This is a genomic window from Nonomuraea sp. NPDC049421, from assembly GCF_040677005.1.
Taxonomy (GTDB): domain Bacteria; phylum Actinomycetota; class Actinomycetes; order Streptosporangiales; family Streptosporangiaceae; genus Nonomuraea; species Nonomuraea salmonea.
Window position 1 is genome coordinate 1 of the sequence record NZ_JBFAQA010000039.1, and the last position, 55789, is coordinate 55789.

At 72.7% G+C, this 55789-nt stretch carries 48 protein-coding genes and 1 pseudogene (1 of these 49 cut by a window edge); 19 read left to right on the forward strand and 30 right to left on the reverse strand.

Annotation, left to right across the window (positions count from 1 at the left end; all coding sequences use genetic code 11):
* Positions 1 to 723, forward strand: a pseudogene (locus AB0K18_RS43775) (rhamnogalacturonan lyase); the annotation flags it as partial.
* Positions 724 to 727: 4 nt separating this feature from the next.
* On the opposite strand, the gene AB0K18_RS43780 reads toward AB0K18_RS43775, so the two are convergent.
* Genes AB0K18_RS43780 through AB0K18_RS43790 form a run of 3 tightly spaced genes read right to left on the reverse strand, consistent with a single transcriptional unit; the run spans position 728 to position 3410 of the window.
* On the reverse strand, positions 728 to 1921 hold the full coding sequence (locus AB0K18_RS43780) for an MFS transporter (RefSeq protein ID WP_364927025.1): 1194 nt from the start codon (positions 1919 to 1921) through the stop codon (positions 728 to 730).
* Positions 1840 to 2361, reverse strand: coding sequence for an NAD(P)H-dependent oxidoreductase (locus tag AB0K18_RS43785; RefSeq protein ID WP_364927028.1), 522 nt, complete (start codon positions 2359 to 2361; stop codon positions 1840 to 1842). The genes AB0K18_RS43780 and AB0K18_RS43785 overlap by 82 nt, the downstream gene beginning before the upstream one ends.
* Entirely contained in the window at positions 2358 to 3410 is a 1053-nt protein-coding gene (locus tag AB0K18_RS43790; RefSeq protein WP_364927030.1) for an LLM class flavin-dependent oxidoreductase, read from the reverse strand. The genes AB0K18_RS43785 and AB0K18_RS43790 overlap by 4 nt, the downstream gene beginning before the upstream one ends.
* A gap of 180 nt (positions 3411 to 3590) precedes the next feature.
* Here AB0K18_RS43790 and AB0K18_RS43795 point away from each other — a divergent pair, with 180 nt between their 5' ends.
* The 4 genes from AB0K18_RS43795 (at position 3591) to AB0K18_RS43810 (ending at position 6155) form a co-directional block, all read left to right on the forward strand.
* The gene (locus tag AB0K18_RS43795) at positions 3591 to 4043 is read left to right on the forward strand and encodes a MarR family transcriptional regulator (RefSeq protein WP_364927033.1); all 453 of its coding nucleotides are present in this window, start codon (positions 3591 to 3593) and stop codon (positions 4041 to 4043) included.
* Positions 4044 to 4102: 59 nt separating this feature from the next.
* Positions 4103 to 5014 (forward strand): alpha/beta fold hydrolase, encoded by a 912-nt coding sequence (locus tag AB0K18_RS43800; protein WP_364927036.1) that lies wholly within the window; start codon positions 4103 to 4105, stop codon positions 5012 to 5014.
* 100 nt (positions 5015 to 5114) lie between these two features.
* Complete coding sequence (locus AB0K18_RS43805; RefSeq protein WP_345385315.1) at positions 5115 to 5351, forward strand: hypothetical protein; 237 nt, start codon at positions 5115 to 5117, stop codon at positions 5349 to 5351.
* 150 nt (positions 5352 to 5501) lie between these two features.
* On the forward strand, positions 5502 to 6155 hold the full coding sequence (locus AB0K18_RS43810; protein ID WP_364927038.1) for an alpha/beta hydrolase: 654 nt from the start codon (positions 5502 to 5504) through the stop codon (positions 6153 to 6155).
* Here the strand turns inward: AB0K18_RS43810 and AB0K18_RS43815 are convergent.
* The 3 genes from AB0K18_RS43815 to AB0K18_RS43825 all read right to left on the reverse strand — a co-directional run bounded on the left by AB0K18_RS43815 (position 6148) and on the right by AB0K18_RS43825 (position 8294).
* Positions 6148 to 6477: a DUF3140 domain-containing protein gene (locus AB0K18_RS43815; protein ID WP_364927041.1), complete on the reverse strand. Its 330-nt coding sequence runs from the start codon at positions 6475 to 6477 to the stop codon at positions 6148 to 6150. The genes AB0K18_RS43810 and AB0K18_RS43815 overlap by 8 nt on opposite strands.
* Positions 6474 to 6707 carry a DUF2945 domain-containing protein gene (locus AB0K18_RS43820; protein WP_364927044.1) on the reverse strand — a complete coding sequence of 78 codons (234 nt, stop codon included), beginning with the start codon at positions 6705 to 6707 and terminating at the stop codon, positions 6474 to 6476. The genes AB0K18_RS43815 and AB0K18_RS43820 overlap by 4 nt, the downstream gene beginning before the upstream one ends.
* Positions 6708 to 6809: 102 nt before the next feature.
* Positions 6810 to 8294 carry an aldehyde dehydrogenase family protein gene (locus AB0K18_RS43825; protein ID WP_364927046.1) on the reverse strand — a complete coding sequence of 495 codons (1485 nt, stop codon included), beginning with the start codon at positions 8292 to 8294 and terminating at the stop codon, positions 6810 to 6812.
* Between the two features lie 100 nt (positions 8295 to 8394).
* On the opposite strand from AB0K18_RS43825, the gene AB0K18_RS43830 reads away from it, so the two are divergent.
* Positions 8395 to 8970: a TetR family transcriptional regulator gene (locus AB0K18_RS43830; RefSeq protein WP_364927049.1), complete on the forward strand. Its 576-nt coding sequence runs from the start codon at positions 8395 to 8397 to the stop codon at positions 8968 to 8970.
* A gap of 127 nt (positions 8971 to 9097) precedes the next feature.
* Here AB0K18_RS43830 and AB0K18_RS43835 read toward each other — a convergent pair whose 3' ends face one another.
* Positions 9098 to 10513 (reverse strand): HEXXH motif-containing putative peptide modification protein, encoded by a 1416-nt coding sequence (locus AB0K18_RS43835; RefSeq protein ID WP_364927051.1) that lies wholly within the window; start codon positions 10511 to 10513, stop codon positions 9098 to 9100.
* Positions 10510 to 11619: an FxsB family cyclophane-forming radical SAM/SPASM peptide maturase gene (locus tag AB0K18_RS43840; protein ID WP_364927054.1), complete on the reverse strand. Its 1110-nt coding sequence runs from the start codon at positions 11617 to 11619 to the stop codon at positions 10510 to 10512. Before AB0K18_RS43840 ends, AB0K18_RS43835 begins: the two co-directional genes overlap by 4 nt.
* Before the next feature lie 104 nt (positions 11620 to 11723).
* Here AB0K18_RS43840 and fxsA point away from each other — a divergent pair, with 104 nt between their 5' ends.
* From fxsA to AB0K18_RS43855, 3 genes are all read left to right on the forward strand, one after another.
* Entirely contained in the window at positions 11724 to 11906 is a 183-nt protein-coding gene (gene fxsA / locus AB0K18_RS43845) for an FxSxx-COOH cyclophane-containing RiPP peptide (RefSeq protein WP_345385306.1), read from the forward strand.
* Between the two features lie 64 nt (positions 11907 to 11970).
* Positions 11971 to 15516: an FxSxx-COOH system tetratricopeptide repeat protein gene (gene fxsT / locus AB0K18_RS43850; protein WP_364927057.1), complete on the forward strand. Its 3546-nt coding sequence runs from the start codon at positions 11971 to 11973 to the stop codon at positions 15514 to 15516.
* Between the two features lie 16 nt (positions 15517 to 15532).
* Positions 15533 to 16462 carry a hypothetical protein gene (locus AB0K18_RS43855; protein ID WP_364927059.1) on the forward strand — a complete coding sequence of 310 codons (930 nt, stop codon included), beginning with the start codon at positions 15533 to 15535 and terminating at the stop codon, positions 16460 to 16462.
* 1142 nt (positions 16463 to 17604) lie between these two features.
* Here the strand turns inward: AB0K18_RS43855 and AB0K18_RS43860 are convergent.
* The 4 genes from AB0K18_RS43860 to AB0K18_RS43875 form a co-directional block, all read right to left on the reverse strand.
* Positions 17605 to 19758 (reverse strand): hypothetical protein, encoded by a 2154-nt coding sequence (locus tag AB0K18_RS43860; RefSeq protein WP_364927061.1) that lies wholly within the window; start codon positions 19756 to 19758, stop codon positions 17605 to 17607.
* Positions 19755 to 20663: a hypothetical protein gene (locus AB0K18_RS43865; protein WP_364927064.1), complete on the reverse strand. Its 909-nt coding sequence runs from the start codon at positions 20661 to 20663 to the stop codon at positions 19755 to 19757. Before AB0K18_RS43865 ends, AB0K18_RS43860 begins: the two co-directional genes overlap by 4 nt.
* The gene (locus AB0K18_RS43870) at positions 20660 to 21400 is read right to left on the reverse strand and encodes a hypothetical protein (RefSeq protein ID WP_364927066.1); all 741 of its coding nucleotides are present in this window, start codon (positions 21398 to 21400) and stop codon (positions 20660 to 20662) included. The genes AB0K18_RS43865 and AB0K18_RS43870 overlap by 4 nt, the downstream gene beginning before the upstream one ends.
* Before the next feature lie 197 nt (positions 21401 to 21597).
* Positions 21598 to 23133, reverse strand: a complete 1536-nt coding sequence (locus tag AB0K18_RS43875; protein WP_364927069.1) for an MFS transporter — start codon at positions 23131 to 23133, stop codon at positions 21598 to 21600.
* 69 nt (positions 23134 to 23202) lie between these two features.
* On the opposite strand from AB0K18_RS43875, the gene AB0K18_RS43880 reads away from it, so the two are divergent.
* A complete protein-coding gene (locus tag AB0K18_RS43880; RefSeq protein WP_364927071.1) occupies positions 23203 to 23772 on the forward strand; it encodes an XRE family transcriptional regulator in 570 nt (189 codons plus the stop codon).
* 3 nt (positions 23773 to 23775) lie between these two features.
* On the opposite strand, the gene AB0K18_RS43885 is transcribed toward AB0K18_RS43880, so the two are convergent.
* The 9 genes from AB0K18_RS43885 to AB0K18_RS43925 all read right to left on the reverse strand — a co-directional run bounded on the left by AB0K18_RS43885 (position 23776) and on the right by AB0K18_RS43925 (position 36889).
* On the reverse strand, positions 23776 to 25032 hold the full coding sequence (locus AB0K18_RS43885; RefSeq protein WP_364927075.1) for a cytochrome P450: 1257 nt from the start codon (positions 25030 to 25032) through the stop codon (positions 23776 to 23778).
* Between the two features lie 317 nt (positions 25033 to 25349).
* On the reverse strand, positions 25350 to 27941 hold the full coding sequence (locus AB0K18_RS43890; protein WP_364927077.1) for a hypothetical protein: 2592 nt from the start codon (positions 27939 to 27941) through the stop codon (positions 25350 to 25352).
* A gap of 26 nt (positions 27942 to 27967) precedes the next feature.
* Positions 27968 to 28846 carry a carbohydrate ABC transporter permease gene (locus AB0K18_RS43895; RefSeq protein WP_364927079.1) on the reverse strand — a complete coding sequence of 293 codons (879 nt, stop codon included), beginning with the start codon at positions 28844 to 28846 and terminating at the stop codon, positions 27968 to 27970.
* A complete protein-coding gene (locus AB0K18_RS43900) occupies positions 28843 to 29760 on the reverse strand; it encodes a sugar ABC transporter permease (protein WP_364927081.1) in 918 nt (305 codons plus the stop codon). The genes AB0K18_RS43895 and AB0K18_RS43900 overlap by 4 nt, the downstream gene beginning before the upstream one ends.
* A gap of 19 nt (positions 29761 to 29779) precedes the next feature.
* Positions 29780 to 31102 carry an ABC transporter substrate-binding protein gene (locus AB0K18_RS43905; protein ID WP_364927083.1) on the reverse strand — a complete coding sequence of 441 codons (1323 nt, stop codon included), beginning with the start codon at positions 31100 to 31102 and terminating at the stop codon, positions 29780 to 29782.
* A gap of 48 nt (positions 31103 to 31150) precedes the next feature.
* Positions 31151 to 33316, reverse strand: a complete 2166-nt coding sequence (locus AB0K18_RS43910) for an alpha-galactosidase (RefSeq protein WP_364927086.1) — start codon at positions 33314 to 33316, stop codon at positions 31151 to 31153.
* A gap of 259 nt (positions 33317 to 33575) precedes the next feature.
* A complete protein-coding gene (locus AB0K18_RS43915) occupies positions 33576 to 34613 on the reverse strand; it encodes a LacI family DNA-binding transcriptional regulator (RefSeq protein ID WP_364927089.1) in 1038 nt (345 codons plus the stop codon).
* 382 nt (positions 34614 to 34995) lie between these two features.
* Positions 34996 to 36228 carry a family 16 glycosylhydrolase gene (locus tag AB0K18_RS43920; RefSeq protein ID WP_364927092.1) on the reverse strand — a complete coding sequence of 411 codons (1233 nt, stop codon included), beginning with the start codon at positions 36226 to 36228 and terminating at the stop codon, positions 34996 to 34998.
* Between the two features lie 82 nt (positions 36229 to 36310).
* Positions 36311 to 36889, reverse strand: a complete 579-nt coding sequence (locus tag AB0K18_RS43925; protein ID WP_364927095.1) for an ABATE domain-containing protein — start codon at positions 36887 to 36889, stop codon at positions 36311 to 36313.
* Positions 36890 to 36975: 86 nt separating this feature from the next.
* Here AB0K18_RS43925 and AB0K18_RS43930 point away from each other — a divergent pair, with 86 nt between their 5' ends.
* Positions 36976 to 37842, forward strand: a complete 867-nt coding sequence (locus AB0K18_RS43930) for an alpha/beta hydrolase (RefSeq protein WP_364927098.1) — start codon at positions 36976 to 36978, stop codon at positions 37840 to 37842.
* Here the strand turns inward: AB0K18_RS43930 and AB0K18_RS43935 are convergent.
* From AB0K18_RS43935 to AB0K18_RS43945, 3 genes are all read right to left on the reverse strand, one after another.
* Positions 37836 to 40349 carry a polysaccharide lyase family 8 super-sandwich domain-containing protein gene (locus AB0K18_RS43935; RefSeq protein ID WP_364927101.1) on the reverse strand — a complete coding sequence of 838 codons (2514 nt, stop codon included), beginning with the start codon at positions 40347 to 40349 and terminating at the stop codon, positions 37836 to 37838. The genes AB0K18_RS43930 and AB0K18_RS43935 overlap by 7 nt on opposite strands.
* A 95-nt stretch (positions 40350 to 40444) precedes the next feature.
* Positions 40445 to 40603, reverse strand: a complete 159-nt coding sequence (locus AB0K18_RS43940; RefSeq protein WP_345385290.1) for a hypothetical protein — start codon at positions 40601 to 40603, stop codon at positions 40445 to 40447.
* 62 nt (positions 40604 to 40665) lie between these two features.
* Entirely contained in the window at positions 40666 to 41559 is an 894-nt protein-coding gene (locus AB0K18_RS43945; protein WP_364927104.1) for an NmrA family NAD(P)-binding protein, read from the reverse strand.
* Positions 41560 to 41802: 243 nt separating this feature from the next.
* On the opposite strand from AB0K18_RS43945, the gene AB0K18_RS43950 reads away from it, so the two are divergent.
* Positions 41803 to 43332: an alpha/beta fold hydrolase gene (locus AB0K18_RS43950; protein ID WP_364927107.1), complete on the forward strand. Its 1530-nt coding sequence runs from the start codon at positions 41803 to 41805 to the stop codon at positions 43330 to 43332.
* Between the two features lie 25 nt (positions 43333 to 43357).
* A complete protein-coding gene (locus AB0K18_RS43955; protein WP_364927109.1) occupies positions 43358 to 44143 on the forward strand; it encodes a serine protease in 786 nt (261 codons plus the stop codon).
* A 6-nt stretch (positions 44144 to 44149) separates the two neighbouring features.
* Here the strand turns inward: AB0K18_RS43955 and AB0K18_RS43960 are convergent, their stop codons facing one another.
* Positions 44150 to 44485 carry a bacteriocin fulvocin C-related protein gene (locus AB0K18_RS43960; protein WP_364927111.1) on the reverse strand — a complete coding sequence of 112 codons (336 nt, stop codon included), beginning with the start codon at positions 44483 to 44485 and terminating at the stop codon, positions 44150 to 44152.
* Between the two features lie 93 nt (positions 44486 to 44578).
* Between AB0K18_RS43960 and AB0K18_RS43965 the strand changes: the two genes are divergently transcribed.
* From AB0K18_RS43965 to AB0K18_RS43975, 3 genes are read left to right on the forward strand one after another with little or no spacing between them, the layout of a single operon-like run.
* Positions 44579 to 45565, forward strand: a complete 987-nt coding sequence (locus tag AB0K18_RS43965) for a BtrH N-terminal domain-containing protein (protein ID WP_364927114.1) — start codon at positions 44579 to 44581, stop codon at positions 45563 to 45565.
* Between the two features lie 57 nt (positions 45566 to 45622).
* A complete protein-coding gene (locus tag AB0K18_RS43970) occupies positions 45623 to 46216 on the forward strand; it encodes a WHG domain-containing protein (RefSeq protein WP_364927117.1) in 594 nt (197 codons plus the stop codon).
* The gene (locus AB0K18_RS43975; protein ID WP_364927120.1) at positions 46213 to 47430 is read left to right on the forward strand and encodes an alpha/beta hydrolase; all 1218 of its coding nucleotides are present in this window, start codon (positions 46213 to 46215) and stop codon (positions 47428 to 47430) included. Before AB0K18_RS43970 ends, AB0K18_RS43975 begins: the two co-directional genes overlap by 4 nt.
* Before the next feature lie 6 nt (positions 47431 to 47436).
* Here the strand turns inward: AB0K18_RS43975 and AB0K18_RS43980 are convergent, their stop codons facing one another.
* The 3 genes from AB0K18_RS43980 to AB0K18_RS43990 form a co-directional block, all read right to left on the reverse strand.
* Positions 47437 to 48408, reverse strand: a complete 972-nt coding sequence (locus AB0K18_RS43980) for a threo-3-hydroxy-L-aspartate ammonia-lyase (RefSeq protein ID WP_364927122.1) — start codon at positions 48406 to 48408, stop codon at positions 47437 to 47439.
* A gap of 40 nt (positions 48409 to 48448) precedes the next feature.
* Positions 48449 to 49735: an MATE family efflux transporter gene (locus AB0K18_RS43985; protein WP_364927125.1), complete on the reverse strand. Its 1287-nt coding sequence runs from the start codon at positions 49733 to 49735 to the stop codon at positions 48449 to 48451.
* Between the two features lie 114 nt (positions 49736 to 49849).
* Positions 49850 to 50809 (reverse strand): DUF523 and DUF1722 domain-containing protein, encoded by a 960-nt coding sequence (locus tag AB0K18_RS43990; protein ID WP_364927128.1) that lies wholly within the window; start codon positions 50807 to 50809, stop codon positions 49850 to 49852.
* A gap of 82 nt (positions 50810 to 50891) precedes the next feature.
* On the opposite strand from AB0K18_RS43990, the gene AB0K18_RS43995 reads away from it, so the two are divergent.
* On the forward strand, positions 50892 to 51416 hold the full coding sequence (locus AB0K18_RS43995) for a CGNR zinc finger domain-containing protein (protein ID WP_364927129.1): 525 nt from the start codon (positions 50892 to 50894) through the stop codon (positions 51414 to 51416).
* On the opposite strand, the gene eno is transcribed toward AB0K18_RS43995, so the two are convergent.
* Positions 51409 to 52686, reverse strand: a complete 1278-nt coding sequence (gene eno / locus AB0K18_RS44000; RefSeq protein WP_364927131.1) for a phosphopyruvate hydratase — start codon at positions 52684 to 52686, stop codon at positions 51409 to 51411. The genes AB0K18_RS43995 and eno overlap by 8 nt on opposite strands.
* Before the next feature lie 107 nt (positions 52687 to 52793).
* Here eno and AB0K18_RS44005 point away from each other — a divergent pair, with 107 nt between their 5' ends.
* Both AB0K18_RS44005 and AB0K18_RS44010 read left to right on the forward strand, forming a co-directional pair.
* Complete coding sequence (locus AB0K18_RS44005) at positions 52794 to 53618, forward strand: winged helix-turn-helix transcriptional regulator (protein WP_364927133.1); 825 nt, start codon at positions 52794 to 52796, stop codon at positions 53616 to 53618.
* Positions 53619 to 53697: 79 nt separating this feature from the next.
* Positions 53698 to 54612: an alpha/beta hydrolase gene (locus tag AB0K18_RS44010; protein WP_364927135.1), complete on the forward strand. Its 915-nt coding sequence runs from the start codon at positions 53698 to 53700 to the stop codon at positions 54610 to 54612.
* Between the two features lie 264 nt (positions 54613 to 54876).
* Here the strand turns inward: AB0K18_RS44010 and AB0K18_RS44015 are convergent, their stop codons facing one another.
* Positions 54877 to 55789: the 3' portion of a phosphotransferase gene (locus AB0K18_RS44015; protein ID WP_364927237.1), read on the reverse strand. It continues 2 nt past the right edge of the window; the window shows 913 of its 915 coding nt (coding positions 3-915); the start codon is cut by the window's right edge — 1 of its three bases falls inside, at position 55789; it ends in the stop codon at positions 54877 to 54879.

The following is a 55789-nucleotide window of genomic DNA, read 5'->3' on the forward strand; positions in this document are numbered from 1 at the left end:
GTCTACGGCGCCATGGCCGTGGACGACAACGGCGCCGGCCTGTGGTCCACCCGCACCGGCCACGGCGACGCCCAGCACCTCGGCGACTTCGACCCGGCAAGGCCGGGCCTGGAGTACTTCAAGGTCAGCGAGTCCACCTCACAACCCGGCTCGCTCTACATCAACCCGCGCAACGGCCAGATCCTCTGGTCCACCGCCTCGGGCAACGACAACGGCCGGGGAGTGGCCGGCGACATCTCGCCGGCCAGTGGGGCGGGCGAGTTCTGGTCGGCCGCCGAGTCGAACCTGCGCGGCGTCACCGGCAACAACGTCGGACGCAAGCCGTCCTCGGCGAACTTCCTGGCCTGGTGGGACGGTGACCCCGTCAGGGAGTTGCTGGACCAGACCCGCATCGACAAGTACGGCACCGGCGGCGACACCCGCCTGCTCACGGCCTCAGGCGTGCACTCCAACAACGGCACCAAGGCCACCCCGTCCCTGTCGGGCGACATCCTGGGCGACTGGCGCGAAGAGGTCATCTGGCCGACGAGCGACGACCACGCCCTGCGCATCTACGCCACCCCGCACGCCACCACCACCAAGATCCACACGCTGCTGCACGACCCGCAGTACCGGGTGGCGCTGGCCTGGCAGAACACCGCCTACAACCAGCCGCCGCACCCGAGCTTCTTCATCGGCGCCGGCATGAGCACGCCGCCCAGGCCCGACGTGTACGTACGCTGAGCCGCTACGACGCCTCGCCGCCCACCGCGGCAGGGGTGGCGCGGCGGGTGTCGACGGCGGAGGCGAGGAAGGCGGCACAGGCGACGAACGCGAGCACGACCAGCATCGCAGGCCGCAGCCCCCAGTGATCTCCGAGGAAGCCGAGACCGGGCGGCCCGACGAGGAAGGCCACGTAGCCGATGGTGGCGACCAGGCTGACGCGGGCGGTCTCGTCGGGCCCGGTCTCGCCCGCCGCCGACAGCGCGACGGGGAAGCCGAGCGACGCGCCGAGCCCCCAGAACAGCACCGCAGCCCCCGCCAGCACCGCGCTGTCGGAGAAGATCACCAGCAGCAGGCCGACCGCGCCCGACACGGCGCTCGCGCGGACCACGAGGGTGCGGCCGAACCGGTCGAGCACGTACGTCCCGCAGAACCGGCCGATCGTCATCGCGGCGGCGAACCCCGTGTAGACGAGCGACCCTGACGCGGCGTCCACGCCGTGCCCGTCCACCATGAGCAGCGGCAGCCAGTCGTTGGCCGCGCCCTCGGCCAGCGCCATCGCGAGCACGATCGCGCCGATCATGAGCAGCTTGGCGTCCTTCCACAGCTTCGGCCGCTCACGGGGCCCGCCGTCCTGCGCGGCGGCGCGGCCGGTGCCGGCGGGGATGGCGCGGACGGCGTACAGCATCAGCACGACGGCGATCACCGTGACGGCGGCCAGGTGCCAGTGCACCGGCAGCCGGGCGGCGGTGGCCGCGATGCCGGCCCCGGCGCCGGCCACCGTGCCCAGGCTGAAGCAGCCGTGCAGCATGGGCATGGTGGTCCGGCCGGTGGCGCGCTCGATGTCGGTGGCGTCGACGTTCACCGCGACCTCGCCGGCGCCCACCCCCATCCCGAACGTGAACAGCCCCGCCACCACCAGCGGCACCGACGACAGGAGGGCGCCGCCGCTCATCATGGCCAGCGCGGCGACGAGCAGGGCGGTGCCCATGGCGATGACCGGGCGGGTGCCGAACCGGGAGGTGAGCCGCCCCGAGCAGAGGATGCCCGCCATCGAGCCCAGCGACAGCCCGAACAGGATCCACCCCATCTCGCCGGTGGAGGCCTCCAGCCGATCACGGATGTCGGGGGTGCGGGTCACCCACGACGACAGGGCGATGCCGGGGAGGAAGAAGAGCAGGAAGAGGGCCTGCCGGCGCCGGCGGGTGGCGAGGTCCATGCAGCGGGGTCTCCTGTCCGTGGCCGGGGGTACCCCTGCATGCTAAGGGTGATCTCTTTGGACAATTCGGGCGGGGCGGTCAGGAGGGTGCCGGACTCGTCGCGCGGGGTCGCAGCAGGTCCGCCACGTCCGCCAGGGCGAGCTCGACGCGTCCGTGGACGCGCGGGTTGAGGAGGAGCGTGCCGTCGAAGTCGCCGGCCCGGCGCCGCCGCCACCAGCAGGTCGGCGCTCTCGGCCAGCCGCAGCGCGGATTCGACCTCCGGCGTGACGTCGTCGCGCTCGACCGCGCCGGTGAAGCCGGGGCCGAGCCGGTAGACGTCGATCCGCGCCACCTCGATCGGCATCATGCCGTCCAGCGTGGCGAGGATGACGTCCACCAGCCCCATCGTCTTGGACGGCTCGTTCGGGCTGCCGTTCACCACCGCGACGCGCAAGGTCATGCCGCGCTCCTCTCCACCTCGCGGCGCACCAGGGGGGCCACCTCGGTGCCGAGGCGTTCGATGGCGGCCAGGTGCTCCTTCTGCGGCATGCCGCCGAAGCCCATCTGGATGACGGCCCGCGTCACCCCGTACAGCTCGTGGTAGGCGAGCAGCTTGTCGGCGACCTCCTGCGCGCTGCCGACCAGCAGCCCGGCCGCGGGCGTCGCCTGCGCGTCGAACACCGGCCTCGACAGCGGGAAACCGGCCCCACGCTGGTGGTTGTTGTCCAGCATGCCCCTGGCGAAGTAGGGGTACATGGTGTCGCGGGCGGCCTGGCTGGTGCGGCCGACGTACCCGTGGGCGTTGATGCTGACGGGCAGCGCGGCGGCGTCGTGGCCGGCCTCCGCCGCGGCGGCCCGATAGAGCCGTACGGTCTCCTCGTGCGTCGTCATCGGCCCGAGCAGCAGGGCCAGCGCCATCGGCAGGCCGAGCCTGCCGGTGCTGATCGCCGACGCCGGTGACCCGCCGACCCCCACCCAGATCGGGATCGTGCCGCCGTCGGCGCGCGGCGCGACGTCCGCCTCGTCCAGGGGCGGACGGAATCGGCCCCGCCAGGTGAGCGGGTTGCGGTCGCGGATGGCGAGCAGCAGGCCGAGCTTCTCGCGGAACAGCTCCGCGTAGTCCTTCAGGTCGTAGCCGAACAGCGGGAACGACTCCGTGTACGAGCCGCGCCCCGCGATGATCTCCGCCCGCCCGGCCGACAGCAGGTCGATGGTGGCGAACTGCTCCCACACGCGTACCGGGTCCTCCGAGCTGAGCACGGTGACCGCGCTGGTCAGCCTGATCCGCTCGGTGCGCTCGGCGGCGGCGGCCAGCAGGATCGACGGCGCCGAGCCGACGAAGTCGGACCTGTGGTGCTCGCCCACTCCGAAGACGTCCAGGCCCACCTGGTCGGCGAGCTGCGCCTGCTCGATCGTCTCGCGGACGCGCTGCCTGGGGGAGGGGAGCCGTCCCGTCGCGGGGTCCTCCGTCAGCTCGCCGAACGTCATGATGCCGATCTCGAACGACATGTCGTTCTCCTAGTCTCTGGGTTCGGTCATTGTGCTCTAATCTGCTTGCGCAAGCAATTATTCCGGGGGATTCCGCTGGTGGTCGCTTGGGCCGACGGTGGGGCTCCATGTCTGAGCTTTGCTGTGCAGACAGGCAAGTGCGGCTGGCGCGGCCGTACGCGGGCCGATACGGTGCTGCCCATGGCGACGGAGAGGCTGTCAGAGCTCGAGGACGCGGCGTGGCGGGGGTTCCTGGTCACCCACGACCGCATCTGGCGCGAGATCGAGGCCGGGCTCGCGCCCCTCGGGGTGAGCATGGCCGAATACAGCGTGCTCGCGCTGCTCGGCGAGGCGGGCCGCAAGGGCATGCGCATGTCGGAGCTGGCGCAGGAGCGGCTGATGTCGAGCGGCGGGTTCACCCGGCTCGCCGACCGGCTGGAGCGGCGCGGCCTCATCGAGCGGCGGCGCTCGGCCGAGGACGGGCGCGGCTTCGAGGTCTACCTGACCAAGGAGGGCCGCGCCCTGATGCGCAAGGCGTGGCGCCGCCAGCACGGCGACCTGCGCCGGCTCTTCTTCGACCGGCTCGGCGACGACGACCTCGAAACCCTCGCCGCCATCTGGACCCGCCTCACCCCGCCGGACGACGCCCGGTAACGCCGACGGGAGAACATTCGTCCAATACGCCGCCCCCCTGCCGACGCCACCGTGACGGCATGACTGTTTCCGACGGCGGGCCGCGCATGCAGGGCGGCCCCACCGAGAGATATGAGCCGTCTCAGCACGACGGCGCTACCGAGAGATATGAGCCGTCACAGCACGACGACGCCACCGAGAGCCGCACGCTGTCGCTGGACGACGGGGACCTCCACGTCTGCCAGGACGGACCGCGCGACGCGCCCGCGCTCCTGCTCGTCCACGGCTCGGCCTCCTCGCTCCGCTCGTGGGACGCGATGGTCCCGCTGCTGGCGGGGCGGCACCACGTCATCAGGATCGACCTGCTCGGACACGGCAGGTCCGGCAAACCGGACGACCGCAGCTACGCCACGCCGGACCAGGCACGCCGCGTCGCGCAGGCCCTCGACCGGCTCGGCCTGGAACGCGCGGTGGTGGCCGGCCACTCCAGCGGCGGCGTGGTGGCCACGGCCCTCGCCGAGTTGCGGCCCCGCCTGGTGGACGCGCTCGCGCTCATCAACACGGGCCCGAGCCTGGAGGCGTACATCCCGCAGGAGCCCCTGCCCCTGGACCCGTCGCGATGGCCGCCGACCGACGACCAGATCCTCCGCTTCGGCCGCACCGCCTTCAGCCGTCCCGACTTCGAGGTGCCCCAGGAGCTCGTGGACGAGGTACGCCTGATGACCTTTCACACCCTCACCACCACGATGCGCGAGACCACCGAGTACCTGAAGGAGCGGGCTCTGCCCGACCGTCTGGCGGGGCTGGGCAAGCCGCTGCTGGTGCTGTTCGGCGCGGACGACGGCAGATGGCGCTCGTCCTCCGCCGCCGGCTACCGGAAGGTGCCGGGCGCGACGGTCGAGCTGCTGCCCGGCCTTGGACACACCCCCATCCTGGAGGACCCCCAGCGCACCGCCGCCCTCCTGCTGGACTTCACCACGCGGAGGCGCTGAGAGGGCATAACGCGCGCCTGCCGGGCAGGAGGACGGAGGCGACCGGCCACGCCGCCGGTCCGCGAGGGGGACCGACCGTCCGAAGGCTAGGAGGAGACACATGAATCCGTCAGGCCAGGAGACCGGCAAGGTCACCGGCACCCAGGACAAGGACTACAACCTCATCTGGTTCGTCGAGCAGTGCCTGAGCAACGTGCTGCGGCTGGAGAACTACATCGCCGACGCCGAGCGTACGGGCGACGACGAGCTGGCCGGCTTCTTCCGCCGCGCCCAGGCCGAGAGCCACAAGGGCGCCGAGCAGGCCAAGGAGTTGCTCCGCAAACGCTTGGTCGCCTGACAGTCCGCAGACGCCCCCGGCCGCGCCCGGGGGCGTCCTCATGCCGGCGCCGCGAGCAGGAGGTCACGCTCGGCGTGCCCACGCGTGCTTTTCGGTCGTACGCTTCAGCATGGCCGATGAGTTTCCTGGGCGTCGGCGGTCCGTACGGGCATGACGACTTTCGCTCTCATCCACGGCGGCGGTGGCAGCGCGTACGACTGGCACCTGCTCGAACCCGAGCTGCGTGCCCGGGGACACGAGACCGTCGCGATCGACCTGCCCATGTCCGACCCCGACGCCGACCTGTGGACCTACGCCGACGCCGTGGTCGAGGCGGTCGGGGAGCGGCGGCCGCTGGTCGTGGTGGCGCACTCGTGGGGCGGGTTCGTGGGGCCGCTGGTCTGCGCCCGCGTGCAGGCGGCGGCCCTGGTGATGGTGACCGCCATGATCCCCAGCCCGGGAGAGACGCCCGGCGACTGGTGGGAGCGCAGCGGCAGGCCGCCGTCCGTCACCGAGGACGAGTACGAGCTCTACTGGCACGACGTTCCCAAGGAGCTGGCCGACCGGGTGACCGCCCACGACGCGGCGGTGTCCGAGCACATGAGCATGGACCGGGCCGTCGCGCAGCCCTGGCCGCTGAAGGCCTGGCCGGACGTCCCCACCCGCTACGTCCTGTGCCGCGACGACCGCCTCTTCACCCCGGAGTTCGTCCGGCGGCACGTCCAGGAGCGGCTCGGCATCGTCCCCGACGAGCTGCCGGGCGGCCACATGGTGATGGTGTCCCGGCCGCGCGAGCTGGCCGACTGTCTGGCGCGGGTCACTTGAGCGGGTCGTGGCCCCAGTTCATCAGCGAGTAGCGCCACTTGGTCTCCTTGACGTCCCCCGAGGGCCGCTGCGCCAGGTGCCGGTGGACGTAGCCGACCACCTTGCGCATGTGCGCGTAGTCCTCCTCGGTCAGGTCCGCCTTCCTGGCGCGCAGCAGGTGCACGATCCGCCGGCCCGACTCGTGGCCGGTGGACTCACCGCCGCCGTCCTTCTGCCCGACCGCCTTGGAGTCGTCGCTGTCCAGCCAGTGCTCCAGCTCCTTGGCGGTCATGTTCACCGCCTCGCCGAACTCCTTCGCGATCGCCCCGTCGTCCTCGCTCACCGCGACCCCTTGCCCTTGCGCAGCGCCGACGGCTTGTGCACCGCCTTCTTGCCGCTCTTCTCGCTGCGAACGACGTACTGGGGCTCCTCGGGCGAGGCGGCGACCGTGCGGCCCGCCTCCTCCTGCCTGCCGGTGACCTTCTTCTCGACCTTGCCGTGGGCGGTGGAGCCGTGGCTCTTCCAGGTGACCTCGTCGCCGACGGACGGCTCCTGCTTCCGCTTCTTCGTCATGAGCAGCGCCCTACCCGGGCAGCCCGGCACAGGCCCCCGGGCGGGCACGGATACCGCCAAGGCGAGGTCAAGCCCCCTCAGGGCCGGACTCACGGCCCGGGCTCAGAGCCGCACCATGACGGTCTTGGTCTCGGTGTAGGCGTCCAGCACCTCCACGCCGTGCTCGCGGCCCAGCCCCGACTGCTTGAACCCGCCGAACGGCAGGCTCCCCGCGCTCATCTCGCCGAAGGTGTTGATCCACACGGTGCCGGCGCGCAGGCGGGCGGCGGCGCGGTGGGCGCGGCCGAGGTCCCTGGTCCACACCGACGCCGACAGGCCGTAGATCGTGTCGTTGCCCTGGGCGACGGCGTCGTCGAGGTCGGTGAAGGTCAGCAGCGCCGCGACGGGGCCGAAGATCTCCTCCCGTACGACGCGGGCGCCGGGACCTGCCTGCTCGACCAGCGTGGGCGGCATGTAGAGGCCGTGGCCGAGCTCGCCGGCGGTGTGCAGGACGCCGCCCTCCTCCCTGGCCACGTCCAGGTACGCCGCCACCCGGTCGAAGTGCTCCCGCGTGGCGAGGGGCCCGGCCTGGGTCCCGGGGTGGAACGGGTCGCCCAGCGCGTACGAGCGCATCTCGCGTACGAGCAGCTCCCGGAACCGCTCACGGACGGACTCCTGCACGAAGATGCGGCTGCCCGCCACGCAGCCCTGGCCGCTGCCCTGCGCGAACCCCGCCACCGCGCCCCTCGCCGCCGCCTCCAGGTCGGCGTCGTCGAAGACGATGGTCGGCGACTTGCCGCCCAGCTCCAGCGTGACGCGCTTGAGGTCCCTGCTGGAGACCTCCAGGATGCGCCGGCCCACGGCCGGCGAGCCGGTGAAGGAGATCTTGTCGACGTCCGGGTGGCCGGTCATGGCCTCGCCCGTCGGGGCGCCGCCGGTGACGATGTTCACCACGCCGGCCGGCAGCCCGGTCTCCGCCAGCAGCTCTCCGGCGCGCAGCGCGGACAGCGGCGACCAGGCGGCGGGCTTGGCGACGACCGTGTTGCCGGTCGCCAGCGCGGGGGCCAGCTTCCAGGCGAGCTGCAGGATCGGGCCGTTCCACGCGGTGATGGCGGCGACCACGCCGAGCGGCTGGCGGACGGTGTAGGCGAGGGTCGAGGGGTCCGACGGCCCGGACCGTCCGTAGATCTTCGTCGGCCAGCCCGCGTAGTGGCGGAACACCTCCACCGCGTGCTCCACCATCCAGCGCGTCAGCCACAGCGGCCCGCCCATGTCGAGCGAGTCGAGCACGGCTAGCTCCTCGGTGTGCGCCTCGATCACGTCGGCGATGCGCAGCAGCACCTTGCTGCGCTCGTACGGGGTGATGTCCGCCCACGAGGGCGCCTCGAAGGCGCGGCGGGCGGCGGCCACGGCGGCGGCGACGTCGTCGGGGCCGGCGGCCGAGACGCGGGCGAGAGCCTGACCGGTGGCCGGGTCGTGGGTCTCGAACGTCTCGCCCGACCGGGCGGGCACCCAGGCGCCGCCGATCAGCAGCCGCTTGGGGGCGCCGTCGGCGAGGAAGGCGGGCGCGGGACGCTCGGAGGAGTCCAAGGTGAGGGGAGCAGTCATGGGGTCGTCTCCAAAACGAACTAGTTTGTTCTGATGCGACCGACCGTAACCCGATCCGCGTGGTTCGCGCAAACGAACCAGTTCGTTCTAGAATCGCCTTATGGGGAGAGGAGAGGCCAGCAGGCGGCGCCTCCTCGACGCCGCCGCCGCCGAGTTCGCCGCCCACGGCATCGCCGGCGCCCGCGTCGATCGCATCGCCGCCGAGGCCAAGGTCAGCAAGGCCGTCATGTACGCCAAGTACGGCAGCAAGGAGGACCTGTTCGACGCCGTGCTGGCCGACCAGGTCCAGGGCGTGCTCGACGTCGCGCCGCTGACCCCCGACGACCTGCCCGGCTACGCCGTCCGCCTCTACGACGCCTACCTCGACCGGCCGCAGCTCGTCCGCCTGGCCACCTGGGCCAGGCTCGAACGCACCCCGACCGGCTACCTGTTCTCCGAGGCCGACGAGGTGCCCAAGGCCCGCGCCATCGCCGAGGCCCAGGCCGCCGGCCACATCGACCCCGCGTTCGACCCCGCCGACGTGCACGCCATGGTCATCGCCCTGGCCATGACCTGGTCACCGGCCGGCATCATCTACACCGCGACAGCAGACGACCCCGAGGCGGAACACGACCGCCGCCGCGCCGCCCTCGCCACCGCCGTCCACCGCGCCTTCACCCCCACCAAGAGACCCTGACCCGCACCCCCCGCCGCGCCTTCGCTCCCACCGAGCGGCCCTGACCCGCGCTGCCCGCCGCGCCTTCGCTCCCACCGAGCGGCCCTGACCCGCGCTGCCCGCCGCGCCTTCAGATGAGGCCGATGGGTCAGGTGTCGTGGCGGGCGGACCACTGGAGGCGGTGGCGGGTGGCGGCGCGGCGGGCCAGCGCCGACGCCTCCGCGGGGACGCGTTCCGCTCGCCAGGCCGCGAGCGTCTCCAGCATGCCCTCGACGAAGCGGCGGCCGAGCGCCGTGACCGTGCCGCTGGTGAGGAGGGTCAGGCACGCCTCGTGCGCCGCGTCCCGCCAGCGTACGAACTCGCTGTGCGCCACCTCGGGGTCGGCCGCCACGTGCCGCTCGGCCCGCCAGAATCCGGCCACCCCCATGTGCGCGTACGCACCCTGCAACAGCGCCGCCGCCGGTCTCGGGTCGTCGCGCCAGGGCGCGTAGTAGTGGCCCCGCGCGCCCGGACGTACCAGGTCGAACAGGTCCATCAGCATCGTCAGCTTGGCGTGCTGCACCTCGTGGGCCAGCGTGAGCGCCGCGGACCGCGCGTCGTGCGGCCACGACATCGCGACGCTCCCGTACGCGGTGCGCGCCGTCGCGCTCCGGGTACCCGCCTCAGGCGGCGCGATCGGCACCACGACCTTGGTGATGCCTTCCAGCGCCCGCGCCACTCCCGGATGCCGACCCTTCAGCACTCCCCGGGCCTGATCGAGCACCGCCCCCCAAGCCTCCGCCTCGACGTCGGCGAGCCGCCCCAACGGCCGAATCGGCCCAGGAAACCGCCAGGGATCCACATCATCCAGCAGAAACCTGACGTCCCGCACCCCTTCCCACCGAGCCCCACCGACCGCCACGGTCGTGCGCAGGTCATGGGGGAGGGGAAAGCGCTCACCGGCCACCTCAAGGTAGGCGGAAGCGGGACCGACCGGCTCGCCGATGGCGCTCGGCTGGTGGGCGGGGGCGGATCCGGATGGCCCGCTTGCGGCGACCGCCGGCCGGTAGCGAGGGGTTGGGCTGGTTGGGGGGCCTGCGGCGGCGCGTGGGCGGTCGGGGGTGGGGATGATCAGGGTGACGGGTTCGCCGGCGGCCAGTCCTGGGAGGACAAGGCGGCCGAGGCCGGGGAGTTCGGCCATGCCCGTGCTTGTGGTGAAGGGGGCTGTCACGGGGATGCCTGCCATGACGACGGCGGTGGCGGCTAGAGCGGCGAGGCGTTGGGGTGTCGCTTCTTCGCCGCGGTTCAGGGCGGCCACTGTGGTTGAGGCCCAGGTGCCCAGCAACGGGTAGCCCAGGGCCTCCGCCGCTGCAGAAGGGGCGGCTTGCTGGATGCGGGCCAGGAGTCGGTAGGCGTTCGCGGCGGCCGGTGCGCCAGGGTGGTCCAGGGCTCGGGCGCGGTCGACGACCGCGTGCAGGAGCAGGATGTTCTTGCCGCGCTCCATCGCGGCCGGGTCACCGGGGACCGGGCCGCCGCGTGCCAGGTCGTCGAGCGCGGCGGGGGAGAGGGCGAAGCCGCGGATCATCCGCCGAGCCGGGCGAGGTCGCCGGTCACCCTTGAGCCGATGTGCCCGATCAGCCGGTACAGGTCTGGGCAGTAGACGCTGGGCCGGTCGAAGCCGGCCCCGTCCCGGTAGCGGTGCGCGACGTGCCCGCCGCCGCACACCCGTACGCGCGGGCAGGCCAGGCAGGCGGACGGAGGCGGCCGGCGCACGGCCACCCCCGGCAGGCCGAAGACGGCGTCGAAGGGGTCGGTGGCGACGTGCAGCCCGGTCGAGGCGGCCCCGTGGTAGGCCGACTTGAGCGCGTCGCTCTGCTCGATCGACCCGTCGCTCTCCACGACCACGACGGCCGCCGGCTCCGGCCCGATGCCCTCGGTGCCCGACCGGCCGCCCAGATGCAGCACGAGGATCCCCTCCAGGACGCGTACGGAGGTCTCCGGCGGGACCGCGCCGTACCAGCGGTCGAAGACGGCGATCAGCCAGTCCGCGTACGGGGTCCCGCCCCCGGGCGCCCGTCCGGGCGGCGGCTGCGACCAGTTGCCGTGCGGCAGCAGGAAGTCGACGGCGGGCGGCCGGAGAGAGATGAGCTCCTCGTACACCTCGACGGGGTCGTTGCGCAGGTCGATCGTGCACAGCAGCCCGGCGAAGCGCCCCTCGCGGGCGGCCAGCATCTCGACGGCGGCCCTGACCCGGTCGTAGCTGCCGTGCCCGGCGCGCGTCCTGCGGTGCCGGTCGTGGGCGGCCCGCCCGCCGTCCATGCTGACGCCGGCCCGGACGCGGAACTCGTCGAACAGGTCGAGGAAGGCGGGCCCGAGCCGCAGCCCGTTGGTCTGGACGGTGAGGTGGGCGCGGACGGACATCCCGGCGAAGGCGGCGAGCAGGGTGCGCAGGTGGGCGGGCCCGCACAGCAGCGGCTCCCCGCCGTGCAGGACGACGTTGACCGAGCGCAGCCCGTGGGCCGCCGCGTGCTCCTCGATGCGGGCCGCCGTCGCCGCCGCGGTGCGGGCGCTCATCATGAGGGGACGATCGCGCCAGCTCTGGTCAGCGGCTTCGTAAACGTAACAGTGATCGCAGGCCAGATCACACCGGCTGTGGACTTTGAGAACGAATGTGCGAAAACTCTCCGGCATGGCTGCGGGAAATAAATGCACTGCTGTCCAATGCTCCGGGAAACGCTCAACGGATAATATCCGAGTAACCGGAAATTGACTACGATTTCGGTCCTGGGGGACAGGTGGATGAGATTCTCCGTTCAGAGCTGCCGGACCTGTCGGACCTCGACCTGGAAGCGGTGGCGCAGCTGCCCGACAGCGCACTGAGCCGCGCCGTACGCAGGCTGCTGGCGGACACGGACGATCCATCGGAAACTTATTTCCTCGGCCACGACACGTGCCTGCCCGGCGCAGGTAAGGATTAGGTCGGTGGGCACGATGTCGGCATAGAGCGAAGGCGCGGCGGTGGACACGATGACGAAAGCTCGTGTGATCGGTTTTTTCTCGACCCGGGCCGGCCTCGGCCGCACCATGGCGCTGTGCAACTGCGCACTTCTTCTCGCCGAGGCGGGAAAACGCGTCCTCGTGCTCGACGAGGAGCCGCAGGCGCCCGCCTTGCGCCATTACCTGAGCCGTTTCCTGCCGGAACGCCCTGGTGAGCCGCGTACGGCGGGCCCCGGCGACTGGTCCGGCCTGGAGATCGCCGTCGACCTCCCCGGCCAGGTCGTGCGGCACGCGGTGCTGACCGGCGAGGAGATCGACGCCGCCGCCCCCTACGACTACGTGCTGGTCAACCTGCGGCCAGGCGCGGAGCCGTCGCCGGTGATCCGGTCCTGCGACAGCGCCGTCGTGTGCTTCTGGCTCAGCCCGTACGGCATCGACGAGGCCGCGGCCATGGCCCGCCAGATGCGCGCGGCCGGCACCCCGGTCGTGCCGCTGCCCACGATGGTCTCCCATGAGGGCGAGGACCTGCTGCGCACGGCGAGGCAGCGGGCCACGGCCGGCTTCGGCACGGACATAGCCGTCGAGGTGCCCTACGACAGCGCCGCCTACTTCTCCGACGACCTCGCCGTCCTCACCGAGCCGCCCGGCTCGGGCGGCACCCAGCGCGCCGCGTACGAACGCCTGGTCGAGCTGCTGAGCGGCGGCGCGGTCACCACGCTGCGCCACGTCTCCATCGTGTACGTCCCCGGCTACGACGTGTGGGCCGAGTGGATCGCCGCCCAGCTCGACCTGTGGGGCGTCAGGGCCGAGAGCCTCACCAAGGCCGACTACCTCTCGCGCACCCCGGTCGACCTGCTGGCCGGCGACGCCCACACGGCCGTGCTGGTCATCGGCCCGCCGGGCGAGCCGTCGGGCCTCGACTGGCAGCGCAGGGGCGGCCGGGCCGCGCCGCTGCCTGGCCGCGGCCTGATCCGCGTGCTGGTCGACGGCAAGGGCGCAGGCGCCGCACCGGCGGGCGAGGTGGAGCTGGACCTGTGCGGCCTGCACGAGGCCGAGGCCGCCGCCGAGCTGCAGGCCACGCTCGGGGTCGGCGGCGCGTACGTGGCCGGCGGCGAGGGCACGGGCACCGCCCGCTTCCCCGGCCGCGGCCCCGCCCTGTCGGAGCTGCCGCAGCGCGACGAGGGATTCACCGGCCGCCAGGCGCTGCTGACCCAGCTGCGCGCCCAGCTCGGGCCCCGGTGGGACGGCACGGGACGCTGCGTGGTCACGGGCCCGGCCGGGCGCGGCAAGAGCGCGCTGGCCCTGGAGTACGCCCACCGCTTCCGCAGCGCGTACGACGTCGTGCACTGGCTGCACGCCGAGGACGCCTACTCCGCCCGCGAGGGGCTGCGCAGGCTGGGCCAGGAGCTGGGCCTGCCGCCCCGCGAGGACGCGGTGACCGTGCTGAAGGAGCACCTGGCGAGCCCCGAGTCCGGCCGCTGGCTGCTGGTGTTCGACGAGGCCGACCGCCCCGACGCCATCGCCGGCCTCGTCCCGCAGGGCCCGTACGGCCACGTCATCGTCAACTCCCGCGCGACCGGCTGGCCCGGCGACTTCAGCCCCGTCGAGGTCGGCAAGCTCGCCGCCGCCGACGCCGTCGAGCTGCTGACCTCGGGCGACGAGCTGCTCAGTGAGAGCGGCGCGGCCAAGGTCGCCGCCACCGTCGAACACCTGCCGCTGGCCCTGTCCATGGCCAGGGCGTGGATGGAGCGCGAGCTGACCAGCGCGCAGCGCCCCCGCCGCACGATCGACGACCTGCGGACGATCACCGTCGACCGCTTCCTGTTCACCTACCACCGGATCAGGCGCGACCTGCGCGAGCAGGGCCGCCCCGATGACGTGCACGCCGTCATGGTGGAGCTGATGCTCGACCTGCTGCGCGGCGTGCCGGGCGGCGAGGGCGCCCCGTGGCTGCTGGAGGCGCTGACGTTCGTCTCCTCCGACGGCGTCCCGCTGAGCCTGGCCCACTCCACCGCCTCACGCGACTACGCGGTCGCGCTGATCGGCGAGTACGGCGACGGCCTCATGGTGGACGCCCTGCTGCGCCTCCTGCACGAGCACGCCCTGGCCAGGGCCGAGCCGGGCCCCGGCGGGCGGCTGCGCGTGCACCGCGTGACCGCGAGCCTGGTCCGCGCCCGCATGCCGGCCGCGCAGGTCGAGGAGCGCCGCCGCCAGGTGCTCTCGCTGCTGGCCCGGCACGCGCCCGCCGACACCGAGGGCCCCGACGCCGGGATGTACCTGGAGCTGGGCAGGCACGTGTTCCCCTCGGGCGCGATCGAGTGCGGCGAGGAGATGGTCAGGCGCTGGATCATCGGGCAGGTCCGCTTCCTGTTCCTGCTCGGCGACCGCAGCGCCTGGGACAAGGCGGTCGCCATCGGTGACCGGGCGCTGCGCAGCTGGACCGCCCCCGGCACGGAGGCCAGGCCCGACCTGGTCAACCGGCTGCGCATGGAGCTGGCCAACGTCTACCGCGTGCTCGACCGGCCCGAGACCGCCTACGCGCTGTCCGGGCAGGCGCTCCAGGAGCTCAGCGGCGACCGGCGCGGCCATCCGCTCCGGTACATCGCCGCCCAGGTCCACGCGGCCGACCTGCGTGCCGTCGGCGACTTCGACGAGGCCTACCACTGGGACTCGGTGGCGTACGAGGGCATGCACCGGGTGTTCGGGCCCGACCACGAGTGGACGAGCAAGGTGCTCAACAGCCTGGCGCTGTCGGCCTCGCTCAACGGCCGGCCGCACCGGGCGTACGAGCTGGCCAGGCAGCGCATGGACCGGCGGCGGGCCCTGTTCGGCGAGAGAGATCTCGGGCTGTGGCGCACCGCGCTGACCGCCGGGGTGCTGCTGCGCGACCTCGGCCGCTACCAGGAGTCGTACGACCTGCTCCGCGCCGGGCTCGACCACCTGGCGAGCAGGAGCGCCAAGGGCGACCCGCGCACCCTGCTCATGCTGCGCATGCAGAGCAGCCTCGCCGCAGCCGAGCGCATGCTCGGCCGCCCCTTCGAGGCGCTGGCCCGCGACCGCGAGACGCTGGAGGAGCTGCGCTCGCTGGTCGGCGGCCGGCACCTGTACGCGCTGCTCTGCCAGGCCGGCTTCGCCGCCGACCTGCACGCGCGCGGCGAGCACGCGGACGCGGCGGGCAACGCGCGGCACGTGGCCGACGGCCTGGCCGCCATGCAGGCCGAGCACCCCTTCACCCACGCCGCCCGGGTCAACCTGGCCATCTACCTGGCCGCCGCGGGGGCCGACACCGAGGCGCTGGAACCGGCCAGGCAGGCGTACGAGGCGCTGCGCAGGCGGCTCGGGACGCGGCATCCGTACACGCTGGCCGCCGCCGTGACGCTGGCCGGCCGGCTGGTGGCGCACGAGCCGGCCGAGGCCCTGGTGATGGAGGAACGCGCGTGGGACTGCCTGGCCAGGACCTTCGGCCCCGAGCATCCGCGCACGCTGGCCGTGCAGGAGAACCTGACCAACACCCGGCGCCGCCTGGTCGGCCACCCGGGGGCCGAGGCCGGCGTCCGGCACGCCGCCGAGATCGAGATCCTCGGGAACTGACATGCGGGAGGCGGACGTGAGGACGACTCGCTCGCCCTTCGCCCACATCGGGCACGAACGACTGGTCACGCTCTGCGAGGAGGCGCTGCCCGGCCTGCCGGACATCGAGGTGCTCGCCTTCTACGACCGCGGCTTCCACGTGTTCACGATCGCCGAGGGGGACGACGACGAGGAGCGCAGATCGCTCGAGCGGGCCTTCCGCCAGCTCGTCACCGAGAACGTCCGCCTCGACGGCCTGGTCCGCGACTTCGGCACCGGCGAGCTGATGCGGACGTTCGTCATGACCGAGGACGCGGCCGTGCAGTGTGGGCACGTCTTCGAGGAGGAGTTCCTCATCGGCATGACCCGCGACCTCGCCGCGGCCGAGGAGATGGACGAGCAGGTCGCCCGGCTCGTCACCCGCATCAGGACCGAGGTCTACCTGCAAGCCGACCAGCTGCCCGGCGGGCGGCGCAGCCCGCGCGAGACGCCCGGCATCGAGTCGGCGGTGCTCAGGACGACGGCGGGCGAGGCGGCCGGCCCCACGCTGGTCGCCGACCTGGTGAGCTGCCTCGGCTCGCTCGTGGACGTCAACGACCTGCACTACGTGGCCGTCTACCGCGACTGGCGGTTCCTGTGCGCGGCCGACGTCATCGACAGCCCGGCGCTCGCGCCCTGGTTCGGCGGCGCCGAGGGCGGCGAGGGCGCTCGCAAGCTGTACCAGGACTTCGCCTCCCGGCTCCGCTCCGACCTGCCGGAGCTGGCGTACTCGCTGCGGCAGCTGTCCGAGGCGCCGATCAGGCGGCTGGTCCTCGACGTCGTCTCCGGCGCGATCTACGTCTACCCGCTGCCCGGAACGCGGGGGTTCGTGGTCGGGCTCACGGTGTTCCAGCCGGAGGTGTTCGTCGCCGAGAACCGGCTGCGTGAGGGGCTGGCCAGGCTGTCGGAGCTGCTGGGGACGGGCTGATGTGGCGGCCCGGCTCATGGCCCGATGATCGGCAGGGGCTTATCGTCGTCCTTGACAGCCACCGTGCCCATCAGCGTGGGGAGGGGCCGTGCGCCCGTTGCTGACCGACCCTGCCGCCGACCGGCTGGCCAAGGGCGTCGGCGTGGCGCTGGCCGGCTGGGCCGTCGCCGCGCTGGGCCTCGGCAGCCCGGGCGGCCACCCGATCTTCCTGTACGGCGTGACGGCGCTGCTCTGCGTCGGCCTGTACGGCAGCGTGCACGGCATCAACAAGGAGTCGGTCTCCGGCGACGTCAGGACGGTCGTCCTCGCCGTCACCGTGGGCGTGCTGCTGAAGACGGCGCTGATCGCGGGCGTGATGTGGCTGTTCTTCGGCCATCCCGCGGTCATCCTGCTGGCACTCGCGGTGGCCCAGATCGACCCGCTGTCGGTGGGCGCGCTGATCGGCCGGGCCCGCATGTCGCCGCGCGCCAAGTCCCTGCTGCTGGCCTGGGCCTCCTTCGACGACCCGATCACCGCCCTGCTGACGGTCTACCTGTCCTCGCTCGTGCTGGGCACGACGGGCGGGGGCTACGCCGGCTACCTGACGAACCTCGGGCTCAACCTGGTCTTCGCCGGCGCTGTCCTGGCCGCCGTCCTGGCGGCCAGGCGCTGGGGGGCCAGGCGCTGGGGGGCCGACCGACGGATGCGGCCCCGCCTGGTACGAACCGGCTCGCTGCTGTTGCTCATCGCGCTGCTGGCGGTCGCCACGGCGCAGTTCCTCGTCCTCGGGATGGCTCTCATCGGGCTGTTCTTCCGCCCCGAGCTGGGCAGGCTGCTGGACGGCGCGCTCACCGGCGCCTTCTACCTGGCCACGTTCGCGATGGGCACGCTGCTGGTCGCCGGCATCGAGCCGGCCATGGCGCTGGTGCTGGGCGTGGCGGCGTTCGCGGCGCAGGCCGTGGTCGGCGGCCTGCTGATCACCCGTGGCCTGCCGGCGCGCGACCGGGTGAGCCTCGCGCTCGGCCAGCAGAACGGCATCACCGCGATCCTGCTGGCACTTGCCCTCGCCCCGGCCTACCCGCAGGCGGTGGCGGTGATCGCGCCGGCCGTGCTCGTGGTGAACGTGCTGCACGTGGCCGCCAACACCGGCTGGCAGCGCGTGCTCACGGCCGGACCGCGGAGACCACTCCGTTCAGCACCCGACGTCCCAGCTCATCCAGCACTCGGGAGCGTTCGTCCGGCCGTGGCGAATGCGCAGGACCCCGTTCGGGAGCCGCCGCGCTGAGCGGCGCCGACGGCAGCGACTGCACGGTCACCTCGAACGTGCGGCAGATCGCCTGCAACTCCTCCTCCTGGCCGGGGCTCAGCCGCCCCGCGGGCGAGCCGGCCAGGAACTGCGCCACCCGCTCCTGGAACGCCCGCACCAGCAGCCGCCGCACCAGTGTCGCGCCGGCCGCCTCCACCAGGTCGCGCGAGGCCAGCCGGCGCCTGGCGCGCAGGCTGTGCTCGCTGCCCGCCGGGTTGTCGAAGACGTCGTGCAGCAGCCGGTCGAGTTCGCCGGTGGCCTCGGTGGCCGCGCCCGCCCGCTGGAACTGCTCGGCCACGGCCGGCGGCAGCACGCTCAGGTCGGGCTCGGCGGCGCCGGACGGCGGGGCCTGCCTGAGCCCGGCGACCGTCTCGTGGAGCTGGTCGATCATGTTCTGGGTGGCGCTCTGCTGCCTGCTCAGCCGGTCCATCCGGCGGCGCAGCCCCTCGAGGACGTTCTCCTCGGCCGAGGCGGCCAGCCGGTTGAGCGCGACCTCCAGCGTCTGCCTGAAGCGCCCGCCGAAGTCCTGGACGTTGAACAGCAGCGGCTGGCGGCCGAGCAGGCTGGACACGCCGGCCCGCATCGACGTGGCGAGGTGGCCGTTGACCACCGCGATCAGCTCGCACGGCACCTGGCTGGCCCGCGCCGCCGCCACCCTGCGCTCCAGCTGGGCGTCATCGCCCGGGCTGAGCAGCGACCTGGTGACGAGCACGGCGACCGCGGCCCGGCCGTCGGCGTAGCGGACCCAGAAGTCGATCGGGTCGGTGTCGGCGGCGAGCACCACGTCGGTGCGGAAGTCGAGCCCGCTCTCCTCCAGGATGCGCCGCACGGTGGTGCTCACCTCCCACGACTCGAACTCGTGGCGCTGCCTGACGGCCTCCCTGATCGTGGCGGTGGTCACCGGCCTGCCGGTCGGCTCGACGATCGCCTGCGCCCGCCGGAACAGCGAGAGGATCTCGCGCGGATTGCCGTCGGTCATCTGCACCAGCGCCTCGGCGACCGGCCCGCTCACCTCGTCGCCGCGCTTGCCGACGAGCTCGATCGCCTCCTCCCGGTCGAACGGCGAGGGCGTGATGACCCGGGTGCGCTGCAGCGTGCCCCGGCTGACCAGCGGCAGGCTGTCGGTGGGCCCGCAGTAGACCAGCAGCCCCCTGGCGTCGATGAACACCTTGACCAGCTCTTCGAGCGAGTTGACCGCGTCCTCCCTGGCCTGGCCCTCGCCCCCGAGCAGCTTCTCGAACTCGTCGATCACCAGGACCATGCGGCGGCGCATCCGGCCGCCGAGATAGACCAGCACCGACAGCGTGTGGTAGGCGTCGGCGGAGGTGACGAGCTGGCGGTGCACGCCCCTGGCCCGCAGCTCGGGGCTCGGCGGCGCGCCGCCCAGCCACTCCCACACCGCGTCGGTCAGCTCGTCCATCACCATGAGCGCCAGCGCCGTCGCCCACACCGAGTGCTCGGTCAGGTGCCGCAGCATGCGGCGCAGCTCCTCCTGCAGCGCCCGCTTGGCCAGGTGGAAGTGCTCGACCACCTTGCGCGGGTCGAGCGTGCCGTCGCGCAGCCGCGACCTGATCTCGCCCGCCAGCTCGGGCCCCGCCTGCTCCTCGCCGATCTGTTCGGCGGTCACCCGGCCGTAGTAGTCGATGACGAGGTCGTGCAGCCGCTCGCGGCCGAACTGCTCCAGCAGGATGTTGCGGAACAGGTAGCCGAACTCGGAGTGGGGCGTGTCGAGCTTGAGTATGACGGCGTCCTCGTGGCTGCGCGCGATGCGGTGCAGCACCGACGTGGCCAGATGGGTCTTGCCCGACCCCAGGTCGCCGATCAGGGCCAGGGCGCGGCCCGACTCGCCGAGCTCGCCGCCGCCCGTCGACAGGTAGCCGTCGACGAACCGGTGGGCGCTGCCGAAGGCCGGGGTGACCACGGTGATCGCGGTGGGGTCCGTGTCGTCGCCAAGGCGCAGCGTGTAGGTGACGGGGACCTCGGGCTCGTGCGGTCCTTGGCTGCCCTTCATGACTTCTTGTCTTTCTCCAGCCGGGTGAGAAGGCGCATCACGATCTTCTCGCCGAACGCCTTGAGTTTCGCGGGAGTTATGTCCCTATGGCCATAATCCTCGAAGAAGAGGGCCAGCTGTTCGAGCGCCTGACTGGGTGTCTTGAAGGGGCGTACCGCTTCGGAGAGCTCGTGCATTTCCGCGTCCCCCAGGGAGACTCGACGTTTGACCAGAATTTCGCGGATGTCGCATCCCCCGCCGTCCAATAGTCCGACCGGCAGGAAAATTGTATGGCAGGTGGGGTGCCTGCCGAACTGACCGGCGAGCTTGCCGGGGTCGTCCGTCAAGGACTCGGCGAAGAAGACCATCCGCCTGCGCGCCAGCTCCTGGAAGTTGCGCACCCACTTGAGCTGCAGGTGCTGCGGGAGGAGGACGACGGCCACGCCGCCGCGTTCGTTCAGGACGTCCCTGATTCGGCCGAACGCCACATACGGATCATCGGTCGCCTGCCGCAGCGATTCCACATCCTCGTGGAGGGTCCATTCCTCCTCCTCCAGGAGTACGGTCATCTGCCGGGCCAGCCACAGCGCCATCTCGGAGAACTCGGTGCAGTCCTCGTGGCCGGTCGACTGGCTGTAGTCGGCGACGCAGACCCGCTCGACCTCCCGCTCGCGGGCCAGCAGGTGGGCGCAGCGCTGGATGAACGTGCTCTTGCCGACCCCGCGCGGGCCGTGCACCAGGATCAGGTGGCCGCGGGCGGCGACCCGCTCCTTGGTGACGGCGGTGTCGAAGCGTTCGTACAGCAGGTCGTGCATGCCGTCGATGAACGCGAACAACGGCAGGTGGTCCACCCGCTCGTCGAAGAAGAGCAGCGGCCCCGTGTAGGGGGAGCCGTCGGGGCTCGGCGGGTGGACGGGGTTGGTCATGCGCGCCGCACCCCCAGGTGGGGCCGCCACGGCCGGCGCAGCGCCCTGTCGAAGCCCGCCAGCCGCTCCGACAGGGTGGTCAGGGCCGGCTCGATGTCGCCGTCGTGGGCCTGCTCGCGGGTGAGCCGCTCGGTGAGCAGGCGCCGGGCCTCGGGCACCTGGCGCCAGCCGGGGCGGAACCTGCTCACCCTGGCGAGCTGGGCGGCGAGCTTCTCGTACGCCTCCTCGTACGGCCCGGCCTGCGGCGTCCTGCCCGCCTGCCGGGCGGCCCGGTATTCGCGGGCCGCCACGAGGAAGGCGTCGGCGGCGTCGCCCAGGTCGTCGGCGTGCCTGACCGCCACCGTCGAGGCGTTGCGCCACTCCGTGGAGACGAGCGCCACCAGGCCGCCGGCCAGCACCGGCAGCAGGATCGACACCACGGTCGGTAACGGGCCGTCGGCCGGTTTGGGCGGGGCGACGTACGTCATCGCCTGGCAGGCCCGGGTGAACGCGGCGCGGTTGTCCTTCGCCCACCGGCCCGGGTCGAGGGTGGCGGTGGGGGTGACGATGCGGCCCTGGGCGGCGCTCAGCCGGTCGTCGAGCGCCGCCGCCGCGGCGGCCAGCTCGGGCTGCCGGGAAGGGGAAAGGCACTGGACGATCTGGTCGTCGCGCAACGGCGGGGCGGAATGCGAACATGCGGTCAGTGCTATGGGTGCGCCGAGGAGGAGTAACCAGCCGAACACCCACAAACGTCGCATACCAGGATTCCTCGCCTCGCCGGTAATTGCCACGATAACCGGCCCCTCCAGCGTTAGTGCGCGGTGGTCACAAGCTCGTCATATGACAGCACAGGAAACCCGCCCGCCGGAAGGCGGAATACGGACGAGGGGCCGGTGACCGCGACTTTTCGCACCGGGCGGAAGGCGTGAGCGGGAAATGGCGCCTTTCCCGGCGGTCAGGACGCGGTGGCGGTGGCGGGCTCCCTGTCGTCCCCGGGGACGGCGGGCCGCTGGGGGCCGCGGGCGAGCACGTACACGAACAGCACGGCCATCACCGCGACGCCCGCCCACATCGCCTGCCGCCAGCCCGCCACGAACGACTCCCTGGCCACCAGGACCACTGTGTCCGCGTACGGTCCCGCCCCGTCGATCGCGGTCGCGACGCCCTCGCGCGCCCGCCCGGCCACCTCCTCGGGCACACCGGACAGCCGCGCGCCGACCGCGTCGCGGTAGCCGGCCGACAGCAGCGCGCCGAGCAGCGCGACCCCGAGCGCGGTGCCGAACTCGCGGGTCACGTCGTTGAGCGCGGACGCGACACCCTGCCGCTCCCGTGGCAGCGCGGCGGTGATGGCCTCGGTGGCGGGCGTCATCGACAGCCCCATGCCGGCGCCCATCGCCAGCATGCCGGGCAGCACGGACAGGTAACCGCCGGGAACGGAGACGATCGAGGCCATCAGCGCCAGGCCGGCCCCGGCCAGCAGGATCCCGGTGGCCATGGTCGCCCGCGGCCCCACCCGCGCGGCCAGTCGCGCCGCCAGCCCCGAGCTGAGCATCATCAGCACCGCCATGGGCATCAGCGCCACCGTGGACAGCAGCGCCGTCCAGCCGAGCACCGCCTGCAGGAACGGGAAGAGCACCACGAAGATCCCCGCCTGGACGCCGAACACCGCCAGCAGCGTGACCGACCCTCCCGCCAGGCCGCGCTCCCTGAACAGCCGCACGTCCAGCAGCGACGCCTCCCGCCGGCGCAGCTCCCACGCGACGAACCCGGCCGCCGCCACGAGACCGGCGGCGAGCGCGGCCAGGATCTCGGGCGCCGCCCAGCCGCGTACGGGACCCTCCTGGAGCGCGAAGATCAGCCCCGCCACGGCCACGGCGGAGGCCACCGCGCCCACCCCGTCGAAGCGGTGCCCGTGACGCTCGCGCGAGTCGGGCACCGACCGCACGGTCATGACCAGCGCCACCACGACCAGGGCCAGCGGCAGGACGAACGACCACCGCCAGGTCGCGACGTCCACCAGGGCGGCCGACAGGAACATGCCGAGGATGCCGCCACCGCCCGCGACGCCCGTCCACACGCCGATCGCCCGGCCGCGCTCCTGGGCCGGGAAGGTGGAGGTGATGACGGCGAGCGTGATCGGCATGATCATCGCGGCGCCGACGCCGCTCGCCAGGCGGGCGGCCAGCAGCACCTCCGCCGTCGGGGCCAGCGCCGCCGCCGCGCTCGCCCCTCCGAAGACGGCCAGCCCGGCGATCAGCATGCGCCTGCGGCCCCAGCGGTCGCCGATCGCACCGAGCGGCAGCAGCAGCGCGGCCAGGGTCAGGGTGTAGACGTTGATGATCCACAGGATCGTGCTCTGCGCGGCGTCCAGCTCGACGGCCAGCTCGGGCTGGGCGACGTTCAGGCCGGACACCGAGGCGATCACCGCCATCAGCGCGACGCAGACGGCCACGAGGATCGCGCGCAACCGGCGCGGCTCGTACGTGCTCATGAAAGGTCCTTTCGCAGGTGGTCCTGCGAACGTAGCCGCGGCTTGCCGCTGAAGCATAAGCTGTTGCCCATGACGCAAGACGATGACGACCTCGACAGCCTGGTACGCAAGAGGATCCGCGCCCTGCGCGTCGCCCAGGGCTGGTCACTGGAGGAGCTGGCCGCCCGTGCCAGGCTCAGCCAGTCCACGCTCAGCCGCATCGAGAACGGTCAGCGCCGCCTCGCGCTCGACAGCCTCGTCACCCTCGCCCGCGCCCTCGACACCTCGCTCGACCAGCTCGTCGAGACCGCCGGCGACGACGTCATCAGCAACCCCATGATCGACGCCTCCCACCAGCTGATGCGCTGGCCGGTCAAGGCCGACCCGGGCCTGAGCGTCGTACGCCAGCGCATCACCGAGCCGCCCCCCGACAACCCCGCGCGCATGCGCGCCCACCCCGGCCGCGAATGGCTGGTCGTCCTGTCCGGCACCGCCGTGCTCCTGCTCGGCAACCGGCGGCTGCGCGTCGAGACGAACCAGGCGGCCGAGTTCCCCACGATGCTGCCGCACGCCATCGGCGCAGAGGGGCGGCCCTGCGAGGTCATCGGCATCTTCGACCGCGACGCCCGCCGCGGCCACCGTCCGGGCCAGGAGGCTTGAGCCCTACGAGGCGGGCGTCAGCCGGTAACGGATCGGCAGGCGCTTCAGGCCGCCGACGAACGTCGTCGCCGTCCACGCCGGCTCGCCGTCCGGCTCGACGCTCTCCAGCCGGGGCAGCAGCTCGGCGAACAGCGCCGCCACCTCCATCCTGGCCAGCGCCGCACCCAGGCAGTAGTGCACGCCGGTGCCGAAGGCCAGGTGCCGGTTCGGGTCGCGGGCGACGTCGAAGCGGAACGGCTCGTCGAAGACGTCCTCGTCCCTGTTGGCCGACGGGTACGACAGCAGCACCGACTCGCCCGCCGCGATCGGGACACCGCGTACGTGGGTGTCGGCGCGGGCCGTGCGCATGAACGACGTGACCGGGCTCACCCAGCGGATCATCTCCTCCACGGCCGAGGGCAGCAGGCCGGGGTCGCGACGCAGCCGGTCCAGCTCGCCGGGGTGGCGGATGAGCGCCTCCAGGCCGCCCGCGACGGTGGAGCTGGTGGTGTCGTGGCCGGCGGTGGCGATGAGGATGTAGTAGGAGGCGATCGTGGTGTCGTCGAGCAGGCGGCCGTCGATGCGCGCGCCCGCGATGCAGGAGGCCAGGTCGCCGGTCGGCCGCGCGCGGCGGGCCGCGGTCAGGTCGTGGAAGTACGCGAACAGCTCCTCCAGGGCGCCCATGTGCGCGCCCGGCGTGCCCGCCGCCGTGCTTCCCTTGTCGCGGTCGTCGTGGCCGAACAACTGCTGGGTGAGCCGCAGCATCAGCGGATAGTCGGACTCGGGCAGGCCGAGCAGCGCGAGGATCGCGTACAGGGGGTAGGGCGCGGCGATCTGCCGGGCGAAGTCGCAGCTGGAGCCGTGCTCGGCCATGAGATCGACGTGCCTGCGGGCCAGCTCGCGCACCCGGTCCCGCAGCGCCCGCATGGCCTTCGGCCGGAACCAGTCGGCGGCGATCGCCCGCAGCGGCCGGTGCTCGGGCTCGTCGAGGTGCACGAGACTGGCCAGCGCCTTGCCCTGCGCCCGCCGCTCCTGCAGGGCCGCGTCGAGCGCGGCACTGCGCAGCACGGGGCGCGGCGCGTTCAGCCAGAGTGTGTGGTCACGCTCGACGGCATGTACGTCGTCATGCTTGGTGACCGCCCAGAACGGGTTATAGCCGTCAGCCTGCACATAGTGGACGGGCGCCTCCCGCCGCAGCAGCGTGAGCGCCGCGTGCAGCAGCCCCTCATCGGCGTACGCGGCGGGCGTCGCCAGCACCCGCCCCGCCTCGGCGACGGTCATGCCGTGGACGCGTTCGTGCGTGAGCGGGTCGGTGGGCGATGGTGAAGGCGATGGCGATGGGGATGGCGATGGGGATGGCGATGGCGATGGGGATGGCGATGGCATGGTGGCGGGCTCCTGGTCGGCGGGTGTGCGGACGGTGGTGCGCCGCCTGCTGGGGAGGACGCTCCCGAGCCGCGGTGGAGCCAGTCCCCCCGGCGGACCGGCCCCCGCCTGCATTATGACCCCGAGGAGCGCCGGCGCGCCGGATCAGGAAGGCCCCGAGAGCGCCGGCGCGCCGGAGCCCGAAGGCCCCGGCGCGCTTTCCCGCTGCGGGCTCAGCGGTTGGAGACCTCGGCCACCAGGCGGGCCAGCTCCAGGCGGTCCACGTTCGGGCCTGGGGCGGTGGCGTTGCCGATGGTCAGTGCTCCGTCACCCGTCTTGAGGGTGAGCGGGGTGGCCTGGGGCCAGAACTCGTCCCAGGCGTAGTTGTGGCGGAACACGCCGCGCGTCGTCGTGCCTCCTGCTTCCGTGATGTCGAGGTGCCGGCTGATCACATCCGTGTTGTAGGGGTGCCCGGTGTTCCTGTCGGCGTTGCCGTAGTGGACGACCAGCACGTACGCGCCGGGGCCGAAGCCGTCGGGGCGGGCCAGGGTGAGGGTGCCGGCGGGATCGCCGCCCAGGTCGGTGACGTACGCGCCGCCCGAGGCGTTGGACGCGCTCGTCCCCGGGACGGTCACCGTCTTCGCGCTCCCGCCGAGCGGCGCCCGCTCGGCCTCCACCCGGTGCACGGTCCCGTCCGACGCGGTGGCCCTGACCGTGGTCAGCGCGCGCAGCTCCAGCCCGGCCGGGCCGCCCACCTCGACCTTGGAGATCCCGGCAGGCAGGTAGACCCGCGCCCGCGACGCGCCCTCACCGGGCCGTGTCGCGCGCAGGCCGGGGATCTCCCGCCCGTCCACGGAGACCCGCAGGTCACCACGCCCGCCGGCGTGGTAGGAGAAGGTCAGGTCGTGGTAACCGTCCTCGCGCGCCGCCACGAAGTACGTCGCCCGCGCCTTGCCGCCCAGCACCACGGCCGGCCCCTTGCCGCCCCTGGTGATCCGCGCGCCGCCGGACAGCCGCGCCTCGTCGGCCCCGTGGACCGCCCGGTGCGGCCCGCGCACCTCGGTCAGGTCGAACCTGTCGAGCGTCACGTCGCTGCCCGGCAGCCGCGTCCCGTCGCCGGTGCTCGTGCGCAGCGACAGCTCGTGCGTGCCCGCCTTCAGCTCGATCTCGACGTCGGTCCTGCCCCGGTAGGTCCACCCGAGGTCCGCCGAATACTGGACGATCCGGTCGAGCTTGCCGTCCACGAAGAGCGCGTGCCGTCCTGGCGCCTTGTTCGTGCCCTGGTAGACGCCCAGCCGGTAGCGCCCGTCGCGGGGCACGGTGACCGGGAACGTGACGGCGGAGTCGTCCTGGTTCATGCCGCCGACGTCGCGCTTGCCGGACGTGGCGTACAGCTGCGGATCGGCCGTCGTGTCCTGGTCGAAGACGCGGGCGGCGGTGAGCGTGGCCGACTCGGCCTCGACCGACACCGACCACGGCGCGTCCGCGGCGGGCGCGGGGCCGCTCGACGGCACGACCGTCACCCGGTACGCCGCCATCACGTCACCACCCGGCACGTCCACGGTGATCGCGCCGCCCGACACCTTGGCCCGGGTCGCGGCGACGACCGGCGGCTCGGTCGCGTCGCCCTCGTACCCGGTCCAGGTCGTCTTCGACACCACGACGTCCACCCGGTCGCCGAAGACGCGGCGGTCGAGCCCGGACACGTCCAGCCTGATCGGCGCGGCACCGCCGCCGACCAGGATCGTGCCGCGCCGCGCGGACTCGTCGAGCGCCGCGACCGCCTGCACGGTGTCGGCGGCGTTCAGGCGCGGCGGGGTCACCTTGACGGTCCGGCCGGTCAGGTCCGCGTACCACTTGAGCAGCCACCAGCCGCCGTTCGCCTGCCGGGTGCGCACCGCGTGGTCGCCGAGGTTGCCGGCGTACGTCCAGTACGCCATGTCGGCGTCCACCTTGGTGTCCTCGAACAGGGAGATCCACTGGATCATCTGGCCGGGCACCGACATGTCGCGGCGGTTGCCGTACTCGTCGATGTTGATGGGCAGCGGGCCGATGCCGAGCTCGCCCTCCATCGCGCGGTAGTGCTCGTAGTGCGAGCGGTAGTCGGCGAGCCGCTCACGCTGCAGCTCGTGCCAGGCCATGATGTCCGGCAGGCAGTCGTCCTGCCCGGCGCAGGGCGTGTCCTTGGCCCAGGTGAGGAAGTCGCGCAGCCGTTCCGGGCGGTAGAACGCCTCGTTGGGGCCGACGATGCGGGCGGCGGGGTCGATCGAGCGGATGCGCTCGAACACCGCCTTCCAGTCGGAGAAGAAGCGCTCCTTCTGCGTGGCCCAGTCCTCGTACCAGATCCAGTCGGGCTCGTTGAACGGCACCCAGACGAACCTGTCCTTGTCGTCGGGCCGCTCGCGGACGACCTTGCGCACCATCGTCTCGACCTTGGCCAGGTAGTCCTCGATGCCGAGGTCCTGGTACGGCCAGCGGCTGTAGACGTCCTGCATGTAGATGACGACCTCGTCGCCGCCGGCGGCGAAGAACCCGTCGGCGACGGTCAGCGCGTCGCCGTTGGGATGCTGCTCGCCGTCCGGCGCCTTCTGCGCGACCGTACGCGGACGCGCGCCGGCCACCAGGCTGTCGCCCGGCACGCCGGGGTCGGACAGCGCGTAGAGACCGCCGGTCGCGCCGCCGTGCACGGGGCCGGTGCGCTGCGCGAAGTCCACGGCGACCACGTCAGGTGCTGCTGCGGTGGCCGGGGCCGACGTCATTGCGGCGAGCGTCACGACCGCGACGGCGGACGCGAGGGCGTGCCGTCCTAACCGGTGTCTGGGCATGGGACAACCTCCTGATAAGCGGGGGGCTACTTGACGGCACCGCCGGTGATGCCGGAGATGATCCTGCGCTGGGCGACGGCGAACACGACCAGCAGCGGCAGGCTCATGAGGATGATGTAGGCGAAGATCAGGTGCCAGTTGCTGAGGTACAGCCCGGCGTTGGCCACCTGGAACAGGTTGAGCGGCAGCGTGTCCAGCCGGCCGCCGATGACGAAGAAGGCGTAGAAGACGTCGTTCCAGACGTACAGGCAGATGAGGATGGTCGCGGTGGCGAGCACCGGGCGCAGCAGCGGCAGGATGACGGAGAAGAACACCCGCAGCGGGCCCGCGCCGTCCATGCGGGCGGCCTCCTCCAGCGACAGCGGCACCGTACGCACGAAGCCCGTCACGAAGAAGATCACCGTGGACAGGTAGATGCCGACGTAGACGCCGACCATCCCGACCAGGCTGCCCGCCAGGCCGAGCTGGCGCAGCAGCAGCACGATCGTCACCACGGCGGGCGGCAGCACGATGCCGCTGATGGCCAGCGCGTACAGCACGGCGACGAGCCGCGAGGCGCGGCGGGCGAGGATCCACGACGCCATCGACCCCAGCGCCAGCACCAGCGCCACCGACGGCGCCACCACCAGCACGCTGCCGAGGAACGCCGCCGGCACCTCGCCCTGCTCCCAGACCTGGGCCAGGTTCTCCCACAGGTGCCAGCTCGACGGCAGCGACAGGTCCGGCGAGAGCGCCTCGGCCTGCGACTTGCCCGCCGTCACCACGACCAGCCACAGCGGTACGCCCATCACGAGCAGGACGAGCACGACGACCGCGACGGGACGCAGCCGGGCGGCCAGGCCCCGCGAGAGCAGCGGCCGGGCGGCACGCGCGCGGCCGGGACCGCCGAAGACAGGCGCCGTCACAGGATCTCCTCCCTCTTGCGCAGGATGCGGATCACCGGGAAGGCCAGCAGCGTCACCATCAGGAACAGCACCAGGCTCATGGTCGTGGCCTGCGCGAACAGGCCCTGGCCGAAGGTGCGGTAGATGAAGATGTTGAGGATCTCGGTGCTGCGGGCCGGGCCGCCGCCGGTGAGCGCCTGCACGATGTCGAAGCCGTTCATCGAGCCGAGCAGCGAGGTGGCCACGTTGAACGTGATCGCCGGCGCCAGCAGCGGGAAGCGCACCGCCCAGAACGCCTGCCACGGCGAGGCCCCGTCCATGCGGGCCGCCTCCGCGACGTCCTCCGGCACCGACTTCAGGCCGGCCAGGTAGATGAGCATCGACAGGCCCATCCACTTCCAGGCGTGGATGACGGCGGCCAGCACCAGCGTCCACGTGGTGCTGCCCAGCCAGGCGACCTCCACCTGCTGCCCGGTCAGCGCCGACAGCAGCCCGTTGAGGCTGCCGTCGGGCTTGAGCAGGGCCTGGAAGAGGTAGCCGACCGCCAGTGCCGACATCAGCACCGGGATGACGAACACCACCCTGGCCGCCCTGTTGAGCCAGGTGTCCCGCTCCAGCAGCACCGCCAGGCCGAAGCCGAACAGGTTCTGGAACACCGCCACCAGCACCGCGTAGATCAGGGTGACGCGCAGCGCGCCGAACAGCGTGCCGTCCGACAGCAGCGCGGCGAAGTTGTCCAGGCCCACGGGACGGATCTCGCTCTTGAAGCTCGACCAGTCGGTGAACGCGTAGACGAAGTTGAACAGGGTCGGCAGGAAGAAGAAGACGAACAGGATCGCGAAGGCCGGGACGAGGAACCACATCGGGTGCGTGCGGTTCCTGCCCGCCCCGGCGGGCGGACGGCGCGTCTCCTGGGCGGACCGCTCTCTGGTCATGAGCACTGCTGCTCCCAGGTCAGAAGCCGGGCGCGCCGGCGGCCTTGGCGAGCTGCGCGAACTGCTTCTGGGTGGCGGCGGCCACCTGCTCGGGCGTCAGACTGCCGGTGATCATGTCGGCCAGGTTGAGATAAAGGTCGGGGTTCGCGACCGCGAGCGACTGCATCGACCCGACCGACTCGCCGAGCGAGGCGTGCACGTCCTTCAGTGCCTGCGGCACCCCGTCGGGCGTCGGCACGTCAGGACGCAGCGACACGGTCTTGCGGTCGGCGACGAACGCGCCGTAACCCGGCCCCATCCAGTACGCCAGCAGTTGCCGCGCCGCCGTCTCCCGCTTCTCGTCACCGGTGCGGAAGGCCACCAGCGCGTTCGACTGGTCGGGGATCGACGTGCCCACGTTGCCGGACGGCGAGATCGGGAAGAAGCCGATCTTCTCATCCAGCTCGGCCGTGTCGGCCTTGGCCTGGAGCTGCCCGAAGAACGAGTTGACCTGCACCGCCATCGCCGCCTTGCCCGAAAGCAGCGCCTCGCCCTGGTCCTCGAACGTCGCGGTCTTGATGTCGGCGTTGAACAGCCCCTCGTCGATCAGCCCCTTGTAGGTCTTGATCGCGTCCAGGACCGTCTTGTCCTCGAACGTCTCCTTGCCGGTGTTGATCCGCTCCCACAGGCCGTCCCTGGCGGCGTCGGCGAGCTGGACCTGCACCCACCACTGGGTGGCCCACTTGTCGCCGGCCATCTCGAAGAACGGGGTGACGCCCTTGCCCTTGAGCCTGCGGGCCAGCTCCACCATCTCGTCGAACGTCTTCGGCGGCTCCTTCACGCCGTTGGCCGCGAAGACCTCCTTGTTGTAGTAGACGCCCTCGACGGCGGGGCTGGTGATGAGCGCCGCGTACCGCGTCCTGTCCAGGATCCCGGTGATGTCGCGCAGCTCGGGCGAGAGCTTCTCGATCCACGGGGCGCCGTCCAGCGGCTGCAGGTTGGCGCGGGCGTTCAGCGCGGTCAGCATCGACGCCGTCGGCTGCCAGAACGCCAGGTCCGGCTTGTCGCCGGTGGCGACCTTGGTCTGCACGCCCTGCTCGTACGGGTCGGGGACGGTGACGACCTCCACCTTGGCCCCGGTGGCCTGGGAGAAGGCGTCGGTGACCGCCTTGGGGACGGTCGTGCTGTTCTGGGCGGCCCAGACGGTGAGCGTCACCCCGTCCAGGCGGGCACTCGGGTCGGGCCAGGCGGCCGGGGCGGCCCCGGCGGTGGCCGCCGGTCCGGCGGCGGGATCGCTGCAGGCGGTGAGCGCCAGGAGGGCGCCTGCCGCGACCATGATCGCGGTACGGGGGGCGGTTCGCACGATAACGTCCTTCGGTCTCGTCACGCTGTCGGCCGGTTCTGGGGGGGACTAGCGGGGGCGGAGGTGCAGGATGCGGGCGGTGGGCGGCGGTACGTCCGCCGTGACGGTCAGCTCGGCGGCCCCCGGATCCCAGGCGAGCCGCCACCCCTCGGCCGCCTCCGGGTAGGCGATCGTGCTGTCCAGGTCGCGGCCGCGCAGGTGGGGGAGGGAGAGCACCGCACTGTCCGGCTCGCCTGGCCGCCGCCAGACGGTCACATAAAGATCGTCAAGAGCGGCGCCGTCGGCTTCGGCGGCTTTGCTTGAGGCGGCGTCGGTCGAGCGGGCGTTGCCGGCATGGGCGGTGTCGCGGAGGCCGAAGGCGAGCCAGGGGTCGTCCCAGCCGGGCAGGCCGAGCGGCCAGCACGCGGTGGCGCGCGGCAGCACCGGGCGCAGCCGGCCGTGCACCGCCACGCCCTCCCTGACCAGGGCGAGCCGGCGCTCGTCCATGAGGTGCAGGTTGCCCGACAAGTAGAGGCGGCCGAGAATCCCGGTGCACATCGCGAACACCACCTCCTCCTCGGTCATGTCCGGCTGCGGGTACGCCCAGTTGGCCGCCTGCTCGGGCAGCACCGACAGGGGAGCGGCGGCCGCGATCGGCGGGTAACGCAGGAAGTCCTGCTGGTCGCTGGTCGACTGCAGCTGCAGGCGCGAGAGCATCGCGTAGTCCATCCGCATCGCGCCGGACGCGCAGTTCTCCAGCACCAGGTGCGGATGGCGGTCGAGGACCGACTCCAGCCAGGCCAGGTGGGCCCGGTTGTGCGCGAGCAGCCCGGCGCCCGCGCTGGACGCGTCCACGTCGGTGCCCGCGCCCGGGTTGATGTTGTAGTCGAGCTTGAAGTAGCCCACTCCCAGCTCCGTGACCAGCCGGTCCACCACCTGGTCCAGGTGCGCGACGGCGGCGGGATGGCGCAGGTCGAGGTGGTAGCGGCCGTGCTCGGCCACCCGTACGCCGCCGCGCCGCAGGAACGCCTCGTCCGGCAGCTTCCCGGCCATCGGGCTGCGCACCCCGATCACCTCGGGCTCCAGCCACAACCCGGCCGTCATGCCGCGCTCCGCGATGCGGGCCAGCACCTCCTCGATGCCGCCGGGGAACCGGGTGCTCGACGGACGCCACTCGCCGACGCTGTCCCACCAGTCGCCGCCGTCGTCGTACCAGCCGGCGTCCACGCAGAACACCTCGGCGCCCGCCGCGGCGGCGGCGTCCACGAGCGGCAGCAGCTTGTCCGTCGTCGGGTCGCCCATCAGCGTGTTCATGTAGTCGTTGAACACGACCGGCAGCCGCTCCCGGTCCGGATGCGGACGCCGCGACGCGCGCCGGTGCGCGGTCAGCGCCGCCGCCGCGCCCGTCAGGCCGTCCGCCGACACCGCCACCGAGACCGGCACCGTGGTGAACGACTCGCCGGGCGCGAGCGGGTGGTTCCACTGGTGGTCGAGGTCGGTGGGGCCCGACAGGGCGGCGTAGACGCCGTCCAGCCGGTCGCCGACCTCCCAGCGCCAGGGGCCGTTGTGCTCGATCTGCCACAGCCACGTACGTCCGGAGTCGCGCTCGGACAGGCCGCCCATCGGGACGTACCGGCCGCTCGACCACGTGCCGGAACTGGTCGGCGCGAACGCGCCCCGGCCGTGGCCGTGCCCCTCCAGGCCCAGGTCGGGCAGATGGTCGGCGAGCGGGCGCCGGATCCATCGGCTCTCGCCCAGCCAGGCGCTGTCGGCGTACAGGACGTCGAGGTCGCTCGCCGGGCCGCCGTGGAAGCCGGCCGCGAACGAGGTCACCGCCAGCAGCGGCACCGGGGCCGTGCCCAGGTTCGTCACCCGGACCGACGCCCGCAGCGCGGGCACGCCCTCGTACGACTCCAGCAGCAGTTCGGCGCCCAGCTCCGAGGCCTCGTCCCGCAGCCGTACCCGCAGCTCGTGCCGGCCGTCTTCCGACGAGCGGTCCGCGCCCGCGTACCGCAGCCTGAGGCCCACCGCCGTCTCCGACAGCCGCTGCGAGGCGCGCGCCCGGCCCTCGCCCGGCACCAGCACCTCCACGACGGGCTGGGACGTCCGCGTGGGCGCCGCCGCCTGGCCGGGCGACAGCTCGCGCAGCGTCACCGGGCGATCCGGACGGATCTCCAGCGCGAGCGCGAGCCCCGAATGGCCCCAGCGCAGGGTCTCCACGACATCAGCAGGCATGCAAGCTCTCTCTTTCCGGCAATCCCACGGATCCGGCCATGATGTGACCGGTCACATGCTCGCCAGTGTGAACGGTCACACGCCTCCGGCGAAAGCCTCCTTTGCCGGATCGTTACATGCGTGTTTCGAGCGAGCCCGTGTCAGGCGGTTGGGCGCGGTGTGTTCCAAGCGGGCGCGCGGCGGAGGACCGGGAGCGGGGAGTGTTCGGAGTGAGCCCGCGTCAGGTGGCAGGGGCGGGCGTGTTTTGGGTGCGGCCGCGTCAGGCGGGCGGGGGCGGGGCGGTGGATTCGCGGATCATCAGGGCCGGGGGGACCAGGCGAGGGGCCGGCTGGGGGTGGCCGGAGAGCTCGGCCATGGCGGCGTCGAAGCAGGCGCGGCCGAGCCCTGGGAAGTCCATGCGTACGGTGGTCAGCGCGGGTGTCCAGTAGGCGGCGCCGGGGATGTCGTCGAAACCGACGATGCTGACGTGGCCCGGCACGTCCTTGCCCGCGTCGTACAGTGCCCGCCGCACCCCCTGCGCGATGTCGTCGTTGCCGCACAGGATGGCCGTGACCTGCGGGTCGGCGGCGAGTTCGCGCCCGGCCGCGTACGCGGAGGCGATGTCCCACCCGCAGCCCAGCACCTCGGGGACGGCGGCCCCGGCCGCGTGCAGCGCGTCGCGCCAGCCGGCCAGGCGGCCGCCCTGACCGCCCTCGGACGGGATCGCCACGTGGTGCACCGTGCGGTGGCCCAGGTCGAGCAGGTGCCGGGTGGCGTCGGCCGCGGCGCCCCGCTCGTCCAGCGCGATCGCGACCCTGCCACGGTCGGGCGCGGCCGGCTCGGCCACCGCCACCGCCGGTACGTGGGCCGGCAGCGCTTCCAGCACCGCGACGCCGGTCGTGTCGAAGGCGATCACCACCACGGCGCCGGCGCTGGCGTCGCTGACGTATTCGACGGCCTGCCGCACCTCGGCCGGCTCCGCCGACTCCACGACCCGCACGCTCACGGACATCCCGGCCGCGCGGGCCGCCTCCTCGATGCCCTGGAGGGTGGCGGCGTAGCCGTAGAGGACGGTGTCGGAGGTGACCACGGTGATGCCGCGCGCCCGGCCGAGGCTCAGCGCGCGGGCCGTGCGGCTGGGACGGAAGCCGAGTTGCTCGATGGCGGCGAGGACGGTGGCGCGGGTCTCGGGACGCACCCTGGGCGAGTCGTTGAGCACCCGCGAGACCGTCTGGTACGACACTCCCGCCGCTGCGGCGACGTCCCTGATGCTGGGTACGGCCGCGTCACGGGACGCGCGCGGGGAAGTCGGAGCCACCTCCCCATCGTATGACCTGATCATCCGCCCCCGGCCCGGCCCGGTCCCGCACGAACGCCTTTTCCGCACGGCGGATTTCTCGACGGAGAACGCGCTCTCCCACAACACGAAAGGGAATTGGTTGCGGCGGGTGAGGACCAACGCCCGCCGGAAGGGTGTTTCGGCGGGCGGAAGGAATGACAGGCGGCGGCTCGGCGGGAGAGGGTCGCGCGGGCGATCGACGCGCAGTCCCTGCTGCCCGGTCGGAGCGGGGAAGCGCCCGCCGGAACGGCGGGCGCGTGGGCGTGCGGCGGCTGGTCGATGCGGGAGCCCGCACGGGGGTACGCGTGCGGGCTCCCGCGGGTCAGGGTGAGAGGTCAGCGTGAGAGGTCAGGGTGAAGGGTCAGGTGCGGGTCCAGCGTTGGTTGGTGCCGCCGGAGCAGTCCCAGATCTGCAGGCGGGTGCCGTTCGCGGAGCTGACGTCGGTGGCGTCGAGGCACCTGCCCGACTGCGGGTTGACGATCTGGCCGGTGCCGGAGTTGTAGGTCCAGCGTTGCGCGCCGGTGCCGTTGCAGTCGTAGAGCTGCACCTTCGCGCCGTTCGCGGTGGAGCCGGCGGTCACGTCCATGCACTTGCCGAGCGCGCGGACCGAGCCGTCGCTGTTCCAGCTCCAGCTCTGGGCGCCGGTGCCGTTGCAGTCCCAGAGCTGGACAGGGGTGCCGTTGGCGGTGGCGGCGCCGGCCACGTCGACGCACTTGCCGCCGATGCCGGTGATCTGGCCGCCGCCGCCTGTGGCCGGCGGGGCGTAGACGCGGACGTAGTCCACGGTCAGGGTCTGCGGGAACGTGGTGCTGCCGTCGGGGTAGCCGGGCCAGTTGCCGCCGACCGCCACGTTCATGATCATGAAGAACGGGTGGTCGAAGACCCAGCGGTTGCCGCCCAGGTCGGCGGGGGTGCGGCGCTGGTATTCGACGCCGTCCACGTACCAGACGATGAGGTTCGGCGACCAGTCGACGGCGAAGGTGTGGAAGGCGTCGGCGAACGGGGCGCCGATCGTGTAGCCGGCCCCGATGCCGCCGCCCCCGCTGTAGCCGGGGCCGTGGATGGTGCCGTGGACGGTGTTCGGCTCGCGGCCGATGTTCTCCATGATGTCGATCTCGCCGTTGTCGGGCCAGCCCGACGTGCCGCCGAGCATCCAGAAGGCCGGCCAGATGCCCTGCCCGCGCGGCAGCTTCATGCGCGCCTCGAACCGCCCGTACGTGCGGGTGAAGGTGGCGGCGGTGAGCAGGCGGGCGGAGGTGTACTGGCAGGTGCCGTAGTGGCACTGGTAGTTGGCCGGGTTCTCGCGGCGGGCGGTGATCACCAGGTTGCCGTTGCCGTCCTTGGCGGCGTTACGGGTGCTGTCGGTGTAGTACTGGTGCTCGTTGTTGCCCCAGCCGCCACCGCCGATGTCGAAGCGCCACTTCGAGGAGTCGACGGCGCTGCCGGCGGGGCCGTCGAACTCGTCGGACCAGACGAGCGGGCCTGGGGCGGGTGCGGCGCTCGCGGTGCCGGTCATGGGAGCGACCAGAGCGGCGATCGCGGCGAGGGCGGTACCGATGGCGAGGAGCATTCTGGAACGGGGGGTGCGTGCCATGTGGTTACCTCATCGGATCCACGGGGGTGAGTTTACGGAAACCTTCCGGCAACTTGAGTGCTCCTGTCAAGAGAGCGCTCTCTCACTTCTCGTCGATGCGTCCCCCGGCGGATCTGACGCGCTGGTAATGGCGGGCGACGCGCATCCGGTTGCCGCAGCGGGCGGCGGCGCACCAGCGCCGGCGGGGGTGCGCGGGCAGGAACAGTGTCACGCAGTCGTCCGCCTCGCACGCGCGGACGGTGGTCACCGCCGGGTCGGTCAGCAGTTCGGCCGCCGCCTCGGCGAGCCAGGCCGCCAGCCGGTCCGCCGCCGATCCGGCGCGCCGCCGGGCGGCCATCACCGCGCCGCCGTCCCAGGCCAGCTCGGTGATGGCGGGCGCGGCGCGCTGGGCGCGGTTGAGCGCGTCGAGGGCTTCCTGGGGCGGCTGTTCGCCCCGCCGTACGCACTCCAGCGCCCGAGCCGTGTGCTCGCGCACCTCGCGGACGGCGGCGAGGCAGGCGTCGGAGACCGCGAGGTCCTGGACGACGGGGAACCGGGCGGCCTCCAGGTCCAGCCACCTGCGCAGCGCCTGCGGCGTGGCCAGGTGGTCGCCGTCGGCGTTGCGGGTGTTGACGAGGTCGAGCGCGAGGGGCTCGCCGACCAGGGGACCGGGATCACTCATGCCCCTAATGCTATGCGACGGGTTTGACACATTAGGGAAGCGCCAGGTTGTATCTAATGCATCAGCAACGAAGGAAGGCATTAGAGATGACCGCACCAGCCCGCACCGCGCACCGCCACGTCGACGTCGACGGAGTCCGCGTCTTCTACCGCGAGTCCCTGCCGGACCGCGCCGACGCACCCGTCCTGCTGCTGTTGCACGGCTTCCCGTCGGCCTCCCACCAGTACCGCGGCCTGTTCGACCGGCTCGCCTCCCGCTACCGGCTCATCGCCCCCGACCACCCGGGCTCCGGCCACACCGAGGCCCCGGCCGGCTACACGTACACCTTCGACCGGCTCGCCGACCTCACCGAGGGCTTCGTCCGCGCGCTCGGCCTGACCCGCTTCGCCCTGTACGTCTTCGACTTCGGCGCCCCGGTCGGCTTCCGCGTCGCCGAGCGCAACCCCGAGTGGATCGCCGGCCTGATCGTCCAGAACGGCAACGCCTACGCGGACGGCCTGTCGGACGCCGCGATCGAGCTGCTCTCACAGCGCCCGGACATGCCGGGCGCCGAGCAGCGCGTGCGCGCCGAGCTGACCCTGGACGCCGTCCGCGCCCAGTACGTCACCGGCGTCCCCGACCAGGCCCTGGTGGCCCCGGACGGCTGGACGCTCGACCACCACTTCCTGGAGCGGCCGGGCCACAAGGACGCCCAGGCGGCGCTGCTGTTCGACTACCACACCAACGTCGAGAGCTACGACCGCTGGCAGGCATGGCTGCGCAAGCACACCCCGCCCGCGCTCATCGTGTGGGGCGAGCACGACCCGTTCTTCACCGAGGCGGGCGCCCGCGCGTACCTGCGCGACCTGCCCGATGCCGAGCTGCACCTGTTCGACACCGGGCACTTCGCGCTGGAGACCCACGTCGCGGAGATCGCCCCGCTCGTGGCGGCCTTCCTGAACCGCACTCAGTGAAGGACGGCGGTGAACGTCCGGCCGTAGGCGTGCCGGGTCGTCGCCCGGACGAGGGTGCCGCCCGGCACGCGCCGTACGGTGACGCCCTCGCCGGCCTCCGACACCCGCAGCGGCCGGCCGGGCACGAGCACCGAGACGTGGTCGCGCTGCATCGTCGGGTCGGACAGGGCGACCTCGGTGCGCTTGCCCGACTGCCGCACGATGAGCGCGGCCGGGCCGTCCACGAGCAGGCGGCCGGCCAGGCGCGGCCCCTTCGCGAAGACGGTGCAGGCGGTGATGCCGAGCCCGTCGTGCCGGACGGCCTGCACGTCGCGGGTGTTGGCCACGACGCTCACCGGGCCGCGGGCGTAGCGGCGCAGCGCGGCCTCGGTGGCGTGGGGGACCAGCGCGTACGCCAGTGCGTCGTCGCCCGCGACGGTGGCGGTGAACACGTTCTTGGTGACGGCCGTGTCGGGGTTGCCGGTCCTGACGACCCTGCGGCTGCGGGTGACCGTCTCCAGCCCCGCCGTGACCGGCCGCCTGGCGAGGAAGGCGTAACCGACGGAGGTGCCCCGGGTGCCGTTGGCGTACCGCAGCCACCGCAGGGGCGTGGCCGCGCCGCCGGCCTGCCAGGCGCGCCCGTCCCAGCGCTCGCCGGTGAGCGCCACCGCGTCATCGGGCGCGGCGATGCGGCTGTCGACGGTGGTCACCACGTCGCGCCCGCCCTGCCCTGAGATGCCGGCCGCCAGCACCACGATCTCGTCGTCGAACATGAACCACGACTTGGTGGCGCGGGCGTTGCGGTAGGCCACGAAGTCGCCGGGCAGCAGGCCCTCCTGCTTGGCGGTGTAGGCCACGTCGTCGGACTGCACCATGCCCGCCACGCCGTACGCGCCGAGCGTGGCCCCGCCGGAGAAGGCGTTCTCGCCGCGCGGGAAGTACACGTAGGTGTTCTGTGACTCCGACGAGGACGTGAAGTTCAGCGGGTGGCCGGGGTTCTCGTACCACAGGCGCCCGTACAGCTCGGGGATCGTCCGCCGCTCCTCCACCGGCGCGGTGACCCCGGCCAGCCGGTACGGCGACACGGTCGTGTAGTAGTCGACCCCGTACACCTCCCGCTGGTCCTCGCCCGACAGGTAGAGGTAGTAGGCGCCGTCGCCCTGGAACCAGGGCACGAGGTTCTCGCCGCTCATGTACTCGTACTTGCTGATCCGCTCCGAGCTGCGCGCCAGCGCGAACGCGTAGCCGGGACGGCGGTGCACGGTGCGGTCCATCGCGTTGAACGCCACCGACCGCGCGGCCGGGTTGAGGTCGGCGGCGGGGACGGAGGCGTCGGCGCGGACGGCGGCGTAGCGGGCGATGCCGCCCGGCGAGACGAACGCCGTGGTGTCGGCGGCCGGCAGGAACCGCAGGTACTTCTTCAGCGGCAGCGGGTCGTCGACGTGCTCGGCCAGGTCGGCGATGGCCTCCACGATCACGTTGAGGTCGGTGTAGCCGCTGGTGGTACGCGAGACCGCGCGCCCCTTGACGATCTCCATCATCCAGCCCTCGAAGATCAGCGGGGCGAAGCCGTCGCTGATCCACCGGTACACCACGGCCGGCAGGTCGGCGAACCCGGTCGTGGCGCCCTGGAGCATGTTGAGCGTCTGGACCACGCGGGTCAGCAGGGCGCGGCCGTACGAGCCGGTGTAGGCGACCGAGTGGTGCTGGATGAAGGAGCCGTCGGCGTAGTAACCGTCGGTGTTGCCGTGCCGCAGGTTGTACGGGTCGATCGTGGCGAAGACCGTCGACTGGTCGGCGATCGCCTTGGCGACCCGGGCGTCGTCGCCGGTGAGCGCGCCCTGCAGGATGCGGTTGGCGGTGATGTCGGCCAGGTTCGCGCCGGTGTGGAAGCGGGAGTCGAGATCGACGTCGCCGTCCTTGCCGTTGCGCAGGTAGGCGTCCAACGAGGCGAGGTAGGGCGGGGTCAGGTCGCCGCGCAGTTCGTCGGGCAGCAGGGCGAGGGTCCTGCTGACGTGGGTGGGGATGGCGATCTCCCAGTTGTGCCAGTTGCCGTAGTAGCCGGCCGACTGGTCGCCGAAGTACCGCTCGTGCAGCCAGGCCAGGCCGTCGGCGGCGCGCCGCGCGGCGGTGGCGTCGCCCTCCAGCGCGCTGCCGGGGGTGCGGGTGGCCAGCGCGATCTCGTACAGGTACTGGTAGGCCAGGCGGAGGTTGACGTCGTCGGTGCCGAGCGCCAGACCGGCGAACAGCTCGCCGTCGCCCGCCTGGTCCATGGCGGTCAGCCGCTGCCTGGCGGCGTTGACGATGGCGGTGAGCTTGCCCGCCACCTCCGGCCGGGCGTTGACCTCGGGGGTGCCGGCGAGGATGGCGACGGTGTTGGCGAGCAGGCGTCCGTGATCGACGGCCTGTACGGCTCCTGACACGGCTTCTGACACAGCGGCTCGGCCTGCTGTGGCGGCGCGGGCCGGGGTGGCGACGGCCAGCAGACCGGCGGCGGGGACGAGGGAGAGCACCTGACGGCGGGACATGTGCGGCACTGCTTTACTCCAGGCCGTTAGGGGGGATACGGCTGGGCCTCACCGTACATGATCGCCGATCGGCTTCACAGGAAGAGCCTCGCCCGTCACCACCAGTGCTGGAGGCCGAAGGCCGTCACGACGATCGCGAGCACCGCCATGAAGGTGATCACGATCGCGGCCGCCACGACCGACGCCCGGCGCAGCGCCCTGTTCACCCGCCGCTTGTGCCGGAGGGCGCGATGGACCGCTCGCTCAGCTCTCATCCGGGAGATGTCCGTACGATCCACAACGTCACTCTCTCGCCGGGCACCGGTCGTGCGCAAGCCTAGGCCGAGGGGCTCATGGCCTGGCGGAAGAACTCCTTTGCGCCGGTCGGGCGGACGCCGGGGTAGCGGTGGTTGTCGAGCGGGTCGAGCTTGCCCTTCCCGCTCACCATGGCCCACGTGTACTGCAGCAGCAGCCATGCGAACGGGTCGGCCCCGCCGGCCTGGAGGCGGTCGATCTCGGCCTTCAGCTCGCCGACCCCGCCGAGCCTGCGGGCCTGGAGTCGCCGGCCCGAGCCGCGCTCCATCGCCTGGTGCAGCTCCTTCAGTGTCAGCACGTCTCCCGCGACCCGCACCGTGCGGCCGGCGGCGGCCGGGTCGAGCGCCGCCTCGGCCGTCCATTCGGCGGTGTCGGTCATGGTGGAGAAGTCGATCGGCTGGTCGCCGTCGCCCCAGTAGCTGAAGGTGCCGGACCGCCAGTCCACCCAGTTGTAGAAGGGCTGGTTGAGCACCTCCAGAAAGGCGCCGCAGAGCACCGACGTGGTCGCCACGGGGCTGCCCGCGAACGACTCGGCGGCCTTCCTGCGCAGGTCGGCGAAGTCGTTGTCGCCGTGATCGAGCCGGTCGATGGCCAGTGAGAAGTCGGACGGGATCAGCCGGGGGACCCCGGCCCGCTCGGCCGCGCTCAGGAGGTTGGCCTGGCCGTCGATGATGACGTCGGCGCCGCCCTGGACGGCGGAGACGATCACGTCGGAGCCCTCCAGCGCGCGGGCGAGCCGGTCGGCGGGGTCGCGGATGTCGCCTTCGACGACCTCGACGTCCTGGCCGAGCGCCCTGCGGCCCTCGGTGTTGCCCGGCCTGACGAGGGCGCGGACCCTGGCGCCGCGCCGCTGGAGGCCGCCGATGACGAGGCGGCCGAGCGTGCCGGTCGCGCCTGCCACGAAAACGGTGGACATGAGTGTCTCTCCTTCCCGGCCGGCGGCGGTCGCCACCGGCCGTGTACGTCGCCGAACAACATGGTTGCGCAGACAACTATTCCCTGTTGTTGCTTGCGCAGATAAATGTCTGGCATTGATACGAGCCCGCGCGGTGACCGATACACGATGGATGGGCAGGTCGCCCAGGATGTCCCGAGTGCGCCGTACGGCGTGCCCCGCGTGCCGGGCGGCGCGCGGGCGGCACCACGGAAAGACACGACGATGCCCAGCACCAGAAACCTCGCCCAGGCCGCGCTGGCGGGGGCGGCGGTCGCCTGCCTCACCGCCCCACCGGCGGCCGCCGCGTCCGCCGGCACCGCTCCCGGCGTTCACGCCGGCTCGCCGCCGGCCGGCCTGAACGCCGCTCCTGGGCAAGGCGCGGAGGCGCTCACCTGGCGGCCGTGTGCCACGACGGCCAAGGACTGGCCGGCGCCGGAGGACACCAAGTCGGAATGTGCGCTGGTGACCGTTCCGATGGACTACGCGAAGCCGGACGGGCGGAAGATCAAGATCGCGGTGAGCCGGCTGAAGGCCGCAGACCCCGCGAAGCGGCGGGGCGTGCTCGTCATCAGCCCCGGCGGCCCCGGCATCTCCAACATCACCGCCCCGTCGAGCTACGCCGCCAACGGCCTCGCCCCGCTGGCCACCGACCACGACCTGATCGGGTTCGACCCGCGCGGCGTCGGCTACAGCGACAGGATCGACTGCGACGAGGGCGCGTTCGAGCCACCGGCGGGCGCGTCGGCCAAGGCGCAGGCGAAGGCGCTCTTCGACCACATGGCAGCCGCCAACAAGCGGTGCACCGCCCTGGACCCGGCCTTCGCCAGGCAGCTCACCACCAGGAACATCGCCCGGGACGTCGACACGATCAGGGCGGCGCTCGGCGAAACGAAGATCAGCTTCTACGGCGTCTCGTACGGCACCGCGGTCGGGCTCAACTACCGCTCGCTGTTCGACACCCGCGTCGAGCGGATGTGGCTGGACTCGGTGATGCCGCCGGTCATGGACCTCGCCGCGATGGACGCCGCCGTGAACGCGGTCGCCGAGCGCAACTTCGACGGCTTCGTCACCTGGCTGGCCGGACACGACCCCGAGTACCACTTCGGCGCCACCCCGCAGCAGGCCCGCGAAGCCGTCTTCGCCCTGCGCGACAAGCTCACCAGGAAGCCGCGCCCGGCGGGCAAGGGCGCCAGGCTGGACGGCGAGTGGGTCAGGAGCCTGCTCGGCCTCGACGCGACCGGCTGGGCCACCGCCGCCAGAGATCTGGCGACCGCGCGCGACGGCGGAGTCCCCCGCTCGGCGCGCCCGAGCTCCGGCACCGCCCCGGTGTACGGCTTCGATGACGCGCCGCTCGGCCTGAACTCCACCCAGTACAACGGGGTCTTCTGCAACGAGGGCACCGGCGGGCGCGACTTCGGCCGGCTGTGGGCCGACGCCGAGGCCAGGCGGCGCACGTACCCGGCGACCGGGGGCGGCATCCAGTTCGGCAGCTGGTGCGCCGGCTGGCCGTGGCCCGCGCAGCCGTGGCGGCCGGTCAGGGGCGCGAGCCCGCTGCAGGTGTCGGGCCACGTCGACGAGGCCACCACGCCGTACGCGTGGGCCGTCGACACGGTCAAGGCGGCCGGCGGCGCCCTGCTCACCGTCCAGGACGACGCGCACGCCTCGCTGGCCAAGCTGCCGTGCGCGGACAAGGCCGTCGCGTTCTTCCGCACCGGCCGCACCGCCACGGGCACCTGCCCCGGCATGCAGTGACCTCTCTCATAGAACGGACCCCCAGATGCGCATCCTCATGCTCCTCGCCGCCCTCCTCTCGCCGGTGTCGGGCCTGGCCGGCACCGCGGAGGTGAACGGCTGCTCGGGCGCCCTCGTACGCACCCCGGCCAGCACCCCCGACGACCCCGCACTCGTCCTGACGAACGGTCACTGTTACGAAGGCGCCTGGCCGGTGCCCGGCGAAGTGCTGGTGGACCGGCCATCCCACCGCCTGATCCGGCTGCTCGACGACGCCGGGCGACCGGCCGCCGCCGTGCATGCGGAAAGGGCCGCGTACGTCACGATGACCGGCACCGACGTCGCCCTCTACCGGCTCGGCACCACGTACCGGCGGCTGGAGCGCGACCATCAGGTCCGCCCGCTCACCCTCGCGGCCGCCCGCCCCGCGCCGGGCACCCGGATCAAGGTGCTCTCCGGCGGCCTGAAGAAGGTCTTCACCTGCGCGATCGACCGGCTCGCCTACCGGGTGCTGGAGTCGGGCTACGTCACCGAGGACGTGCTGCGCTACACCAAGACGTGCCAGACCGGGCCGGGCAGCTCCGGCTCCCCGGTCGTGGACGTCAGGAGCGGCCAGGTCGTCGGCATCAACAACACCAGCAACCGCGACGGCGGCGCCTGCACCCAGGACAACCCGTGCGAGATGGACCGCGACGGCGTCATCACCAAGCACAAGTCGATCGCGTACGGCACGCAGACGTACTGGCTGACCACCTGCCTCACCACCGGCAACCGGCTCGACCTCGACCGGCCGGGCTGCCTGCTGCCGAGGCCCGATCCGCGGCGCGCCTGAGCCTGGTCAGGCGATGGAGCAGGTGTCGCCGTCGGGCGGCCCGAGACTGGCCAGCAGCAGGAGGGCGGTGTCCTTGCCGAAGGCGGCGATCGCCGCCTCGCCGACCCGCTCGAGGCCGGGGGTGGGCGGGCTGCCCGGCTCGAACGTCGAAGCGTCACGGATCAGTGCCTCGGCCTCGTCCAGCACGCCGCGCTGCTCCGCCGTCAGCTCGGGATTGTCGGCGCGGAAGCGGAGCAGCTGCTCAAGCCAGAGATCGCTGCGCTCCTGCCCGGACAGGTCCTGATAGAGCCGCCGCCTCTCGGCCACGGGGTGGGCGATGAACGCGTCGTACGTCTCGTCCATGGGGCTCCTGCCGCTCGGGACGGGTGGACTCTCCCCCCGGGGGAGACCTCATGCTACTCCTCAGCCCCACCACGCTCTGAGGAGATGTCGAGGATGACCATCGTGACCGGCGTCGAGCCCCGCGGCCTGCACCACTGCGAGACCACCGCGCTCGGGGTGCTGCTCCGCCACGAAGGGCTCGACCTGCCGGAGCCGCTGCTGTTCGGGCTCGGCGCCGGTCTGTCGTTCGTCTACTGGGACGGCAAGGCGATGCCGGTGCCGTTCGTCGGCGGCCGGGTCAAGCCGTTCGAGCTGACCAGGAACCTGGCCGCCAGGCTGGACCTGACGCTGACCGTCCAGGAGACCTCCTCAACGCGCCGGGCCTGGGCGAACGTGGCCACGCCCCTTGACGCGGGCCGTCCCGTCGGCCTGCAGCTCGACTGCTACCACCTCGACTACTTCCGCTCGAAGGTGCACTTCGGCGGGCACGTCGTCGCCATGTACGGCTACGACGACCACGACGCCTACCTGGTGGACACCGCGCAGCAGGGCGGCGACGTGCGTACCGGGCTCGCCGGCCTCGCCCTGGCCCGCGCGGAGCGCGGCCCCATGACCGCCAGGAACCGCTCCTTCACCCTCGCCCTGCCCGCGCACCCCGTCCGCTGGCAGGAGCACCTGGTTCCCGCCGTCAGGGACTGCGCCGCCGCCTTCCTCGCCGCGCCCATCGCGAACCTCGGCCACCGTGGCATCGCCAAGGCCGCCGCGAAGGTGCCCACCTGGTGGGACCGCGCCGAGGACCCGCGCCGCGACCTGCCGCAGGCGGCACTCCTCATGGAGCAGGGCGGCACTGGCGGCGGCCTGTTCCGCGCGCTCTACCGGGACTTCCTCGCCGCGTGCGCCGAGCTGGTGGGGGGTGCGGAGCTGCGTACCGGTCACCGGCTGTACGGTGAGGCCGCCGGCCTGTGGACCGACGTGTCCGCGCTGATCGCCAAGGCGGGGGAGAGCGGTGACCCCGGCCACCTCGCCCAGGCAGGGGCACTCCTGCGCGACCTGTCCCGCATCGAACGCGAGGCCATGGAGGCGCTGGTTACCCCTTCCTAGGATCTTTAGGTATAACCTAGTGCAGTAAGTTTATTGCCTAGGAAAGGTCGGTGACCCATGGCGCGTGCCGGGCTGACCGTGGAACGCGTGACTTTCACCGCCGCGGAACTGGCCGACGAGGTCGGGCTCGACCACGTCACCATGTCGGCGGTGGCGCGCCGGCTCGGCGTCAAGGACGCCAGCCTCTACGCGCACGTACGCAACCTGGAGGACCTGCGCGGGCGGATCGCGCTGCTGGGCGCGGACGAGAAGACCATCCGCATCGCCGAGGCCACCGCCGGGCGGGCCGGGAAGGACGCGCTCGTCGCGTACGCCGACGCCTGGCGGTCCTACGCCCACGACCATCCGGGCCGCTACACCGCGACCCAGGTCCCGATCCCCATCGACCCCGAACTGGCCGCCAAGGCGGCGGGGCCGCGGCGGGCGGTCGAGCTGACGTACAGCATGCTGCGGGCGTACCGGCTGGAGGAGCCGGACCTGACCGACGCCGTCCGCCTGATCCGCAGCGCCCTGCACGGCTTCGTCAGCATCGAGGCCGCCGGCGGCTTCGCCCACGCCCGCCCAGCCACCGACTCATGGCCCCGCTGCATCGAGGCCCTGCACAACGCCCTCGAACACTGGCCAACCCGCACGGAGGAAACCCCCACATGACCACCCCACCTACCAACCGCCCGCAGATAAAAGGCGCGAACCCGCCCACATCACAACACCGCGCAGACAGCACCACGCCGACGACGGGCCGGCTGCCCGTGGACGGCGCCACGCCGACGACCGGCCGGCTGCCCGTGAACGGCCTCGCCCCGACGACGGGGCGGTTGCGCGTGGACGGCGCCACCCTGCACTACGAGGTGCGCGGCAGCGGGCCGCTCGTGTTGCTGATCCCCGGCGGGACGGGCGGCGCCGCCTCCTTCGATGCCGTCGCCGACCGGCTCGCCACCGAATACACGGTCGCCTCCTACGACCCGCGCGGCCTGACCCGCAGCCCGCTCGACGACCCCGACGCGCCCCAGCGAGTCGAGCAGCACGCCGAGGACGCATACCGGCTCCTGGACCTGCTCTCCCCGGACACCCCCGCCCGCGTGGCAGGCTGCAGCTCCGGCGCGATCACCGCCCTCCACCTGCTCACCACCCACCCCGACCGCGTGCAAAAGGTGGTGGCCCACGAACCCCCGCTGGTGGAGGTCCTCCCAGACGCCCCCGAACACCGAGCCCTCCTCATCAGGGTCCAGGACACCCTGCAAAGGGAGGGCCTGATGCCCGCAGCAGCCATCTTCGCCGCCGGCCTCCAAGCGGAGCCCACTTCACCCGAGCCACCCGCCGACCCCAACGCGAGCCGCACCACACCCACACCGACACCAGCCGCCGATTCACGGGCGGGCTCTGCCTCGCCTGCGTCGGCGTCTGCTCCGGGTCTCCGGGCCGACCACTCCGCCTCATCTGCGCCGGCGTCTGCCCCGGGTGTCCAGGCCGGACCCTCCGCCTCACCTGCGTCGGCGCCCGCTGCCGGTGCCGAGGTCGGCCGTCCCGCCCCTTCCGCTCCCTCCGCCGCACCGGTGGAGACGAGTGGGTTGCCGGCGGAGGCCGCTGCGAGGGTGGAGCGGACGATGGGGGATATGCCGTACTTTCTCGGGCGGATCGTGCCGAGTTTCATGGGCTATGTGCCCGACCTCGACCGGCTTCAGGCCCTGTCCGAGCGGCTGGTGCTTGCGGGTGGTGCCGAGTCGCGGGGGGAGGTGCCCTACCGGCCGGCGGCGGTCATGGCGGAGCGGTTCGGCACGGAGCTGGTGCACTTTCCCGGTGGGCACACCGGGCTCAGCACGCACCCCGGCGAGTTCGGTGAGCTGCTGGCCAAGCTGCTGAGGTGACCGACGCTAGCTCGCGCTGAGCAGGTCGGTGAAGCGTCGGGTGTCGACGTTGCCGCCTGAGGCGATGAGGCCCACGCGGCGAGGTGCGGCGTCCAGGCGGCCGGAGAGCAGGGCGGCGAGCGGGGTGGCACCGCTGGGCTCGATGACGACCTTCAGGTACTCGAACGCGAACCGCATCGCCTCCACGATCTCCGCGTCGCTCACCAGGACGACCCCGTCGGCCAGCCGCCGGTTGATCGCGAACGTCAGCTCGCCCGGCGTGGGCAGCGCCTGCCCGTCGGCGATCGTCCTGGGCACGGGGATGGTGACGCGCTCCCCGGCCTCCAGCGAGCGCTTGGTGTCGTCGCCGCTCTCCGGCTCGACGCCGATGACCCGGATGGCGGGTTGCACTGCAGTGGCGGCGATCGCGGTGCCGGCCAGCAGCCCGCCCCCGCCGACGGGCACGAGCAGGGCGTCCAGCTCGCCGGTCTCGGCCAGCAGCTCAAGGGCGGCGGTGCCCTGACCGGCGATGACGTCGGGATGATCGTAGGGAGGGATGAGGGCCAGGCCGCGCTCGTCGGCCAGCGCGCGGGCGAGCGCGGTGCGGTCTTCGCTGTAGCGGTCGTATGTGACGACCTCGGCCCCGTAACCGGCGGTGGCCGCGCGCTTGGAGCGGGGCGCGTCCTCGGGCATGAGGATGACGGCCGAGGTGCCGAGCTCGCGCGCGGCCAGCGCGACGGCCTGGGCGTGGTTGCCCGAGGAGTAGGCGGCGACGCCCCGCGCCCGCTGCTCGGGGGAGAGCAGCGCGATGGCGTTGTACGCGCCGCGGAACTTGAACGCCCCGACGCGCTGGAGGTTCTCGCACTTGACGAACACCTCGGCGCCGGCCCGCTCGTCGAGTATGCGGGAGGTGAGCACGGGCGTGCGGTGCGCGATGCCGTCGAGCCGGGTGGCGGCGGCGCGTACGTCGTCGATCGTGACGGGCGTGGCGATGTCCATGGAGTTCCTCGGGCGCGTATGCATCAGCTGATCTTCGATCCTAGGCGGCGGCGGGCTTGAGAGCGGCGCTGTGCCGGACGAAGCCGGTGATCTGCAGCGCCCAGATGAGCGCGGCGGTCGCGATCATGGCACTCCACACCCCGGCCAGCCCCCAGGCCGTGGCCGCCGGGACCATGGCGAGCGTGAGCAGGCCGTAGCCGGTGCCGACCGCGGCCAGCTGCCAGGAGGAGCGCTTGAGCCCGACCAGCCCGTACGCGGTGACGATCGCGCAGTTGCTCACCAGCGAGAACACCACGAGCAGCGGCACCAGCCCAAGAGCGAGAGCATGAACGGCGGCGTCCTGCGTAAACAACCGCAGCACCACCTCACCCGCGACGAGCACCACCACCCCGCCCGCGACCACCCCGCCCGCCGCGACCGTGACGGCGGCGAGGATCAGCCGCCTGGCCTCGCGAGGGGACGAGGCCCGCGCGACCTCCGGCGTCACCGCCTGCGCGGCGGCGAAGGCGGCGAGCCCCAGGAGTCCGTCCAGGGACAGCAGGATCGCGTGCGCGGCGGCCTGGTGCACGCCGGTGCGCGCGGCGGCGTACGCGACCCCGCCCATCACCGTGAACTTGACGATCAGCGTGGCCGACAGGGGCAGGCCGACCCTGGCCATGCGCAGGATCCGCCGCCCGCGCGGCCGTCCCGGCCACCACGACTGTCCGGCCAGCTCGGGCAGCCGCAGCAGCAGCACGTTCGCGACCACGACCTGGACGGCGGTGGCGGTGACCATCGCGACGCCGGTGCCCTGGACGCCGTACGCGGGCACGAGCGCGAGCAGCAGCACGACCTGCGCCGCCGTACCGGAAAGGCCGGACCACAGCACCTTTCTGCTGTGCCGCAGCGCGATCAGCATGCCGCCCGCGCCGCTGCCCGCCGCCGACAGCAGCACCTGCCCGGCGAGGAGCGCGGGCAGGGCGCCCAGCTCGGCGATCGCCGCCTCGGGCGCCCCGCCGGCCCGCGCGATGAGGGGCACGGCCAGCACCACGCCGGCGCCCGCCGTCCCGAGCGTGAGCGTGAGCCAGCGGGCGTCCTTCAGGACGGCGAGCGCCTCGGCGGGACGGTCACGGCAGGCGGCGACGAACGGCGACATCCCGCGCAGACCGCCCGCCACGGCGGCCGTCACCGGGCTGAGCACGGCGCTCGCCAGCGTGAACGCGGCCAGCTCGGCGGTCGCCTGACGGCCGAGTAGGGAGGTGCCGAGAAGTTGCGCGACGACGCCGGCGCTCATGGACAGCAGCAACGGCAGCGCCGCGCTCAGGACGACACGGAGAGAAGGGGACATGAAAAGCAAAATCCCGGGCGGACGAGCGCTCGGGACGTGATCATTCTATCGCATCCGCGCCTCACACGACGTGGGTTCGCAGGCGGGCAGAGCTTCTCAGGGGGCGTCCGCGGCTCATACGACGTGGTTGCGCAGGCGGAGGTCCTCTGGGTAGGGCTGGAAGTACGTCTGTTCCGCCACGTACGTGGCCGCCGCGCCGCGCGCGTGGTGGAGCAGGAGGGCGAGCGGCACGCTCAGCGCCACCCGGCGCGCCTGGTAGGAGGCGATGACCTCGGCCACGTCGGCGCGGCGCACCGGGTCGAGCCCGTCGCCGATCATGCCGAGGCAGTGCTGCAGCACGTTGACGTGCCGCCCGACCGTCGTCGGCGTCGCCATCGCGGTGCGGAACGCGATGCTGTAGGCGGCGGCCACCTCATCGCTCGGCCGGGTGCCCGCCTGGGCGGCCAGGCGGCCGGTCTCGCGGTAGCCCTCGGTGGTGTGGGCGAGCAGCTGCATCTTGTGCCTGGCCTGGAAGGCCATCAGGTCGCGGGGCTTCCATGGGCTCTCCAGCAGCTCGCGCAGCCGGGCGTGGGCGAAGATCCGCTCGGTGAACGCCTCCCGCCGTACGGCGTCGTTGAGCCGGCCGTCGTCCTCCACGGGCAGCAGCGGGTGCGCCTCGATCACCGCGTCGGCGAACATGCCGCGCTGCTGCCTGGTCACCGCGTTCTCGCCGGCGTAGAGCGGGATGCCGTGGATGCCGCAGCTCGGGCTCTTGGCCTTGAACACGTACCCGTCGGCGGCCAGCTCCGCGGTGCGCTCGGCGGCCAGCTCGGCCATGGCGGGGGTGAGGTCGCGGCGGCTGCGGCGGGTCATCAGCCGGGGGCCGTCAGGGGAGCGTTCGAGGCGCAGCGCCTCGCGGGGCGCGCCGAGGCCGATCGCCATCTCGGGGCAGAGCGGCAGCCAGTCCACGAACGGTGCGAGCTCGTCGGTGAGGTAGCGGCTGCGGCTGTGGCCGCCGTTGTGCCGTACCGGCTCGCCGAGCAGGCAGCTCGACACCGCCACCCGGGGTCTGCCGCATCCCTGACCTTCCTCCATGCTGGTCAGCTGCCCAGGAGCGTAAGCCGCACGCCTGCCCTTCGTAACCTGAAGGTCGGCTTTTCGGGGTTACACTGGAGGAATGCCCGCCGTTCCCGTCCTCGACGTGAGACACGTGGTCGCGTTCGTCAACGAGTACGCCGACCCGCCGCGCGAGGCCGCGGGAGAGCAGGAGACACCGTATCCCGACGCGCACGATCTCCTGGCCTGGCCCCCCGGGCTCGCGCTGCCCGCGACCGGCGGCCTCGTCGCGGCGGCGAACGCCGTCTTCCCCGTCTTCGCCGCGGCGCGCGACGGCCGGGCACTGGAGGAGCTGAACGCCCTGCTCCGCGCCGTCCGCCCGCTGCCCGTGGCGGCCCCCGACGGCCTGCGCTGGACGGCCGGCGACGCCGCCGACCTGCTGCCCGCCGCGCTGGCCACCTGCCTGCTGTCCTGGCTCATGACGCACGAGCAGGCCAGGCTGGGCACCTGCCACGCCTCCCGGTGCGTCGACGTCTACACCGACGCGTCCCCGGCGGGCCAGCGCCGCTTCTGCTCCGCCACCTGCCTCAACCGGCACAAGGTGGCCGCCTACAGGAAGCGCGCGTCCGCCCGAAAGGTCACCTGATCGTGAGCGCCGAGCGGCCGGCGTAGCGGGCCTCGGCGCCGAGCTCCTCCTCGATGCGGATGAGCTGGTTGTACTTGGCGGTCCGCTCCGAGCGCGACAGCGAGCCGGTCTTGATCTGGCCGCAACCGGTGGAGACGGCGAGGTCGGCGATCGTGGTGTCCTCGGTCTCGCCGGAGCGGTGCGACATGACGACGCCGTAGCCGGCCTCCTCGGCGGTCCGTACGGTGGTCAGCATCTCGGTCAGGGTGCCGATCTGGTTGACCTTGACCAGGATGGAGTTCGCGACGCCGGCGTCGATGCCCGCCCGCAGGAGGGCGGCGTTGGTGCAGAACACGTCGTCGCCGACGAGCTGGCAGGTCGCGCCCAGGCGCTCGGTGACGAGCCGCCAGCCCTCGGCGTCGTCCTGGGCCATGGGGTCCTCGATGGACACGATGGGGTAGGCGGCGACGAGCCGGGCCAGGTAGGCGGCGTGCTCGTCGACGTCGCGCCGGACGCCCTCGCCGGCGTAGTGGTAGGCGCCGTCGCGGTAGAACTCCGAGGCGGCCGGGTCGAGCATGACGGCGATGTGCGTGCCGGGGGAGTAGCCGGCGTCGGAGATCGCGGTGCCGATGAGGTCGAGCGCCTCTTCCGCGGTGCGCAGGTCGGGGGCGAAGCCGCCCTCGTCGCCGACGCCGGTGTGGTGGCCGGCCTTCTTGAGCGCGGCGTGCAGGGTGTGGAAGACCTCCGAGCCCATCCGTACGGCGTCGGCGAAGGTCGTCGCCCCGATCGGCGCGATCATGAACTCCTGGAAGTCGAGCGGGTTGTCGGCGTGCGCGCCGCCGTTGATGACGTTCATCATCGGCAGCGGCAGCAGTGCGGCGTCCGGGCCGAGATAGCGGTAGAGCGGCAGCCGGTGCGAGGCGGCGGCGGCCTTCGCCGTGGCCAGCGAGACGCCGAGCACCGCGTTCGCCCCGAACCTGGCCTTGCCCGGCGTGCCGTCGAGCGTGATCATCGCCTCGTCCACGGCCGCCTGCTCCTCGGCGTCCATCCCGGTGACGGCCGCGGCGATCTCGCCGGTGACGGCCTTGATCGCCTGGCGCACGCCCTTGCCGTGGAAGCGGCGCGGGTCGCCGTCGCGCCGCTCCACCGCCTCGTTCGTGCCCGTCGACGCGCCCGACGGTACGGCCGCGCGGCCCAGGGAGCCGTCCTCCAGGACGACGTCCACCTCCACGGTCGGATTGCCGCGGCTGTCGAGGATCTCCCTGCCCGCCACCCGGACGATTGCTGTCATGTCTGCCTTCCCCGTACCGAATTCCAAAGAGGAACTCACTAAGTTCCAAGAGAGAACTTACACTGGTCCCGGACGCGGGCGCCATCCCGCGAGCGAGGAGAAGCGTGGTGGCCCGAGAGCTGCGGGAGCAGGACGCCGGTTGCGCGATCGCGCAGGCCGCCGCGGTGGTGGGGGAGTGGTGGAGCCTGCTGATCGTGCGCGAGGTGACCCGTGGCCGCCATCGCTTCGACGACCTGCACGCCGAGCTCGGCATCTCGCGCCGGGTGCTGGCCGAACGGCTCAAGCACCTGCTCGACCACGGCGTCCTGGAACGGCGCCCCTACCAGCAGCGGCCCACCCGCTACGAATACCGGCTGACCGCCGCGGGTCACGCCCTGGCCCCGCTGCTGGCCGGCCTCCAGGACTGGGGCGAACGCTTCCTCCTCGGCGACGGCGCCCCGGCCACCGCCCCCACCGAGACGGAGACCGCCCGCCTCCACGCGCTGCCCGGCACCCCGATCCCGCATCCCCTGCTCCTCCGGGCGGCGAACGGCGACGAGGTGGACGTCGTCGCCCCCGACGCCCGCGCCACCGTCATCCTCGCGGGTGACGTCTTCGCCGGCGGTCAGCCCGGCGCGTTCGCCGAAGCCGGGGTGGCGTTGCGGGGCGTCACCACGCGGGAGGTGGGCGAGCAGGCGTTGCGGGGCGTCACCACGCAAGAGCCTGGTGAGCAGGCGTTCCCGGTGCTGTCGGACGCCGAGCTGACGCTGTGCGCCGCCCTGGGGTTGCCGACCTTCCGCACCGGGCACACGCTGCACCTCAAGCCCGTCGTCATCGTCGCCGACGCCCACCGGACGATCCGCCACGTGCTCTGCCCGGCCACCGACGCCACCGCCGCGCTCAAGGAGGCGCTCCGGCTGGCGGCCGGCGTGACCAGCCGCTTCGTCCGCTGAACCGTTCGCCGGAATGCGAGCAGAATGCGGCGTGTTGCGCGATGCGTCCCCGAAGGACGCACCGGATGAGAGGTCACCGATGAGCCGTCAGCAGCGCCAGGACCTGGACGACATGCTGCGCAACGCCCCCAAGATGGCGGGCGACACCGTCGAGCAGGCCCGTACGGACTTCGCCACGCTTTTCGACGTGCCCGCCCCCGACGGCGTCACCGTCCGCGACACCACGCTCGGCGGCCGCCCCGCCCTGGAGCTCACGCCCGAGGGCGCGGGCGGGGACACGGTGGTGCTGTTCCTGCACGGCGGCGGATACGTCGTGGGCTCCCCGCGTACGCACGCCGCCCTGGCCGGCGAACTGGCCCGCCGCGCCCGCACCAGGATCGTCTCGCTCGACTACCGGCTCGCCCCCGAGCACCGGTTCCCCGCGGCGGTCGACGACGGCCTGGCCGCCTACCGCGAGTTGCTGGAAAGGGGCACCAGCCCGGCCGCGATCGCGCTGGCCGGCGACTCGGCGGGCGGCGGGCTGTCCGTCGCCACGCTGCTCGCGGCCCGCGAGGCGGGGCTGCCGATGCCGGCGGGCGCCGTGCTGTTCTCGCCGTGGGCCGACCTGACGCTCACCGGGACCAGCATGGAGGGCAAGCTCGGCGCCGACCCGATCTTCGTCCGGGCCGACCTCGAGGGCTACCGCACGCACTACCTCGGCGCGGGCGACCCGGCCGCGCCGCTGGCCAGCCCCGCGCTCGCCGACCTCACCGGTTTGCCGCCGCTGCTCGTCCAGGCCGGGTCGAACGAGCTGCTGCTGGACGACTCGGTACGCCTGGCCGCCGGGGCGGGCGCGGCCGGCGTGGACGTCACGCTGCGCGTCTGGGGCGGACTCCCGCACGTCTTCCAGCACCACACGGCGCTGGTGGAGGAGGCGGGACAGGCGCTCGACGACGCGGCGCTCTTCCTCTCCCACGCCTACCGCACGGCCGCCGCGGAACCGGCGACCGCCTGAGCGGGGCGGGGTGCGTCAGCGGCAGCCGACGCCGATGACGTCGCGGCGGCCGTTGTAGTCGGGCTCGCCGCCGCCGTGGCCGCCGAGGGGACCATGACGGCCACGGCCGAGACCGCTGCCGCCGCCGATACCACCGTGAGAATTCGCTTGAACCTTGCTCTCCGGAAATAGCGGACAAAACGCAACATATCCTGCCCACCAATGGCAGGGACCGCGCTCGGCGGCGGGCGCATCGAGATCGTTCCGTCATCTCGGCAGGACGTGTCAGGCGCCCGCGCGGCGGAGGCGTTCGGCGGCCTGGGTGGCGACGGCGTCGCCGGAGACCGGCCGCTGGCCGTACAGGGCCTCGTAGCGGGCGTTGTGCGACGCCGTCCACAGGCTGGCCGCCCACGCGACCTCCAGCTCCACCCCCGTGAACGCCCGCCCCCTGGCCTCCTGATACGCCTCCAGGAAGGCCGCCGAGCTCGCGACCGGCGCCAGCGTCGGCTGGCCCGAGCTGGCGAACGCCCCGCTCGCCGCCCCCACCAGCGCCGCCTCCGGCTGCCAGGCCAGGCTGTCCCAGTCGTGCACCGTCCACAACCGCCCGTCACGCCAGCGCAGGTTCTGCGCCTCGAAGTCGGCGTGACCGAGCACGCGCGGCAGCCCGGCCGCCAGGATGCGCCTGCGCGCCCGCTCCGCCGTCTCGACGACGTGCACGGGCACCCGGCTCTGATCCTGCTCGTCCAGGTAGGGGATGGCCGGCCAGGTGCCGGCGCCGCCGTGGTCCCAGCGCGCCCAGCGCGGGCTCGGCAGCGGCGGCTCCACGCTCACCTCGGCCAGCTCAGCCATCAGCCCGGCGAACATCTCCGCGCAGCGTACGGCCACCTCAGGCGAGTCGCCTGTGAGCACCTCGCCACCCGGCCTGAACTCCTCGGCGTGCACGGCCAGCGACCCCACCTCGGTCACCGGCGTCAGCGGGCGGGCGCACGGGAACCCGCGCTCGGCCAGCCGGGCCTGCGCCGTCACGCACGACGCCGCCCTGCCGCCGTCGGCACGCGCCTTGACCACCACGTCCGCACCGCCGGCCAGCCGCAGGCCGAACACCATCGAGGTCTGCTGCAACCGGAACAACACGCCCTCGGGCTCGCTGCCGAGCCGACGCAGACACCAGGCCGGCAACCAATCCGGCAAATCGTTC

Excerpts from the sequence above, each read along its gene's own strand:
- AB0K18_RS43780 (WP_364927025.1), bottom strand. The coding sequence starts at position 1,921 with ATGGACCTCGCCACCCGCCGGCGCCGGCAGGCCCTCTTCCTGCTCTTC.
- AB0K18_RS43785 (WP_364927028.1), bottom strand. The coding sequence starts at position 2,361 with ATGACCTTGCGCGTCGCGGTGGTGAACGGCAGCCCGAACGAGCCGTCC.
- AB0K18_RS43790 (WP_364927030.1), bottom strand. The coding sequence starts at position 3,410 with ATGTCGTTCGAGATCGGCATCATGACGTTCGGCGAGCTGACGGAGGAC.
- AB0K18_RS43795 (WP_364927033.1), top strand. The coding sequence starts at position 3,591 with ATGGCGACGGAGAGGCTGTCAGAGCTCGAGGACGCGGCGTGGCGGGGG.
- AB0K18_RS43800 (WP_364927036.1), top strand. The coding sequence starts at position 4,103 with ATGACTGTTTCCGACGGCGGGCCGCGCATGCAGGGCGGCCCCACCGAG.
- AB0K18_RS43805 (WP_345385315.1), top strand. The coding sequence starts at position 5,115 with ATGAATCCGTCAGGCCAGGAGACCGGCAAGGTCACCGGCACCCAGGAC.
- AB0K18_RS43810 (WP_364927038.1), top strand. The coding sequence starts at position 5,502 with ATGACGACTTTCGCTCTCATCCACGGCGGCGGTGGCAGCGCGTACGAC.
- AB0K18_RS43820 (WP_364927044.1), bottom strand. The coding sequence starts at position 6,707 with ATGACGAAGAAGCGGAAGCAGGAGCCGTCCGTCGGCGACGAGGTCACC.
- AB0K18_RS43825 (WP_364927046.1), bottom strand. The coding sequence starts at position 8,294 with ATGACTGCTCCCCTCACCTTGGACTCCTCCGAGCGTCCCGCGCCCGCC.
- AB0K18_RS43830 (WP_364927049.1), top strand. The coding sequence starts at position 8,395 with ATGGGGAGAGGAGAGGCCAGCAGGCGGCGCCTCCTCGACGCCGCCGCC.
- AB0K18_RS43835 (WP_364927051.1), bottom strand. The coding sequence starts at position 10,513 with ATGATCCGCGGCTTCGCCCTCTCCCCCGCCGCGCTCGACGACCTGGCA.
- AB0K18_RS43840 (WP_364927054.1), bottom strand. The coding sequence starts at position 11,619 with ATGCCGGAGAGTTTTCGCACATTCGTTCTCAAAGTCCACAGCCGGTGT.
- AB0K18_RS43860 (WP_364927061.1), bottom strand. The coding sequence starts at position 19,758 with ATGAAGGGCAGCCAAGGACCGCACGAGCCCGAGGTCCCCGTCACCTAC.
- AB0K18_RS43865 (WP_364927064.1), bottom strand. The coding sequence starts at position 20,663 with ATGACCAACCCCGTCCACCCGCCGAGCCCCGACGGCTCCCCCTACACG.
- AB0K18_RS43870 (WP_364927066.1), bottom strand. The coding sequence starts at position 21,400 with ATGCGACGTTTGTGGGTGTTCGGCTGGTTACTCCTCCTCGGCGCACCC.
- AB0K18_RS43875 (WP_364927069.1), bottom strand. The coding sequence starts at position 23,133 with ATGAGCACGTACGAGCCGCGCCGGTTGCGCGCGATCCTCGTGGCCGTC.
- AB0K18_RS43880 (WP_364927071.1), top strand. The coding sequence starts at position 23,203 with ATGACGCAAGACGATGACGACCTCGACAGCCTGGTACGCAAGAGGATC.
- AB0K18_RS43885 (WP_364927075.1), bottom strand. The coding sequence starts at position 25,032 with ATGACCGTCGCCGAGGCGGGGCGGGTGCTGGCGACGCCCGCCGCGTAC.
- AB0K18_RS43890 (WP_364927077.1), bottom strand. The coding sequence starts at position 27,941 with ATGCCCAGACACCGGTTAGGACGGCACGCCCTCGCGTCCGCCGTCGCG.
- AB0K18_RS43900 (WP_364927081.1), bottom strand. The coding sequence starts at position 29,760 with ATGACCAGAGAGCGGTCCGCCCAGGAGACGCGCCGTCCGCCCGCCGGG.
- AB0K18_RS43910 (WP_364927086.1), bottom strand. The coding sequence starts at position 33,316 with ATGCCTGCTGATGTCGTGGAGACCCTGCGCTGGGGCCATTCGGGGCTC.
- AB0K18_RS43920 (WP_364927092.1), bottom strand. The coding sequence starts at position 36,228 with ATGGCACGCACCCCCCGTTCCAGAATGCTCCTCGCCATCGGTACCGCC.
- AB0K18_RS43925 (WP_364927095.1), bottom strand. The coding sequence starts at position 36,889 with ATGAGTGATCCCGGTCCCCTGGTCGGCGAGCCCCTCGCGCTCGACCTC.
- AB0K18_RS43930 (WP_364927098.1), top strand. The coding sequence starts at position 36,976 with ATGACCGCACCAGCCCGCACCGCGCACCGCCACGTCGACGTCGACGGA.
- AB0K18_RS43935 (WP_364927101.1), bottom strand. The coding sequence starts at position 40,349 with ATGTCCCGCCGTCAGGTGCTCTCCCTCGTCCCCGCCGCCGGTCTGCTG.
- AB0K18_RS43940 (WP_345385290.1), bottom strand. The coding sequence starts at position 40,603 with ATGAGAGCTGAGCGAGCGGTCCATCGCGCCCTCCGGCACAAGCGGCGG.
- AB0K18_RS43945 (WP_364927104.1), bottom strand. The coding sequence starts at position 41,559 with ATGTCCACCGTTTTCGTGGCAGGCGCGACCGGCACGCTCGGCCGCCTC.
- AB0K18_RS43950 (WP_364927107.1), top strand. The coding sequence starts at position 41,803 with ATGCCCAGCACCAGAAACCTCGCCCAGGCCGCGCTGGCGGGGGCGGCG.
- AB0K18_RS43955 (WP_364927109.1), top strand. The coding sequence starts at position 43,358 with ATGCGCATCCTCATGCTCCTCGCCGCCCTCCTCTCGCCGGTGTCGGGC.
- AB0K18_RS43960 (WP_364927111.1), bottom strand. The coding sequence starts at position 44,485 with ATGGACGAGACGTACGACGCGTTCATCGCCCACCCCGTGGCCGAGAGG.
- AB0K18_RS43965 (WP_364927114.1), top strand. The coding sequence starts at position 44,579 with ATGACCATCGTGACCGGCGTCGAGCCCCGCGGCCTGCACCACTGCGAG.
- AB0K18_RS43970 (WP_364927117.1), top strand. The coding sequence starts at position 45,623 with ATGGCGCGTGCCGGGCTGACCGTGGAACGCGTGACTTTCACCGCCGCG.
- AB0K18_RS43975 (WP_364927120.1), top strand. The coding sequence starts at position 46,213 with ATGACCACCCCACCTACCAACCGCCCGCAGATAAAAGGCGCGAACCCG.
- AB0K18_RS43980 (WP_364927122.1), bottom strand. The coding sequence starts at position 48,408 with ATGGACATCGCCACGCCCGTCACGATCGACGACGTACGCGCCGCCGCC.
- AB0K18_RS43985 (WP_364927125.1), bottom strand. The coding sequence starts at position 49,735 with ATGTCCCCTTCTCTCCGTGTCGTCCTGAGCGCGGCGCTGCCGTTGCTG.
- AB0K18_RS43990 (WP_364927128.1), bottom strand. The coding sequence starts at position 50,809 with ATGGAGGAAGGTCAGGGATGCGGCAGACCCCGGGTGGCGGTGTCGAGC.
- AB0K18_RS43995 (WP_364927129.1), top strand. The coding sequence starts at position 50,892 with ATGCCCGCCGTTCCCGTCCTCGACGTGAGACACGTGGTCGCGTTCGTC.
- eno (WP_364927131.1), bottom strand. The coding sequence starts at position 52,686 with ATGACAGCAATCGTCCGGGTGGCGGGCAGGGAGATCCTCGACAGCCGC.
- AB0K18_RS44010 (WP_364927135.1), top strand. The coding sequence starts at position 53,698 with ATGAGCCGTCAGCAGCGCCAGGACCTGGACGACATGCTGCGCAACGCC.